Source organism: candidate division WOR-3 bacterium, from assembly GCA_013177935.1.
Classification (GTDB): domain Bacteria; phylum Hydrothermota; class Tepidihabitantia; order Tepidihabitantales; family Tepidihabitantaceae; genus Tepidihabitans.
The window spans coordinates 173,014-230,684 of record JABLXZ010000003.1 but is presented as its reverse complement, the minus strand read 5'-3'; the positions used below and the strand labels follow the sequence as shown (position 1 = coordinate 230,684).

Sequence of the window (57,671 nt, the reverse complement as noted above, 5' to 3'; positions counted from 1 at the left end):
TCATACGCCTCCTGCCTATTAACTCTATCATATACTATTACTTCGGTTTACGCGGTCAATATAAACCTTAATCTTTTTCTCCCAAGACTATAAACCCGCCAGACCCACTGCGTCTGGCTGTATGCTACACATGATAGAACTGCTATAACAAGCAGTCCTGTGGTTATTTTCAGACCTTTCATTGTTACTCCTTTTGTTTGGGAGCATCAACTGCTTACTTTCTTACTGAACTGACTAATTAACTAATACGGTACCTACTATCTGTTCATACTTACCTCCTTGGTTATATTCCTTTCATACCTTGAGTTGACACCCTCTCTCCTCTTGTTACACTGTTATTGTGAACCTGGTATTTCTGTCCGCTTTGCTTGCAATCCTTCCAGTCCAGCCGAATAGCACCATTTCTTCCGATAGTTTCGAATTCCGTCAGATAGCCCGTTTGCCTTACTACACTGGCGCCCGAATCACCTGCGGTGATGCCGACCACGATGGGTTGCAGGAGTTTTATGCCCAGTCCATTGATAACCCAAATGAGTACATCCTTGAATTTACCCCGGATATGAATTATGACACCATCCGTATTCCGGGGTTGCAATGGGCTATATTCTGGTTCATAGGAGACCTTGACCGGGATGGTAAGAGCGATTTTGGTGTGGACAAAACGGACAACGACACATTCTTCATTTACGAGAGTGCGGACTCAGCATCCCTGCCTCTGCAGTGCGTATGGCAGGCTCAAATTGGAGGAATTACCCCTTACGCAATCGTAACCGACCTTGATAGAGATTCAGCACAGGAAATTGTCCTGCAGAACTTTGACCTTCCCGGCTCAGGTATTTCTGTATTTGAATATGTGGCAGATGACAGTTACGCCTTCAGAACCGTTCTTCCTGATACACCACACATCGGCATCTACGGGTTCGGCTCCACCCCAGATGTTGACCGGGATGGCTTTCCAGAGATATTTAAGGTGGGTGCCCGAGTCGTAGGAATCTATGAAGCGGTCGGTAATGACTCATTCGTGATTACCGCCGTTTGTTCGCTTCCTTCTATCGGTCCAATGCGCTTTGGCGCTGTAGCAGGTGGTCAGGACATTGACCGGGATGGCAGAACCGAGGCGATTGCCTTTGCTGTGGACGCATATAACATGGGCGTGATGGCAATCTATGAGTCCTCTAAAAACGACTCCTTTGAGGTGGTCTGGCACACCTACTTCCCGGCGAACGGATTCAGTCCTCAAACACTTGTAACCGGTGATGTGGATGGTGATGGTGTGCCTGAAATCGCTGTGTCCGATGGTGCAAGAATCCACCTGTTCCGCTGCACTGGCAACGACCAGTATGAGCAATTCTGGCAGGTATATACCGGCTTACCCTTAGTCGGACTTTATGACCTCAACAACGACGGCAAAGCAGAGGTAATTTGCCATGACTACACCGATGACAATCACACCACCATTTACGAATACTTCAAACTCGGCGTTTCCGAACGCCAGCCGGCGGAGTTACAAAGGGTCAGCATTTATCCTTTGTTTGTTGCGAAAGGTGCAGTGGTCAGATTGAGCGGTCTGCCCCCAGGAACAAAAATTGTGATTCTTGATGCCTCGGGCAGGGTTATTGCCAAACCTGAAGAAAATGCCTGGCACACCACAACCGCGACACCCGGCGCCTATTTCGTCCGAATTCAACTTGGCAACCAGAGCATCACGCACAAGGTTCTCGTCCTGAAATAACCCTCCAGATTTTCAAAGAGCGAATAGGCTAAAAGTAGAAAAAAAATACCTATGACATTTTCGCTGAAGGTCCACGCTAATAGAAAAAATGCTTGACAAAACGATTTGCCCGATTTACAATAAATCGGTAAATGACGCAATCGGGTTATCCGAATTATCAGGGAGTCTAAAAAAGGAGGAACTATGCGTGGACCTTATCTCCTCCGACCTCTGCAGGTTGATATCTCTGTGCCAGACCGGGTGGGCGGTGTTTACTGTCTGGCAAAAAAGCCCAAAGAGATTGCCATTGTTGCCCGGGCAGAACGAAACCTGCGCGAAGCAATCAAATCCCACTGGAAAGAGTACGAATTCTTCTGGTATGAACCTGCGCTTTCACCCCGTGAGGCTTACATCAATCAATGCTATCTCTATCATCGCTACGCTGAATGTGGCACCCTGGAACAGTGCGACCACCCCAAGCCTCCGGACAAGACCGAAGTCAAATGTCCAATCTGCGGAGTATAATAAGACCGCCCGATTTTTTATTACCGGTAATTGATGCCAGCAATTCGCTGGCAAAATTCAAATAGACCTGATAAGACAACTTTTGCTCTAAACCGATAGCGGCACCGACCGTCAAACTGAACGGCACATAGCGAGCAAACATAAAGTCAAAACGAACCTCGCCACCACCACCCTTGCGCCAGTTTTTAAAGTCAATACGCCGTTGATTTGTAACTAAACCTGTTTCCAGAAAAAGCGCGCCGTTCACATTGCGAAAGAAAATGGGCAAGGTTCCAATGCCGCGCTCCAGCCAGTAGATGGGCATTCTGAACTCCAGCCCTGCGACACCGATATTTGAACCGACCGGAAATGAGTCGGAAAAACCGCGGACCGAAAACAGCCCTGAGCAATTGGACATTTGAAAGGCACTAAACCGCGCGCTATCACCAAAAGCGCTCCCCAGAGCAAACTTAAATTTCAAACTCCAGGCAGCGGGCGGATTTCCAATATACTCATTCCAGTAACCAGCAACCCGGACCACATTTTGTCTGCCCAAAATGACCCGGTGTTGCGCATCGCTCAATATACCAATTTCCCGACCGCTAACCGGCGCAACATTAAATCGAAAGATTTGACTGTTATCAAAACCCCAGAAAAGGTCAAAGCACGCTGCCATCATCGTGTCACGCCTGACCGTAATCCCGGTTCCGCTCTGCTGGTACCAATCATCACCATAAATCGGAATGGCGACACCCAGCCTGCTCTGCTGCGCCCAGGGCGAAATAAACCCTTCAAGGTTGAAATCGGGTAGATAACGCAATAACTCGTAATTAAATCTGAGAAAAGGCGTCTGGTTCCTCGCCTGATAACCACCAACAACTGAATAACGGTGGAACTGCAAAACATCCCAGCCTAAGGTAAACGCCCCAACTTCTAAATCAGGAGCCACCGATAACCAAGGCAACCAGAATCGGGGCAGTAAAGTACCGATTGGGTAGTAGTGATAGAGTTGCGATTGAAAAGAAGCCGGTGAATACTCCTTTTCCGGAAAAGAATCACCGAAGTCGGCCGCAGGAACCCAATCTCGCGGCCGCAGCGCCATTAAACTTAAATCATAACCATCACTGCCCAACCGCACCAGCGCGATTTTTCGGTTGCTGGGTGAGACCGCCGGTTCAAACACCCCACCCAGGTCATCAGTACACCGATACAACTGGCGCGATTCAACACCATAGGCATAAAGGTTGAACAAGCCGCTGCGGTCTGACGAGAAAAATAGAAACTTGCCGGTTCTTGACCAGGCAGGAAAGATATCGCTTGCCCGGTCCGAGGTAATCGGAATGGTCCAGCCGGTCTCAAGGTCAATGATTTCAATGTCTGTGTAGCCACCGGGCCGCCACACCTCAACCGCAACCAGCCTGCCACCCGGTGAAAATCGCGGTCGATGGTAAACGGCGTAATTTCTGGTCTCGGTAATCTGGCGCCGCTGACCGGTCAAGTAGTTCAATATCATTAGATTGCTCTGACCAGAACTGTTACTGACATATATCAAAAGCGAATCATTCGGCGCAAAGTCCGGGTCCCAAGCCCGTTCGTCCACGGTCAATCGTTTTTTCTTACCGGTGGTTAAGTCGAGCAGGAATATGTCGCTCTGCTCCTCGCCGGTGTATTTCACTAACCGCTGGGCAAAAGCGAGCAACCTGCCATCAGCCGAAACGCTGACCCCACCGATAACTCTGCCCCGATGTAAAACCCGGGACTCCATCGTTCCAAGATTTAGACACTTTATTGCGGTCCTTTCTCTGCCTGTTCTTGTAATGTAATAAATCTCATTGCCATTTTTTGACCAGCAGGGCGCACTTTTATCATAACCGTCGCTGGTGAGGCTGGTGAATAGATTGGCCGAATCCTTGCCCATCTTCTTCTTTATTGAATCGGTCCGAGAGATTAAACTGTCCTGCCATTCGCGCCAGAGTTGCTTAAAATTCTTACCCAGCATCCTTTTTGCCAGCCGGTTCTCGAAAAACGGCACCTGTCCTGAGTTCTTCCAATTGAACTCTTCCCAAACATTCTCACCCTGTTTTTGAGCGATAAACTTGCAGAACATCCCGCCATATAGATAAGGTGCCAGACCACCAGGATACCTTTGAAGTTCGTAACCATCACACCGGTCAATCCCCAGAAGTTTATTATCCTGCACCGCCTGATAAATCATCCCCTGCCACTCCGCACTCCTTAACCGGCCAGAATTGCTAAATCTTGTTTCATTGTACACCGCATAACCTTCAATCAGCCAGGTCGGTAAAAGGGCATTGGGCAAAACCACCCTGCCGAATATTCGGCTTAACCCGCTGAGAAATCCCCGGCGCTGTTCCAGTTGCATAATGTGCGCATACTCGTGCAGAATCAGCGTCCGGAGCCAGTTGTCATCATTGGTCTTAAAATCGTGCGGTGGCGCGGGCATAATCGTAATTGTGTTATAGGGAAAAGGTATCGCCCAGCCATTGTAAGTGTCATAAAAGTCGGCAACAACGATATGAATTTTGTCCCTTGGTACCACACCGGTTTGAGATGCCACCGTCGTCCGGACCTCTTCAGCAATCTCGGCGATATAGCGGGCAAATTCACTGCGCTCTTCACTCAACTTCCCTATGCTGGAAAAATGTATGAGAAAATTGTCGGTCTCCAGTGTGAACCAGGAACGGCCCGGATTAGATGCAACCATCGGTGGTGAAATTATTCCACAACTAAGGAAAATAATTAAAACGCTCATTGGGGCAACGCAAACAGTCTTTTCAAAAGGATGGTGGCATAGGCTCCGGCCGGCAGGACAAATGAAACCCGCACCTTACTTTTACCCGGGTACAACTCGTCGGGTTCGGGTTGAGTTGCGTCCAGATGCTCGGGCCGCACCATTACCGCTCGTTCATAAGGCTTGAAATATACCCCGCGGATTCGCACCTTCAGTTTCATCTTTTCCGGTTCCACTCCCTCACGCTTTAAAACCTCCTGAAATACCCGCGCCACCCGTTCGCTTTTGAACTCCGCTTTGGGCGCCGGTGCCGGAATTACGAGCCGCGCGAGATAACGCAAATCTGAAGGCGAAAGTCTTTCATAAAACACCAGCCTGCCAAACCCATAAGGGACAGAAAGTCTTGCCAACCCCATATCCTCGAGCAACGATTTCGCTATCTCATTCCACAACCACCCCTGATAAGCATTGATGAACAACTCCAGCATCGCCCGGGGAATTTTACGAACTGCGCCCGCAAAATCCTTCGGGTGTTCAATCAGGTACTTAAAAATCGGCTTCGTCTCGAAATTAGCCACCGCCCAGCACTTTTGCCAGTTGCCCCAATTCGCCAGAATCTCCCGCTTCTGCCGTCGGGTTGTTGAGTCGTCCGCACCGCTTGGTGTTGCCAGATACAGTTTTAACGCACCGTTAAAATGTCCGGCAATCAGTTTTGGGGCAATAAACCCCTGTTTGTGCCGGGCAGAACCAAATCGCTGCTCATCATAGTAATTGACAAAACCAAACTGCCGCACCAGCGGTAACGCTTCTTGCAACCGGCTTAACTCGGTCTGGTCAAGGCAGCGAATCACAATCTCAAAACGATTGCCAATCAGCGAGTCCCGGGAAATTGGTTCATCCGCCATACCAATCAGCGTCAAAGAGTAGTTATCGGCTGTTACCCGTTTGGGACCTTTGCCCGGTATCGATAGATATTGAATTGAAAAGGAGTGGCGGTCTTTTAAACCGGCGCGTGCCACTGCAGGAAATCGGTGCTTCAGTTGCAGTTGCCGGATGACATCAAGCGTATTCCAGTGCCTTTTTTCCAGCCGATAAACTGAATATGCCCCGCGCGGTTTAATCTTTAACCGGATTAACTCCTCAACCCGAAAATCGTCTGGCTGGCATTTTATCTTCATCAACGAAGGTTGCGAACCACTAAGATAACTCCCAATATAATAAAGATGCCACCGGCGCCAAGATGAACCCAGCGCGTGGGAATGATATGGGCAAGGCTGGAACCAACTAACGCCGCCAGTAAGGAGGTCAAAATCAATGCCAAAGCGCTCCCCAAAAACACACTCAAAAAAGAGTTGAACCCGGCAGCAAACGACAGGGTAGCAATCTGAGTTTTGTCCCCTAACTCAGCCAGAAAGACCGCAACAAAAGTGGTTAAAAATGCCTTCCAGTCCATCCTACGCCTCCTCAATAAACCGCTCGATTTCCGCCGCCTTTCCTAATGATGTCACGACAAACTCCCGGTCAATTCGCTTTGCCAGACCAGCAAGAACCTGACCTGGACCTAACTCCAGAAATCTTTTACAGCCCAGCGACTTTGCTGTCTCCATTATACTGACCCAGCGCACCGGCGAGATAAGCTGCCGCCGCAGATTCTGCCGAACCTCATTACCATCAGTTGTTGCCTTGCCCGTAACATTCATTATTACCGGGAAGGTAGGCGGCTTAATCTCAAACTGTCCAAGATAATCGGCAAACTCTTTTGCCGACTCTTCAAGCAGCGGCGAATGAAACGCACCCGAAACCTGAAGCGCCACCACCTTCAAAGCCCCCTTACTCTTTGCCAGTTCCATTGCCCTTTGAACCGCATCTGGCTCGCCCGAAATTACCGTCTGGCGTGGTTCATTGTAATTGGCACAAACGACAACCCCAGCCGCCTCCTGACAGATACTTTCCACCGTTGCGGCGTCGAGTCCGATAATCGCCGCCATCGCTCCCGGTCTTTTTTCTCCTTCCGCAAACATCAGCTCGGCACGCCGTTTTACAATCTTCAGCACCGAATCAAAATCAAAACAACCCGCCGCATAAAGCGCCGAATATTCACCCAGCGAGTGTCCCGCCGCACACATCGGTTTCAACTCCGGCAGAATGGCACAAACTGCAATTGAATGGGTAAGAATTGCGGGTTGTGTATAACGGGTTTGCCGCAACACCTCCTCCGGACCCTCAAAGGAAATTTTTTTAATCGGCAATTCTAAAACATCCTCTGCCCGGTCGTAAACATCACGAACAGCGGCAAACCGTTCGTAAAGGTCTAACCCCATACCAACATACTGGGCTCCCTGTCCGGGAAACAGAAATCCAACAGTATCGTTCATAGCAACTCCTTTCACTCTATATTATCCGTAATGCTACTCATAAATACCGATTCGTCAAAGCAAGAACGCCGCAAAAGCGTTCCGGTTAGATGATGTGAATTTCTACTTTGGAGTGTTTGGGTTGGAGACCGGGTATAAACCTTGGTGCAACCTTCAATGCCCCTTTGGGCAAAACTATCCGGCGGGCAATCTCCTGCTCAATTATCTGACACCGGTCGCTGGAGAGTTTCTCCTTTTCCGAATATACATAAACGACAACCTCTTTCTTGAACCGCTCTTTTATCACATTCGCAATCTCATCGAGTCTTGCTTCCGCCTCTTTAATCAGTTGCGCGCCCTCAGGATTAAACAGCTGGTCCGCCGCGACAGAAACAACCCACTCCTGCTTCTCCTTCCAGACCACGGCGTTAATCCGCTGGGGCTCACATTGAATCCGGGTTTGATTACCCTGGGCATCGTAGGCGTTAAATGTGAAACTGTAAACATCACCGGTCGCTATCGGCTCACCCTTATCCGTTTTGCCATCCCAGGTTATCACCGCTGGTGGCTGCCCTTTTTCGCGCACCCGTCGGACCGTTTCTCCTAACGAATTGGCAATTACCAGTTCCCAGGTTGCAACCCGATGTTCAAACGACGGTAAAAACACCAGAATTTCACCATAGATAAAACTCTTTTCCACCGGCACCCGCAAGAAAGATGAGTGAATAAAATGATGCGGCACGGTGAGTGAATCAACCGCCTTAAATAACCCCTCATCAAACACATAACTCTCCGGTGCCAGAAGGTCGTTAATCGGACTCCAGGGGTCAATCTGGGGCGGGAAGAAAAACTTCTGGTCCTGAATCTTAACCTCGGTCTCACCGACAATGACCTCTTCGCCAATTGTATGGCTGTTTGCCGGTTTACGCTGCTGCACCGTATCTTCAGTTTGACTCAGAAGAAAGTACGCCAGTATAAAAAACATCATATCAACTCAGGTTAAGACAGCTGAAAGATAAATGTAATATCACCCCACTGGTCTTCCGATTTTACTCCAGGACCAAGTGGCGCAAACTCCCACTCCCGAACCGCATTTACAACCACCTGGTCAAGGTCAGGATAACCAGAACTGCATAGCACCTGTGGCATCCCCTTCACTTTTCCGTTGGGCATTACCCAGATACGCACCGTTACTGTGCCGCTTATCCGCTGGTCCAGCGCCCACTTCGGGTACTTTGGTTTAACTTTATTGACAATTTCCCGCTGGGATATTGGTCCGGCAATTTGAAAGCTCGTTCCCCTGGTTACCGGTGCTGCGATTGTCGGTTGACTCTGAGGTGACAACTGGGGTAATGTTGGTGCGGTTGATGGCTTGGACAAGGGCCGATGCTCAATCGTCAGTTGGGGTTGCGCTTGCGGCTGGGGAACTCCAGGAACACCCCTAAGTCCGGAACCGCTACCCGCACTGCCAGGACCCCTGGTTAAAGAAATCGGAGCCTGAGCCAGAATCTCCTCAGTTGTCTGGGATGAACCCTTGCCCCCGATGCGAATCACATCCATCTCACCGTCTCTTGCCAGTTCATACCGGTCCAGCTCAATCTTTGCCTGTGATGTTGAACGCTCCAGCGTTGCGGTCATATCCAGCGGGGCCACCTCTTCGGCTGCCACGCCCGAAGCGTAGGTCGCGGTCGCACCTTCAGAAATTTCACCACTTCCGCCTCCAGCTGGTGTCGGATTTGAAGCCACAACTTTCGCCACTTCGGGTCGGTAAGTAACATCCATAAAACTTACTTCTTGCAAATCGAGACCGGAACTGGTTGCAGGTCGGGAACGGGAAAACAAGATTATGCCCGACAGATGAAGCACCGCCGAAATTAGTAGCGTAATTTCCAGTGTCCAATTGCGGCGCTCAGCAAACATTTATCCCCCTTGGGCTATTTTTTTAGTTGCACAGGCGATGCGCGAGGCACCGGCCCGACGGGCGCAGGCGAGAATGTCAAGAACCGATGAATGGAGACACTCTTTATCCGCTCGCACCACCACGAGAACATAAGGGTCACGGGTTATCTCGTTCGAAATCCGGCTATACAACTCATCAAAGTCAGCAACCGGTTCATCGTTGAAATAAAGACGCCCATCCGCGGTATAGGTAATAGTAACATCGTTTTCTGTTTTTCGTTCTGCGGTATGAGTTTGCGGCACATCCACCGGTGTAGCATTGTGGGTCAGAACCATGGGTGCTACCATCATCATAACCAGAACAAGAATTAACCCGACACAAGCCATCGGCAGAATATCAATGTTAGGTGCTTCCTTTTTCATTTGACCCTCCTTGTCCTTAAAAGCGCAACATCAGCCGCACCACATTGTTTCGCCAGGTCAAGGACCTGCATCACCCGGTCATATTTAACCTGCTCCTCAGCCGCTACGATGACACGTCGTTCTACACTCCGCTGTAATAAGCGCGGCAACAGTTCGGAAAGATTTTCGTAAGACACCTGGGCTTCATTCAAAATTATCCGACCGTCGTTGGTAATCAAAATATTCGCCTTGATATCCGAACCCGGTTCATTCGCTGCCGCACGTGCCGCACCGGGTGCCGAAACGAAAATACCGGACTCAAAGAAAATCGGCATTGAAACGATAAAGGCAATAACCAGGGACAGCGCAATATCTACCAGCGAGTTCAATATCAGTCCGGAATTGCGATACGATTCAACCCTGGTCCGGCGTCGCATTAGAACTTCCAGGTTGTATCCTCGCTAACCTCAGGCTGTACCACCGAAGGAGATGGCACCGGTTTAGTTTCCACAGGCCGCTCGACTCGCTGCGGTTGTTTGTATCGACCCAGCATCACTACCAGCCGTTCAGCAACACTTTCCAGCGCCATTGTCAGGTCCGAAGACTTTTTGGAAAAGTAGTTGTAAAAGAACAGAACCGGAATCCCGATGAAAAGTCCAAAGGCGGTGGTAAACAAAGCCTCGGCAATCCCTTTGGATACGACCGCTGGTCCACCTGAACCGGTAAGAGCGATATTACCAAAGGCTCCAATTAGCCCGGTAACTGTGCCCAAAAGCCCAAGCAGTGTTGCCGCATTCGCCAGCGTTCCCATACCACCTAATAACCTCTCATAACGAATCCGCTCTTCAAGGATCAAACTGTAGAGCAAATCCGATAGCTCCTCCCCGCTCAATGTATGATTTTCTAACGCCACCACAAACAGCCGTCCCAAGGGATTGTTCTGTCTTTTACTCCAATCAAGCGCTTGAGGCAGTCCATTTTGCGCCAGAATGCGTCGCAACTCCGCAAGCCCTTTTGCCGGATTAAACCTATTGCGTGTAAAATACCAGAACCGCTCAAGAATCAGTGCCAGCGCCGCGATTGATGTAATAAGCAGAATCACCATTACCAAACTGCTCTTGAAAATCTGAACTATACTCTGACCCATTATCATGGTTTTTTCTCCCCTCCTGTTGATGGATTGACATCTTCTGGCGACGGGGGCGATGCACCCGATTCGCCTTCCTCGGCTGGTGTGTCGTACTGACCGGCGCCCAGCCGTTTGTTGCAAATTTCAATATTCTTTTTCGCACTTTCCACATATTCCGACTCGCTAAACGAGTCAACAACGGTCTGAAATGCCTGAAGCGCTCGTTTGTACTCTCCGGCATTAAAATAGGCGATGCCCATATTGAAAAACGCGCCGCTGCGCTGCTCATGTTCCGGAAAATAATCGAGAAATTTTTGATATGCCTGAGCCGCTTCCGGCCACTGTTTCAACTGCGCATAACTTTCCGCGGTCAACAACTGGGCATCACCGGCAACCCCAGAACCAGGGAAATTAACCACCGTTTTCTGCAACTCAACAATCGCCTCATCAAATCGACCGGCATCAAACAACTCTTTTCCTTTAGCGTACTGACCCTCGGCTGCCATTTCAGATTGCGGAAAACGTTCCAGAAACTGCCGCATCACAGTTGAATCTTCCTGACCGGCAAGATAATAACTCATCTCCAAACTTTTGCGAACACCAGGCACCTGGGCATCGGAAGGGTACAGGTCGAGAAACTTCTGGTACTCCCGAATTGCATCGAGATACTGCCGCCGATTGTAATAGCATTGAGCGATTAGTGCCTGTGAAGCGGGCGCGAATTGCGAAAACGGATACTTCTCGATTACAAAACCAAAAGCGGCAAGCGCCTTGTCGTACTCCAGCGCCTTGAAATAGGTATCCCCGGTTCGAAAGGCAGCTTCAGCAACCTTGAGATTGTTCAGGGGAAACCGATTCATCAAGGTCGTCCAGGCATCAACCGCCTGACCGTAATACTTCAACTGATAATAGCAGTAACCAGCGTAAAAATAGCCCGGCACCGCGGCCAGTGAATCATCCGGAAATGTATTGGTCAAAGCCTCAAAAACATCTAACGCCTTCAAATACTCGCCCTGATTAAATAGACAGTAACCGTAACCCAGATAGGCGCTAACCGTGAATAAAGTGTCACTCAACCGGGCGTTTAACAATCCCTTAAAACCGGAAAGTGCCTCATTCAGCCGACCCAGGTGATAAAGGGCGTAACAGCGTCCCAGTCGGGCATAAGGGGCAATTTCGGCACCAGCCGGATGGTTGAACGCCCGCTGGTAGTAGTCATCCGCCTCGCTGTACTTCTGGGTATAGTAGAAACCCTCCGCAAGTGAGTACAAAATCCGCGGCCGCCAATCCGATTTTTCATCCGGATAATCGGCAAGATACTTCGTTCCCAAAGCAACGCAGTTGTCAAATCGGCCGCTCGAATTGAGTGCCATCAGCAGCATCGCGGCTGCGGGCTCGCGTAATGCGGTCCCGGAATAGTTAACAAGGATATTTTCAAACTGTTCAGCGGCACTGCGATAATCTCCCAGTTGATAATAAATCACACCCGATAGATAGTTCCCTACGCCCGAGAGCGCGCCTGTTGTAAACATCCGGCTCAACTGACTGGTTGCGAGAAGTGTTTGTGCGGTATCAGCCGTTGCCAGCATCGCCGCTGCCAGTTGCAGATGGGCATAACTGGAAACCATCGTCCGTGGGTAGTTGGACCGTACCCGCTGGAAGCGTTCAACCGCCTCCTGAGCGTTACCCAGCGCCAATTGAGCATAGCCAATAAAGTAGTTGGCATGAGCCGCAAGGAAATTGTTGCTGGAACGGGTCAGGGGCATAAGGTGGTCAATTGCCGCGGCGTACTGTTTCTGAGCAATCAAGGCACACCCTAAAAAATAATGAGCAAAATCGGCTAAAGGTGAAAAAGAAAACTGGTCAAGGAAAAATTGAAACTTTGCTCGGGCACCATCGTAATCCCGATTGATAAACAACGCCAATCCAGCGTTGAAATGTGCCATCAACGCCAGAGGTGTGTTAGGCACCGCATCGGTCACCTCTTTGAATTTAACCAGCGCCCGCATTGGGTTTCCCAGTTGAGCATAACATTTCCCAAGATAAAACTTTGCTTCGGGCATCTCGAGCCCATCAAGGTTAGCCCTTGCCTGTTCATAAGAGCGCTGAAAATAATAGAGTACCCCCAGGGCAAAATTGGTTCGGGGGTCGGCATTGTACCCCGGTTCCTTTGCCAGCTTTTCTAATAGCACCTGCGCCTGTCGATAGTTGCCCATCATAATGTAGCATAAACTCGCACCATACATCGCTTCCGGCTTGATATACGAGTAACGGGGCTTTTCCAGCAAACTCTGAAACAACTTCAATGCCCGTGGGTATTCCCCCTGATTGAAATAACACTCTCCCAGCGCAAAATTAAGTTCATCGCCAAACTCACTTGCCCCAAACTCCCGCACCAGGCGGTTCAGTCCTTTAATAGCATCTTGATAGTTGCGAGCTTCAATCAATGTCTGAATCCGATTGTATTCTTGGGCTAACTCCCGAGTCTGCTGCGGTGTTAAAACTCCCCAGATAAGCAGTAACAGTATCGACATTCCTACTCGCCCGGCTTGATTTCAATTTTCCCTTGCGGACCTCGGGTCTTTACCGTCGTAAGAAAACCTGAAAAACTAAGCGAAGAATTACGCTGGTCAACAACCACAATGTCGTAGTAGTACTTACCATCGGAAACCAGTCGGCCAACATCATCCAGCCCATCCCACCACATCCGCGGTGGTGGTGCATCCCAGCCACTATAACTCCTCACCACCTCACCAAAACTGTTTTTTATCATAATCTGCCAGCGCTTCACCGGTGCCCGGGAAACAGTCCTGATGTCCATCCACAACACATTGTTTTTATCTTCGGGTGTTGGGGCAAAAAGTTTTGGTTGAGCATCAATCCAAACCCGAAAGCCTGAAAAGTCCACAAATATTCCTATCTTATGAGTAGGTGCCAGCCGGAATTGCGATTGGTGGTGCAACAAAAACGCATAATCGACACCTAACCCCATCTTGCCCCAAGCCTGGTGAATTCCCAGACCCAGACTTATCTCATTGGGGTCAATACCGATGCGCTGCACAATCACATCGGGTACAATATGAAATTCCACCCCACCATGCGGAGTCAAGTCCAGTTTTAACCGGTCGGTTGGATTATTAGTATTTTCATCAATCTCCCGCAGTAGCGGCGAAGTCACATCAGCCGTTATCACCGCCCGACCATCAAGTAAGTGTGCCGCTGCTCCCAGCCGAAATGTTCGCGGATACCGGTCCGAAAGGGTGTGCAAAGTTAAAACCGGTTCAATCGCATTCTGCACTACAAGACCAAAACTGAAAATCTTTCCGGCTCGCGCCAGTAGCCCAAAGTCAGCACCGATGCCCACATCAGCAAACTGTGCCAGATTTTTTGTTATCAGTTTTGCGGTTGCCCCTACGCCCAGAAAATTAAACGGATTGTAGGCATAAGAAACAAAATAGGCGTTTTCGGCAAATAGGGTTGATTGATACTGCCAGTTCTCCGGCGTTCGCGACTCCAGTCCCTCGGCACCGTAATTCAAAATACTAACACCAAATGTTCCAAACTCTTTTGTTGGCATCGTATAGGCGATATACTCCATGCGCGCCCCATAAAGTTGCGAATGGGCAACAAGAACCTCGTGCGTATTTAACTGAAACAGCCCTCCGGGATTAAAGTAAACCGCCTGAGCATCGTCCGCAACCGCGGCAAAAGCCTTGCCCATGCCCAGACTCCGCGGCCCCGCACCATAATTGAGGAATACCCCGGGCAAACCGCCTTCACCAGCAATAACAGTCTGAACAATCGCACTCAAAAGTAAAAACCAAACCCACGCCGTCCTGTTTTTTACCATACCACTCCTAAACGGTAGGTACTCCGAAACACCGTGCCAGTATGAAGCTGCCCAACCACTTGAACAACATATACGCCCGAAGCAACCCGACGTCCATTACGATTTCTCCCATTCCACATCAACCGGTTGATTCCTGCCCGCGCTCCTGGTTCTCCAGCCGCAAAATGCCATCCGACCACTTCATTGCCAAATGGGTCAAATATCCGCACATCAACCGCACCGGAACGGTTGAGATAATACACAATCTCCGCCGCATCACGGTTGAAACCAAAAGGATTGGGAAAGGCAACAACCTTGCCCAGCATCACCGCGCTGTCCGGAATGTCTACATATATCCCGATTAGCGACTCAACCGCACCGGAAACAACCCTGATGGTATCAAACTCGGCAAAACGCGCCCGGGTACAGAGAAAACGGGCAATCGCAATACCTGATGTATCGGTGAGCAACGCCTCATCAAGCATATCACCATTTCCCTTTACTACCGAAAACCGGCAGACCGTGGCAGTAATTGGCTGTTGATTTGCATCCCGAACTACCACCCGGATAAAAGCGGTCTCACCCGCTACCACCGTATCCGGCGCCGTAATCTCTAAACTTCTACCCCGGGCTTTGATGTCCAGCCGTGTACGGTAAGACTCATTCCCTCCGGCGACATCGTAAACCCATAAGTTCTGATTTGGACCCGCGGTATTAAATTGAACAAGAAAATTCGCACTATCAACCAGCGTTGTCTCCGAAGGGAAGAACTCGATGGGAAATTCGGAGTTCAACTTCACCCGTACTCCGCTTCCTCCAACAATGTTCCAGCAACGGTCACACGGATAGACCGAAACTTGAAATGGCTCTCGGACATACTGAGGCAAAGGTTCTTCCGATTTACCAGGGGTCATCCAATCCAGAGATGCTGTATCACCGGGTAATGGAACCTCTCCGGGAAGAATTAAAAGCAGTCGCTCAAATACCCCGGCACGGACATCGAACAAAGACGATGTGTCCGGCACAAAGGGCTGTCCGTTAGCAGGCAAACAATAAATATGGTGGACACCAGCCCGCCGGAAAATCGCGGTAAACCGACTACTACCATCCTGTATCTCACCACCTGCCGGCAAAATCGCAAAGTTATCGCTCGCGGCAAAATATACACTGTCGGTTCGGAACCGCACCGGATTACACCAAACATCAGTTAGATAAACTGTAAAGTTAAAACTGTCACCTGCTGTTTGACTGTTCGGCGGACCCAACCTTCCCTCACGGGTTCCAGGACTCAATTGCTGTCCTGGTAACACGGTAACAAACCGCCGCGGTGGTCCGGAAACCACCTGGAAAACATTACTGCTGCTGGTCACCCGACCCGAATCATCGGTACAGCGAATCTGCAAACTGTCGGCAAGCGTAACCATCACTTTACCATTCCATACGCCGTTGCGGAATGGACCGATTACATTAGGATAGATGTAGGTTGCTCCCCTTGTGGTGGAAAGGAATGCAGGACGATTGTAATCGTAAATACCACCATAGGGGTCCCGGGCGATTATCGCCACTTCAAATGAATCACCCGCATACTGTGGACTTGTTATCGGGGTAAAATCAAAGCGATATAGCTGGGCGACCAAGAGTAACCCGAGCGCCGCGCTCATTAGCACATCTAATTTTAACCATCTTAATTAACCTGTCAAATAAAATAACCATATCCTAATCAATCATTCCCCTATGAAAATCGACAGAACATATTTGCACAATTTGACACGAGCGGTAATAAGGCTATAACAGTCTAAATGCTTAGAGAAAGACAGAAAGTCGACTTTGTCCATCTCCATAACCATTCTGAGTACAGTCTGCTGGACGGAGCAACGCGCATTGAAGACATGGTGCAACTGGCAAAGGAAATGGGGATGGAAGCGGTGGCACTAACTGACCATGGTGGTATGTTCGGAGTTATAAAATTTTACCAGGCAGCGCAACGGGCAGGTGTGAAACCAATTATCGGCGCCGAGGTTTACATTGCTCCGCGCCACCGACAAGAAAAAGAGCATCACATCGATGTTCCGGAGGCAAGTTTTCATCTTACTCTTCTTTGCGCGAACGAAACCGGCTATCGCAACTTAATCAAACTTGTATCACTGGGTTATCTCGAAGGCTTTTATTATAAACCACGCGTCGATAAAGAACTTTTAGCAAAGTACCATTCAGGACTAATTGCCCTATCCGGTTGTTTGAAAGGCGAGGTCAACTGGTATCTGTTGCGCCAGGATATTGATTCAGCAATGCGCGCCGCCGCCAGTTACCAGGAAATATTTGGTCGGGAAAACTTCTATCTTGAAGTAATGCGCACCGGCCTCCCCGAACAAGAAAAGATTATACCGGACATTGTGGACATAAGCCGCGCTCTGGACATCCCGATTGTCGCAACCAACGATTGCCACTACCTAAAACCAGAAGATGCCCGGGCGCAGGATGTTTTAGTGTGTTTGCAGACGAACAAGAGGCTAAAAGACAAGGAGCGATTGCGCCTCGCGGGCAACGGATTCTATTTCCGCAGTGGCGCCGAAATGCTCGAACTGTTCAAAGACCTACCCGAGGCGGTTTCCAACACCAGGGCGGTGGCGGAAAAGTGTGAGTGCGTACTCAATCTTGAAAACCGACAATTCCACCTACCCGCATTCAAGCCCCCAGCGGAGTTTGAAGATGAGTTTCGCTATCTCACCCATCTGGTCAATGAAGGGGTGCGACAACGTTATCGCACTCCAACACGGGAAATTGAAGAGCGGCTAAAACACGAACTGGAAGTGATTAACCGGATGGGCTTTGCCGGCTACTTTTTAATAGTCCACGACATTGTCCATTTTGCCAAAATGAAAGGAATTCGTGTCGGACCCGGTCGCGGTTCTGCTGGAGGTTCACTCGTTCTTTACTGCCTCGGTGTTACCGAAATCGACCCATTGAAATACGGGTTGCTCTTTGAGCGGTTTTTAAACCCCGAACGAATAACTTTACCCGATGTCGATATCGACTTTGCTGATAGCCGGCGCCAGGAGGTAATTGATTACATCCGTTCTCGCTATGGAGAAGATTCGGTTACTCAGATCATAACCTTTGGGACATTAGGCTCGCGAGCGGTAATCCGTGATGTGGGTCGGGTTCTCGATATCCCGATTGCCGAAGTCGACCCTATCGCCAAGCAAATCCCACCGGGCAGTGAACTCGCCACTGCTCTAAAAGAGGTTCCCGAACTCCAGTTTCTCATCCGCTCTAAACCTGAATACCAGCAAATGTGGGAGATTGCTTTAAAACTCGAAGGTTTGTGTCGCCATGCTTCAGTCCATGCTTCCGCGGTCGTAATCACCCCGCGTCCCCTTCTTGAACTTATCCCGCTTTATAAAGTGCCCGGTGGTGAAACCTGCACCCAGTACGATATGTATACTCTGGATGACATCGGTATCCTCAAGATGGACATACTCGGCCTGAGGACCCTTACAGTAATTGACGAAGCGGAAAAACTGATACAACAACACACCCCGGGATTCCGCATCGAGAACTTGGACTATTCGGACCGGCGCACCTATGAACTTTTACAGCAGGGAGAAACAGTAGGGCTATTCCAGCTGGAATCGGCCGGGATGCGCGACCTGTGTAAACGGAGCCGACCGGAAAAACTGGAGCATATAATTGACCTAATCGCCTTGTTCCGTCCCGGACCGATGGATTTGATCCCTGAATACATCGAACGAAAAAAAGACCCCACCAAAATCAAGTACGACCATCCAGACCTTGAAGATTTCTGTAAAGAAACCTACGGTATTATCATCTATCAGGAGCAGGTAATGCAAGCGGCACAGGCTCTTGCCGGCTACACTCTGGGGCAAGCCGACATTCTGCGCCGCGCTATGGGCAAGAAAAAACCGGCGGAAATGGCAGCACAGCGCGAAACATTTATTGCCGGGTGTGAAAAGAAAAAGGGGCTTCCCCGTGAACGCGCCCAGGCAATTTTTGACCTGCTGGAGAAATTCGCCGGCTACGGGTTTAACAAATCCCATGCTACTGGTTACGCCTGCCTTTCCTATATCACCGCCTATCTCAAAGCCAACTATCCTAAGGAGTTCATCGCCGCATCATTGACCAGTGAACTGGGTGACACCGACAAACTGGCAAAGTTCATCAGCGAAGCACGTCGCATGGGTATAAAGGTACTGGGTCCTGATATTAACCACAGCGCCGCGCAATTTACAATTGAAAAGGATGCTGTGCGCTATGGTCTTGCCGGTGTGAAAAATGTCGGTGTTAATGCCGCTGAGGTAATCGTTGCTGAACGGCAGGAAAAAGGACCTTACGAAAATTTGCTTGACTTTCTCGTCCGCACTCGGGGCAAGGTCAATCGTAAAGCGGTCGAATCGTTAATCAAAGCCGGCGCCTTTGACACCTTCAACCCCAATCGCACCCAGCTCCTCGCCGAATTGGAACCGTTAATGACCAAGGCGGCTTCCGAAAAACTGTTGCTTTACGAGCGACAGTTTCAACTCTTTGGTCCAGCCCAGGAAGAAAGCACTTCACTTTCGGAAACGGAGAAGACTACACCAACCGCTGATATCATAACCTATGAAAAGGAGTCCTTCGGTTTTTACTTTTCGTCGCATCCGCTCGAACACTACCGACTGGAATACAACGCCCTCGCGCTCACTCCCATCGCCGAATTGGAAAATCTTGAAGAAGGAAAACCGGTGGCAATTGGTGGTATCATCTCCAGCCGCAAGGTTCGCAAAGACCGCCGGGAACGGGACTACTTCATCCTCACAATAGAGGATTTCAACTCCGCCATTGAGGTAATGGTGTTTAACAATGTACTGGAAACCTGCCGCGAATTACTCAAACCGGACAGTATGGTCATCGTTCAGGGCAAGGTTAAAATGCGTGCCGGCGGCGACAACTCGACAACAGGTGGCATTCCCCAGTTGTGGGCAGACAGCATTTACCCTTTCGACCGTGCCTATGAATTTATCAGGAAAATCGTTCTCGAACTGTTCGAAACAGAACTGGGCGACAGTCTAATTGCCAAAATACGGGAAACCCTTAGTGCCTTCCCCGGTGAAACACCGGTCGTGCTGCATCTTACTAAATCTGATAATGAAAAAAGGCGCCTGTTGTTAAAAAAGTACCCGGTACGACTTGAACCAAAACTCATTGCCGCGCTTACCAGTGTTGTCGGTCCGGACCGGGTGAAATTAATCGGCAGCCTACCCCAATTAGAAACCCGCGATTACCCGGGTACCGGAAAGAAACGGCGTTAAGCTACCGTTTTAATCAAAAGTTAAAGACTCCAGTCTTCTTATCCGCTCGCTCAGTGGTGGATGTGAAGCAAATAGACTTACCCTTTCGGTTTTATCGTTCCCAAATGGATTGGCGGTAAACATATGAGCCGTGGCATTGGAAGCGGTCGCCAATTTCCCCGACCACAAACCAATCTTCCGCAGCGCGCGCGCCAGTCCTGCTGGATTGCGCACAATGTAGGCGCCCGAAGCATCGGCAAGAAACTCCCGTTGCCGCGATATTGCCGCCCGGATTAGCGCCACGAGAAGCGGTGCCACAATCGTCAGAATCAACGCTATTATCAAAAGTATCACCCCGCTCTGACCACCGCCGCGAGAACGTGAGTCGCGCCGCCTGCTTCCGCTGGCAAAAAAACTCCAGCGTAAAAAGATATCCCGAAAAAGAATTATCAAACCACCGATAATCGCCGCTACTGTCATCAAGAGAATGTCATAGTTACGGATATGCGCAACTTCGTGGGCGATAACACCCTGCAGCTCCTCCCGGTCCATCATTTCCAGTAATCCTCGAGTCACCGCCACCGCCGCATGCTTCGGGTTCCGACCTGTAGCAAAGGCGTTCGGGGCATCGTCATCAATTACATAAACCCGGGGCTTTGGAATCCCTGCTGCCAGTGCCACCTCCTCCACAACATTATGCAAGAGATAAAACTCCTCCTCGGGTGCAGGCTGGGCACGATTCACCGCCAGCGCCACTTTATCGGAGTTAAAATAAAAGACCAGATTGTAAACTACAATAAACAGACCAAACAGGATGTAGTACTCCAGCCCCCAGTCAAAAAAATAGCCCAATAAATAACCGACAAATCCTAACAAAAGCGAAAACAGCAGGATGAAAAACGCGGTACCTAACTTATTACGGCTGATTAAATTGTACAGGTTTTCGCGCCGACCTTTCCTTTCTTCGTTCATCGTAAACGGTTAAAACTGTACCTTAGGTGCCTCGCGTTCTGTATCGGGCACGGTGTAAAATTCTGCCGGTTTAAAGCCAAACATCCCCGCAATGATACTTGAAGGGAACATCTGCACCCGGTTGTTGTAATCCATAACAACATCGTTGTAAAACTGCCGGGCAAAGGATATTTTGTTCTCGGTATGGGCAAGCTCCTCCTGCAGTTTCAAAAAATTTTGATTCGCCTTCAGGTCCGGGTAGTTCTCCACAACTGCGAACAGTGTTTTCAGCGTTTCGCTCAGCTGGTTGTTTGCCTTTGCCGCCTCAGCCGGACCCTTAGCACCAATCGCCTGTTGCCGGGCTTCGGCAATTTTTTCAAAGATTGCCCGCTCATGAGCCGCATATCCTTTGACCGTTTCCACCAGATTGGGAATCAGGTCGATGCGCCGTTTTAACTGGACATCAATCTGATGCCAGCCATTCTGAACCCGATTCCGGCTTTGCACCAGCATATTGTAGGTGCCGATAAAAAACAGAACCAGAAGACCAACAACAACCGCTATTATTATTCCGATCATAAATCACCTCTTTCTCTCCCTGTTAACCACAGGGAATTTATCGCTTTATCTTTCAAACTCCAGATGAATTTTCAACCGCGGGGTTGTAAACTCATCTGGTAAGGGCGGCAATTTACCGGTAACCAGCACCGCCCGCACACAGGACTCATCAAACAGCCCATCACCCGAAGACCGCTCCAGTTTCACATCTGTCAGCCGGCCATCCCGTTCAATCACAAAAAATACCGTTGCCTTCAGCTTATTAGTCCTGCCATAAACTGGGTCTTCCCAGTTTTCACCAATCCGCTCGAGCATCTGCTGCAGGTAGTAATTGTACCCGAGTACCGCTGCCCCCTCTACGCGCGCGCCCAAACCCTGCCGGCGCAATACATCATCCTCTTTCTTCACCCGCGCTTTCGGTGTCGGCTTATTTTCCGGTTTCTTTGCCGGAACGGGTTTGGGCGTTGGTTGCAGTAAATGGGGCGCCGGCTCGGCTTCTTCCTTTTTCTCTGCAACCCCGGACCGAAGAATTTCCACCGTAATCACCGCCGGTCGCATCGCCTCTTTTGACCTAGGCACGATACGGGTCATCACGCCAATCCCGACAACCACCACCATATGACCCGTGAACGACAAAAGCAACTCCCGTTTCATTTTAACAATTATATCGTTACTTGGGCAGTGCGGTCAAACCAATGTTGGAAACACCCTGCTCCCGGACGATACCCAGAATCTCAATTATCGTTCCGTAGTCAACCCTTCGGTCCGCATGAAGATAGACGCGATCGTACTGCCCCCGGGCAAATTGGTCACTAAGCGCCTTTCCCAATCCCTGCAGCGAAACCGCTTTGGTACCAACAAAAATTTGACCATCCGCTTTAACTGAAATCACCAATCCCGCACGAGTCTGCGGTTCGGGTCGGCTCGTTCGAGGCAAATCAAGGTCAATGCCCTGCTGCCGGCTCAAAGCAGCAGAAACACCGGCGATGAGAAAGATTATCATCAGGGTAAAACTCACATCCGCCAGCGAAGTGATGTTCATTTCCGCAAGAAACTTCAGCCGGCGTTCCTTCACTTTTCCTCCTGCCGATTATTAAACTGAGTCGCAATTACCTCCCGGCGAAAAACACCGGTCATTTCCGACACAAACCGTTCCATTTCGGACTGCAGGCTCCGCACCCGGCCCACAAAGTAGTTGTAAAACAAGGCTGCCGGGATCGCCACCAGAAGCCCCATTACCGTGGTTATCAGGGCATCAGAAATCCCGGGCGCAATTAACTGTAAGGTTGGCATCTGCGCACCCCGCAGCGACAAAAATGTCCGCAGAACCCCTTGAACCGTGCCTAAAAGCCCGAGAAAAGGAGCAACCATTGTCGTGATTGCCAGAAACGACAGCGAGGACTCCAGCCGGTCAATCTCCTTTGAACCGGCCCGCTCCATCGCCTCGGAGATATTAGGAACCAGTTGACTAAGAGCATCAGCCCCGGCACCAGAACCAAACTGTTCTTTTAACACCCGCCACTCCTCGACCGCGGCATTCAAGAGCGCGGTTAGGGGCGAAGCCGGAAACATCCTTGTCAATTCTTGATAATCCTTCAAACCCCGGCGGTACCCAAAAACACCCAGGAAACCCTTTGTCTGTGCGCTTGCCTGACGATACTGTCGCAACTTTCGGAAGAATATCGCCCAGCTCACCACCGACAAAACGAAAAGAATGATGATGATTCCGAGCGCAAACGGACCGGCCGAAACAAATGGCGCCCAAAAGCCGTTCGCTGTCATCTGCCGTTACCGCTCCGGCTTTTTCATTTTTTCCTGTGCCAGATTTGCTTCTGGTGTCCCGGGAAATTTATCAACCACCTCTTTGAACTTTTTTTGGGCAAGCCCCTCTTTGCCCTGCAATTGATACACCAGACCTAATTTGTACAGTGCCGCGGGTACCTTATTACCCTGCGGATATTCATTAATGACTCGCTGAAACTCAACCCCGGCACTGTCCAGTTGCCCCAGTGAATAAAAACACTCTCCAATCCAGTACTGGGCGTTGTCCGCCATCTCGCTGGACGGAAATAACTTGACAAATCGACGAAACCCGGTTATCGCCACCTGATAATTTCCCCGGGTGAAGTCAAGGTACGCCGTATTGTAAAGCCGGTCCGCATCAATGCCGGAATTTGTGGTATCCGGAAAAGATACTTGTGTTGACTCCTCCGGTGTGGGCGTCTCGGTTGTTATCTCCCCGCGCCATGCTCCGACTTTCCTGCCGACGCGGTCCAGCCTTTCCTCAAAATCATTTAACCGGGCGGAAATTTCGCCCAACCGGCCTTCAACCCCTTCAAGTCCGGTCAGGGCATCGGCGCGCAGCCGATTGAGCGCCTCGCGCTGCGCTGCCTGCTCTCTCTCCAGCCGCTGCACCCGCACCGCTATCGAATCAAGCAGTTCACCCCGGCGCACAAACTCCCGCTGAATTGCACAACCGGGAAGTAATAAGATGACAGCCAGCAGGCTCACCGCGGCTGCCAGATATTTGCTGGCTGACCTCTGCTGCCTACCGGCTGTCATCGACCATCAATCAAGCAGTTATTCAGAAGGTTACTTTTCCGTTGTCTTGAACTCAGCGCGCCGGTTCAGGTGATACTGATTCGGGTCGTTCGTCACCAACCGTTCCTCACCATAACTGATGGTGTTAAGCAGTGCACCATCGACCCCCAATTTAACCAGATAGGACTTTGCCGACTCTGCCCGGCGCCAGCCTAATGCCATATTGTATTCTGAAGTACCCAGCGGACAGCAGTGACCTTCAATTGTCACCGAAAACTTCTGTCCGGCTCCAATTGCCTTCTTAATCTGGTCGGCATTTGCCTGAAGAATTGAAGCGTCACCCGGTCTGATGTCTGACTTGTCGAAATCGAAGTAAATCGTCTGAAGATTTAATTCCACCTTAGCCGGGGCAACCTCTTCCTCTACCTGAGGTTCTTCAACCACAACCGGCTCTTCCTTTGCCGGCTTCACGCACTTTTTCGGACACCCCATAAGTGCCAGCGCAAACATCATAGCCAGCACCAGCGTGGTAAGTTTTGTTACTGTCTTCATACATACTCCTCCTGTTTGTAATTGCCTGCTGAACACAACGCTTAAATTTACCAAGTTCCTGACCTTATGTCAAGAAAAAATTGCCCATTAACCCTTGCCACTCCTGCCCGGTACCTCAAGTGGAACCCCAGAACGGCACAAAGGACAGTTGTCGGGCTGATAGTTCACGACCTGCTCCTGATAAACCCCGAAAAAGGGCACCGGAAAACTGACCCCGGAAGAGCGGTCAATAAACACACCAACCCCAACAATTTTAGCGCCGGTCGGTTCAACTGCCGCAAGGGTCTCTTGAATTGACCCGCCTGTGGTCAACACATCGTCCACGATCAAGACCCGGTCGGCACTGCCCACTGAAAACCCCCGACCAATCTTCCGGCCCTGCTCCGACTTTTCCGCGATAATACACCGGCAACCCATCTGCCGCGCCACCTCATAAGCAACAATCACCCCACCGGTTGTCGGACCACAAACCACCGTAACCCCGGCATTGCGAAATCGTTCCGCAATCACCCGGGCAAAACGCTCACAAAGTTCCGGACGCTCCAGAATCCGGAACTTCTCAAAATACCTCCCTGAATGCAGTCCCGAAGTTAAAAGAAAATGGCCCTCGCGCAGCGCCCCGGCATCACGCAGCAAACCGGCGAAATCTTCATTCATACACCCTCCCTAATTGCCTTTTAATCTCCTCAATTACTGACACCGGGTCCACTGCCTCATATATCGGTCTTCCTACAACAATGTAATCGGCTCCTGCCTGTGCCGCCTCCTCGGGTGTCATCGTGCGCGCCTGGTCGTCAATCGAGCGCACCGGTTCCAGCCTTATGCCCGGTGTCACGATTGCCAGTTTCGGACCGCACCGTTTTCTGATTAATTTAATCTCCGGGGGCGCCGCAACTACCCCATCGCAACCCATACTCTGCGCCAGTTCTGCCAGTGCCACAACCCGGTTTTCCACCTCCTGGTCACAACCGGTAACCTGCGCCAAACCCGTTCGGTCAAAACTGGTTAAAACCGTCACCCCTAACACCATTGGCTTTTTGTCACCTGCGGCCTGTGCCGCTTTAACTGCCGCATACAACATCGCTGCACCGCCCATTGTATGGACAGTCAGCATCTTCACGCCCAGTTCAGTTGCTGCCTGCACCGCCTTTGCCACCACCGATGGAATATCGCAAAACTTAAGGTCCAGAAAAACTTCTGCCCCCTGCGCCACGAACTCCTTTACCAGTTCTGGTCCAGTTCTGGTCCACAGGTCAATACCTATCTTGTACACATCAACTTTGGACCCAATTTTTTTATAAATCTCTCTTGCTCGCTCCTTACTGTCAACATTTAATGCCAGAATCAACTTAGTCATCTACCTCTCCTCTCAACTAAAACGACCCTCTCCTGCCTTTCCCCGAATATCATCCCAGCTCTGCCAGCCCCGGGTTCGCGCCATCCTTCTTAACTCCTTCACCACCTCAAGCGCCCCATCCGGCTTAACTAAATTTGCCGTTCCCACCTGGATTAGATGGGCACCAGCGCAGATAAATTCAAACGCATCCTGGCCGGTCTTGATTCCGCCCATCCCAATAACCGGAATCTTAACCGCTCGTGCCACTCTTTCCACACAGAACAGGGCAAACGGTTTGATTGCCGGACCCGAAAGCCCGCCGGTCCTGCCGCCCAGCAAAGGCTTGCCCTCCTGGTCCAGAACCAGAGCAAATAGGGTGTTGATCAGACTCACCGCATCGGCACCTGCCGCCTCTGCCGCTTTTGCCGTATCTGCCGGGTCAACAAAGTTGGCGGTCAGCTTCACAATTAGCAACTTTCCAGTCCTCTTACGCACCGCCCGGGTAATTTTCTCAACCTGTAGCGCATCTTGACCAAATACCACGCCACCTTCCTTTACATTCGGACAGGACAGGTTCAGTTCCAACCCAGCAACAGGTGTCTGTTCCAGTGTCTCGGTCAACTCACAAAACTCCTCTTCTTTTCCAGCGGCAAGATTCACGATAACCGGGCATTTAACTCTTTGAAGTCGGGGCAAAATCTCCCTTTTAAACACCTCGACCCCGGGGTTTTCCAGTCCGACCGAATTAACCACACCGCTTGCGGTTTCCACAATACGCGGCGGCGGGTTTCCGGCTCTTGGCGCAATTGTCAACCCCTTGGTGACAACACCACCGAGCCGATTTGCCACTGCTAAAAACTCCCAGCCAAAACCAAATGTCCCTGATGCTGCCAGTACCGGATTAGGAAATTTTACATCGCGAATAACAACCTCCAACGTCACAGCACCACCTCATCTAAACTCACCACCGGACCATCCTGGCACAACCGTAGATAACCACCGTCTTTTTTCGGCAGCGCACATCCGTAGCATACCCCGGTGCCACATCCCATCCTCTCCTCGAAAAACGCCCAGACCTTTGCCTTTCTGCTCAAGGGGCAAAGTGCCTTGAGCATCCCTTCAGGTCCACAGGCATAAACCACCGGCTTCTCCATCACCTTTATCACCGGCTCCAACGCTTCGGTCACCAACCCTCTTATTCCTTTACTTCCATCCTCGGTTGTCAGATAAACTTTTACACCAAGTTGCCGGAACTCTGAAACCATAACCAACTCTGCGGCGCGCCGCGCCCCCAAAACCGCCACCACCCGATTCTTTTCCTTCAAAACTCGGGTCAGATAAAACAACGGTGCGGCACCAACACCGCCCCCGCAAACCACAACACTTTTGTTTTGAACCAGCGGCGCCGGTTTACCCAGAGGTCCAATAATGTCCCATCTATCCCCCTTTTTACTATGGGCAAGTTTTGCTGTTCCCGCTCCCACCACCCGAAAAACTATCCGCATTTTACCTCCCTTGACATCAGCCACAGAAAAGGGCCGGCGCAACAGCAAATCATCCCTTTCCGGTACCTTAACGCCAATAAACTGTCCGGGTTTGACCTTTCTACTAATCTTTCGCTCCGAAATCCACACCGAATAAATCTCAGCCCCAACCCGCGCAACCTCAACCACCTGACCCATTGACCAATTAATCAAACTTCCCTCCGTACTGTCTCATCTTCCCAGTTTATCCAGCCACTTCTTTGACTCTTGGGCATACTCCGTATCCGGATATTTCTGGACGATTCTTTTCAACTCATCGCGGGTGGCAATGGTATCCGCCTTCTTATACAACAAAATCCACGCCCGGGCAAAAAGCGCCTTCGGTGCCAAGGGGCTCTGGGGAAAGGAGTCGCAAACCTCCTGGTAAAGGCGAAGCGCGGTATCAAACTCTTCAAGGTTAAGATTGTGCACTTCGGCAAGCAGAAACTTCATTTCCGCTGAATCCCGGGTGCCGGTTGTATCCTCTTCCAGTGCCTGTAACAACGCCAGCCGCTTTGCCGCCAGAACCCCCTGCTCGGAATCGGCACGGCGCAACCGGGCGCTGTCGTAGTAAACTTTTGCCCGGCTGAAATCCTTGTTCTCCTCATAAAATCGGCCAATGAGAAACGCCGCCTCGGCACCTACCGCGTTGTTTCCTCTTACCCGGACCAGCGCCCCAATCGCCTCATCGTTCTTGCCCAGTTTCAGATAGGCTTTACCTAACAGGAGATTCAACGCCTCATCCAGGTCCGCGTATTTACCCAGCGCCTCCTTAACCATCTGTACCGCCTCCTCAGCCTTGCCCTGTTCTAACCGGCAGCGGGCAATCTTCATCTGCGCCTCAGCCCGGAGCCGGGGTGCCGGTTCCAGTTCCACATACCTCCGAAACCACCGCTCTGCCTCTCCGTACGCTCCTAATTGCATCTTGCCTTCGGCAATCTTACTCACCGCCTCCTTCATATAAGGTAGGCGAGGGTAGCGCTGCACCAATGCGACAAGCGAATCAACACCTTCCTGAATCTCACCCTGTTCGATGTTGTAAAGCGCGGTATAGAAATCGGCGACTCTTCCCAGTTTCGGATACCTCCTCTTAACATTCTCCAGTACGAGCCGGGCGCTTCCCGCCTCTCCGCTCCGCAAAAGCGCCAGCCCCCGGTAAAGCTCAGCCTCGGGCAGATAGGGCGATTGGGCAAAAGCCAGTTTTAATCTTTCAAAATAAGTCGCGGCCCGGGCATAGTCGCCCTTTTCATAATAACTCCGGCCAATCAGAAACAGGGCATCGTCAACCCAGCGCGATTTGGGCCAGCGGTTTATCACCAGCGCTGACTTCTCAATCGCCTTATCAAACTTGGGCACCGCTGCACTCACCTGACCCTGCGCCTTCAGCCTCATCCCCTCCCGGTAAAACACCCCGGCATTGTAAAAGGTGTTAAAATAGGCGCAGCCCGCCAACAGTGCGGCCAGGGCAACAACACAACCAAAACGCAACCGGTTCAATCTATCCTCAACAAGAAAATACCCCTAAACCCCATTTCTGTCAAGCAATCATCCTGTAAAAAAAATTATTCTCCACCCGAACCGGGCACCGGCAAACCGCGAACCGTATCTCCGGGTTCAATCCCATGGACCAAAAACCAGCCCGAATTTGCCTCCAGCGCATAACGCACCGGCCGGGAAGACTCATAACGGGTCTGGGTATCAAGCGGCGCCATCTCCATAATATCGGTAATCACACCATTTTTATCAATAAACGCAATCGCCAGCGGAATGTAGGTGTTTTTCATCCAGAACCTTAGTATTTGCTCCTCTTCAAAAACAAAAACCATTCCGGAGTCAGGATGCAGTGCGGTCCGGAAGGAAAGACCCAGTGTCCGCTTCTCCGGTGTTGCCGCCACCTCAGCATCAATCCGATTCCCCTTGATGGTCAGAGTTATAGCCGCCCGTTTTTGTGAATCTGACAATCCAATCGCCCCCTGCTCCCGGGAACTTAACCGTTTACCATTGCGACTTCCACAGAAGATAAAAGAAAAAGTTAGTGCCAGACCAACCGTCAAACCGCAGGCATTGCGAAAAACCTTTTTAACCTTCAAGGACAATTGCGGAAAGGTCCGCCACCTGGCTGAAAAGCGACCGCACATAAGAAAGCAGCCGGAGCCGGTTCATCCTCAACCGCTCATCTTCACACATCACTAACACATCGTCGAACAACCGGTCAATCGAGCGGCGTAAAGAGAGCAAAAGTTCCAGCGCCCCAAGATAGTCCGCCCCTTCCAGCCTTTCCTTCAGTTTGGGCTCAACCGCCTGTGCCTCCTGCCACAAAACCCGCTCCGCCTCCTCCTGAAACAGCGCCGGGTCCGGTAATCCGGAAACATCCTGACCACGCAGGATATTTGCCACCCGCTTCTGGCCGATAATCAACTTTTCAAACTCGGGCCGGTTGCGAAACTCAATCAGCGCCCGCGCCCGTAACTGCGCCTCAATCGGTGTATGCCACACCGTTGCCAGAACCGCATTCGCCACATCGTACCTTATCCCCTCCTCAGCAAGAATTGCGCTCAACCGCTCCCGAAAAAGCCCCAGTACCATCTCCTGGACCGCTTTGTCATCTCTTCCCAGGAGCACTAACCCCTTGGCTACCAGTTCTGGAATCCCTACGGGCCAGCGATTCTTCAATATGATTAGCAGCACCCCGGTTGCCTGACGCCGGACCCCAAACGGGTCCTCAGAACCGGTAGGAATCGTACCGGCAAGAAATGTGGCAACGATATTGTCAATCTTGTCAGCGATGCTCAACACCCCACCCATTGCTGATTCGGGCAACCGGTCTTCCAGACTGCGCGGCAGATACTGCTCGCCAATCGCCTGTGCCACCGCTTCTGGTTCACCTAAGATTTTTGCATAAACCCCGCCCATCACACCCTGGAGCGAAGTAAACTCCTTCTCCCGCACCACCGCGGTCAGCAAATCCGCCTTGGATAATAAAGCCGCCCGGTCCAGTTGCTTCTCATCGATACCGCCAATCGTCTGGCAGAGAAATCGGCACAACTCCCTTAGCCGTTGCGTCTTCTCGTAATAACTGCCCAGACCTTCAATCCACACCACCCGTTTCTCCTCTTCCACCAGCGGCTCCAGCCCGACCTTCAGGTCGCTTTCCACAAAAAACCGGGCGTCGCGCAACCGTGACTCAATCGCCCGTTCGTACCAGAACCGCACCCACTCCTGGTCGCAACCCGGCGTGTTTGCCACCGCAATAAAGTAAGGTAGTAACCTGCCGCTCTGCTCCTGAACCGAAAAACAGCGCTGGTGCATCTTCAAAGCGGTTATCAACACCTCTTTGGGCAGAGTGAGATAGTCGGGATTGAACCGGCACAGAATTGGCTCGGGAAATTCGGTGATGTTCACCGTCTCCTTCACCAGTTCCGGGTCAGAAACAACCGTACCACCCTGCGCCTGTGCCAGTTCAGCACAACCCCGCTCTACGGCCGCCTGACGCTGAACCGGATTGACCATCACCCTGTGTTCCCACAGCACCGTCTCATAATCCTCAGGACGAACTACCACAATCGGCTTGGAACTGAAATTGCGGTGCCCCAGGGTCGTATTACCAGACACGAGCCCGTTGAATTCAAATTTAACCACCTCCTCACCCAAAAGGCACAAAATCCAGCGTACCGGCCGGGAAAACCGCATACCCGTCTCATTCCAGCGCATCGTCTTGGGAAAAGGCAGGGTGCGTATCAACTCTCCAAGACACCCTTCTAAAATTGCCTTTACCGGTACCGGCGGTACCTCCTTCTTCACAAACAGGTACTCGCCCTTCGGTGTCTGCTTCACATACAAATCTTCTACCCCTTTACCCTGTGCCCGGGCAAAACCAATTGCGGTCTTGGTCGGCTTTCCCTCCGGGTCAAACCCCGCCTTTTTTGGTGGACCCTGCAGCTCCACCACACCACCCGGCTTTTCCTCGGGTACATCCTTTATCCGCACCGTGAGCCGCCGCGGGGTGTAAAACAGCTCTGCCGCACCGGTTTTAAGACCGTGCTCCTCAAACTGGGCACAAATCCGGCGCAAAAGCTCCTGCGCCGCCGGTTCAATCACACCGGGTGGTAACTCCTCGGTGCCGAGTTCCAGCAAAAAACTCCTCACGCTGGGATAATATTTATCCCTGAACAAATGTCAATTCCCGCCATCACCGCTCCGAATACCCGACTGAATTTTTCATAATCTTACCCCGGTCCGGGCGCTGATAATAATCGGTATCCCGCCCTTCATTTGACCCGTTATCTGGCAATGTTAAAATTCTACCTGTGGCTAAAAACTGGCTGAAACTTACTTTGGCAACCATCCTAATTTTTGCCTGTCAGTCCGAGACCGCCCGTCTGCGTCGGCAACTTACCAGTTCAGACCCTGAACTCCGTGCCCGGGCGGCAAAAAGGTTAGGCGAACTCAAAGACAAGCCTTCGGTTCCTCTCCTGCTCAACCTTCTTGAAGACTCAATGCCCGTGGTACGGTTTGAAGCCGGACTGGCATTAGGCAACATTGGCGACCCCCAGGCGATTGAACCGCTCTTTGACGCCATTCAGAAAGAACCGCAGGAAGACATCGCAATGGCGTTCACCAAAGCGCTCAGCGACCTTGGTTCAAAAGCACTTGACCACCTCATTATCTTAACCAGCGCGCCACGCCGCCTGGTGCGAATGACCGCGTGCCGGGCACTGGGCAGAATCGGCTCCAATAAAGCGGTTGACCCTTTAATCCCGCGCCTGAACGACCCTGACCCCCAGGTCCGCAAAGCCGCCATCTCTGCCCTGCGCCGGATTGGTGACCCCAAGGGAATGGATGCAATCGCACGCAAACTTGCCAGTCCGGACTACACCGACCAAGAGGCAGCAGAACAGGCTTTGGGCGGTTCAGGCTATGAAGAGCAGATGGACGAGATTCGCTCAATTCTGCGCCGACTAAACCGGTAAATACCGTTCCCCTGGCCAGACCGAAACCATCCTCAACCTCCGGTTATGATAAACTCCGCTGTAGAAGAGATTATACCGGCACACTTCACGACAAAATCGACCTTAAAATTACCCCGGACTCAAAAATCCGATACCATTCCCGAAACTACCCCGGGGTTGGGTATGGAAAATTAAGCCTCAAAGAATTAACCCTTTAAATCACAATACCTTACATTGATAATTCTTATCGCCGGCTGTATACTTTAAAGTATACAGACCGCACCTGTTTTAGGTACTGCGCCGTGGTTGGTTTAACTCAGAAATTCCCTTGTCTGGTTCAAATCAGTGCTTCTACCCTGTGCCAGTTGCTCACCACCATTCTTGCCACCTGTCCTTGACTTTAAGTGAATAATTTCCTAAACTTAAAGACTGGACAATGAACCTTATTATGTCGGTCGCAGCGCTGTTAACAACCGCAGTCGGCACGGGCAATCTCAAGGTCGAACTGGACCAGATGGTTTACCTTGACAGCGCCCGGACGCAGCGCCTCGAACTGTCTTATGAAATTCCTTACAATACGCTGTCTTTTGTCCGTGATTCCGGCGGGTTTGTCGCCCGGTTTCGCCTGACCCTTGAGGTGCTGGACAAAAAGAAAAATACCATTGCCGGTGAGGTCTGGGAAAGGAAACATTGGCTCAACGACTACTCCCTGACCCAGCGCCGGGATTTGAGTTTCAGCGAATTACTGACCAGTTCCATTCCGGCGGCCGCTACCCAGTTCCGGTTCACTGTTCAGGACCTGCAGAGTGAACGTCAGGCAACCGCCACCTTTCCGGTCGAGATTGAACCGGGCGTACTTCGTTTGCGCCCCTTGAAATCGGGCCAGATTAACCCCGGTCGCACTTATGGTCTCAATGACACGGTTGAAGTGCTGGCTGAAGCTGGTACCGGGCACCAGGGTGATAGTGTCCGGTTTGTCGTTCGCAAGGGAACCCGGGCGTTAATTCGCCACACCATCCCGGCAATTGAATCAGCCGGAATTCAACAGGCACGATTTATTCTGCCCGTTGTTGACTCATCTGGTATCCCCCGGCTCAGTTCCGGCGAATACACCATTGAAGCGATGCTCGTCTCTGCCGATAGCATCAGCCCGGCGAGTAAAACCACCTTCTCGGTCAACCTTCCTTTTTACTATGACGACAGCCTCTGGTTGGTAAAGGTTGACCAGTTGCTCTACATCGCCTCCTACGAAGAGATGCGCCAGTTAAAGAAGACACCCCGTGCCCAGCGGCTTTCGGCTTGGCAGGAGTTCTGGCAAAATAAAGACCCGAACCTGTCAACTCCGGTCAACGAAAAAGAAGAGGAGTACTTTGAGCGTATCGCCTATTGTGAGGAGCATTTTGCCAAAGGCGATAAAGGTTACCGCAGTGACCGGGCACAGGTTTATGTTGAGTACGGCCCGCCCGACCAGATTGAGTTACAGCCTTTTAACATCGACCGGCCCGCGCAGGAAATCTGGTACTATTACGAAAAAAATTTGACATTTGTATTTGTCGACCGTTTCGGCTCCGGTGAATTTGTTCTGCTAACCCCGGGGAGGCGTTAGATGGCAAGTTTGCTCTTATTCAGTTTAGCCGTTTTCGCAACACTGCAGTTTGACCTTGATTGGGCGGTATTTCAGGGCGAGAGCGACTCGAGCCGGGTCGAGTTTTACTACGGCGTGCCCTTTGACCAGCTGGCATTTCAACCGGGACCTGATGGCCTTGTTGCCCTGTTTACGGTGAGTACCGAACTCAAGGGCATTGATGTGCAATTTTCCGAATCCGGTACGATAAACAAACGCGCCCGCATCAAAAGTTTTCAGGATGCGGCACAGCACCAGCGAACATTTGTTGACCAGTTCAGCATCAATGCGCCACCCGGCACCTACGAGGTAAAGGTAACGATTGCCGACTCTTTAAACCAGGGCACAATCATCGACACCTTAACGGTTCCGGACTTCGCCGCTCACCCCGCCCTGAGTTCTATCCAGCTGGCGGTTGCCCTCCTGCGCGACACCGCCACCGGTAGACTGGTCGTTGTCCCCAATCCCGGACGCCGGTTTGGCTCCGATGCCCGGAAATTGTGCGCCTATCTCGAAGGCTATGGACTTATCCCTGACTCCGGCAGTTACGAATTCCGCTACCACCTGGTCGATGTGTTAAGTAAGGACACCATTGTCCGCTCAGCACCGATTGTCCGGAAAAAATCGGGCGCAAAAGCCAGCATCACTCTCGAACTGGGCATCGACAGTATTCAAGACGGCTCCTATCTCTTTGGTGTAACGCTCACCGACCACAGTAACAACCGGACCGTAACTACCGCCCGCCAATTTACCATTGGTAGTACTGCGCCTTCACCCCGCCCCTACACTTTTCAACCTTCCCCGCAGGAAGAAAAGTACTACCGGAAACTGGAGTTCATCGCGACACCCAAAGAACTCGCCTACTACAATTCGCTTTCCGACTCCGGTAAAGTCGCCTACCTCGCCTGGTTCTGGTCAAAACACAACCTCACCGAGTTTGTGCGCCGAATGGAAACCGCCGAAGGTCGCTACCGCAGTGGTAGAACTTCCGGTATCAATACCGACCGGGGACGGGTGTATGTTCGCTACGGCGAACCGGATGCGGTGGAACGCAAAACGATGGAGATGGAGATAAAACCGCGCGAGTACTGGTATTATTACCAGTTAGGATACACCTTTGTCTTTATCGACACCCGGGGCGACGGCAATTACCGACTCGCCTGGACCAACAGCCCGGACGAGCCTGCAACCGGACTGGAAAACCTGTTGACCCCGGAGGAGATTGACCAGTTCCGCTGAGGGAGAAGTTAATGGCAGAAAAAGACCGCAGTGCCCTTGTTGAGTTTAACATCTTCAAAAGCGACTGGTGCCTTCTGCCCGCCAATCTTGACTTCGCGCCCGGAGAAATGGTCATCATCGGCGATGAGGAAGGTGAAGATTTAGGCAAACTGATAATGATTGACGCCACCGGTTCCCGACCCACTGAAGGTGTTGTCCTGCGCCGTGCCACCGAAGAAGACCTGCGGGTGCGCACCGAACTGGACCTCAAAACCAGACAGACACTGGAGATTTTCCGCCGGTTGCGTGATGAGTACCGGCTTGAAATGCAGGTGGTGGGTGCCCACTGGCGACTTGATAAGAAAAAGGTCTGTTTTTACTTCATCTCCGACCAGAAACTGAACTTCCGGATGTTCCACAAAGCGCTCGCTTCAGCGCTCAATGTGCGCGTCGCAATCAAACAGATTGGGGTTCGTGACCATGCCCGACTTCTGGGCGGCATTGGTCCCTGTGGTCGCATCCTTTGCTGCCAGCAATTTCTCAAGGAGTTAAAACCGATAACCCTGCGGATGGCACGCCAGCAGAATCTGTTTGTCGAACCGACCAAAATCTCCGGGCTCTGCGGTAAACTGCTCTGCTGTCTTGCCTACGAAGAGGAAACCTACCGATGGTTACTCCTCTGCCCGCGTATTGGTGACCCGGTTAAAACCGCCCGGGGTGTTGGAACGGTCACCGGTGTTGACCCGTTGACCCATCAACTCTCAATCCGTTATCAAGACGGCTCTGAAACTACCGTCGCACTTGAGGAGGTGAATACCAATGAATAAATCAACTCTGGCGGCGATTGCCCGAACCGAAGGGTTGAAACCCGCTGAACTGCGCCGCCTCATCGAATCGGGTAGGGTTGTTCTTCTTAAGAACCGGAAGCGGAAAATCAAACCGCTTGCCGTCGGTGAGAAAACCCGGGTAAAGGTCAACGCCAACATCGGCACATCCCCGGACCGGATTGATGTTGAAGCCGAACTGGAGAAACTGCGCGTTGCGGTTGCCGCTGGTGCTGATACGGTGATGGACCTTTCGGTCGGCGGCGCCGTGGACGAAATCCGTCAGGAGATTATTCGCAATTCCCCGGTACCGGTCGGCACCGTACCTATCTACCAGGTGGCACTTACCGCGCGCCAGCACCGGCGCTCCTTTCCGGAAGTTACCGTCAAAGAAATCTTTGAGGGCATTGAAAGGCACCTGGCGGACGGTGTTGACTTCATCACTGTGCACTGCGGTGTAACCCGGAAAAGTCTCGGCACAGTGCGCAAACGCCTGGGTGGTGTTGTCAGTCGGGGCGGTGTGATGATGATGGAATGGATGAAATTCAACCGCCGGGAAAATCCCCTTTATGAACATTACGATGAACTACTGGCAATGGCAAAAGAGTATCACGCCACCCTTTCATTAGGTGATGGCTTGCGTCCTGGTGCGATTGCCGACGCCACCGATGAAGCCCAGATTTCAGAACTCTTAACCATTGGCGAACTGGTGCAGCGTGCTCGCGCCGCTGGTGTTCAGGCAATGGTCGAAGGACCGGGCCACATTCCGATTGACCAGATTGAGGCGAACATTTTACTGGAAAAAACGGTCTGCGACGGCGCCCCGTTTTATGTCCTTGGTCCACTTGTAACCGACATCGCCTGCGGCTACGACCACATTACCGCCGCGATTGGTGGTGCCCTTGCCGCCTATTATGGTGCCGACTTTCTCTGCTATGTTACCCCATCCGAACACCTCGGACTTCCTGATGTCGAAGATGTCCGGGAAGGGGTTATCGCATCGCGCATTGCCGCCCATGCCGCTGATATCGCCCGGCATCATCCCGGCGCGATTGACTGGGACAACAAACTTTCCCGCTATCGTGCCCGCCTCCAGTGGGGCAAAATGATTGCCCACAGCCTTGACCCGGAACGGGCAAAGGCGGTATTTGCCATTCAGCCTTCGCGCACCGAAGGCGCCTGTACAATGTGTGGCGAATTTTGTGCTGTTAAGAAAACAAAGGAGACGATCCTATGATTAAACCAAAATACAAACTCTACACTCCGGGACCGGTCGCGGTACCCGCGGAGTATCTTAAAGCCCTGAACAACGACCTCGTTTACCACCGTGAGGCAAGTTTTGCCGCGCTCCAGGATTCGGTAATGAAGGGGCTGGCAAAACTTTTCCTCACCAGCCAGCCGGTTTATGTGCTCACCGCTTCGGGAACCGGCGCGATGGAAGCCGCTGTCGCCAATCTTGTCAATCCCCAGGACCGGGTCATCGTTGCCGTCTGTGGCAAGTTTGGCGAGCGCTGGCGGGAACTGGTCATTCGTTTTGGTGGTTATGTTGACGAACTCAATCGGCCCTATGGGGAATCCATCCCGCCCGATGAACTGGAGCGCAAACTTAAGTCAAACGACGCCGCCCGCTGTGTCTTCACCACCCTCACCGAAACATCAACCGGTGCCCTCAACGACATCAAGGCGTTCGGCGAAATCTGCTACCGCCTGAACCGAATTCTCATTGTCGATGCCGTTGCCGGTATGGGGGTTGACGAACTGCAGATGGACGCCTGGCACATTGATGTTGTCCTTGCCGGCTCCCAGAAAGGGCTGGCGATACCGCCCGGACTATCCTTCATCGCCCTCAGCCCCCGTGCCTGGGAACAGGTTGAAAAGTGCAAAAACAGCCGTTACTACTTTGACCTGCGCAAGTACCGTCAGTTTGCGGAAAAAGGGCAAACACCCTGGACCCCGGCAATCTCAATCTACTATGCCCTTGACCTCGCCCTCAAGAAATTTCATCGGCGCGGCGTTAAGAAAAGCTGGCAGGAAAAGGCAGCCCTTGCCCGTTATGTCCGGGAAAAGGTAACAAAGATGGGACTCTCCATCTTCCCGAAGAACCCGGCAAACGCCCTTACGGTCATCCGCTTACCCGAAGGGGTTGATGGCACAAAGATCGTTGACATCTGCAAAACCCAGTACCGCATCCTTCTTGCCAATGGTCAGGCAGAGATGCGCGGCAAGGTGGTTCGTATCGGACATATGGCACCGATGACAAAAACAGAAGCCGACCGGGTGTTGAAACAGTTCTACCTTGCTTATAAGAAGGTTGCCGAAAAATCGGGTACAGGCGGTCGCAGTAGTTAACTACCTGTAAATCAACCACTTAACACTGCGTCCCCGGCTGCCTTACTGAAAACCAGCATTTCTCCTTTTCCCGGTATTATTAACTAACACATTAAAAATCAATTAATTAACAGCACGGTTTTCTCTGGCATAAATGGTGTATTACTATTAATCGGGAAGGAAGATGAAATTAAAGCGCCCTCGTCCCTCAAACCTCCTGCTTGCCGGGTTATTGATGATTTCGCTCGGCTGGGCAGCTAGCGCCAATCTGGGTCCGGCTGAAGCGCTGATTCCGATTGCCGGGGTTATTGCCGGTCTGACAATTCTTACGACCGTTGTTTCGGGTGGACCCCGGGCTTTTTTATAGCAGTTTCGTTCTCTTAATCCTGTTCACCGGGCAGCCGGAATTTTACCATTATCCGTAAAAAAACAACCAGGTAGTTGATAAACGAAACCACAATCAAAACCAGCACCGTGTAATCGGCAAAACTCTTAAAATGGTCAAGCCGGGGTACGATTCCACTCAAAAAACCATTTCCCGCATCACTGTTTAAGGTGTAAAAGAGAATTAACAGGGCAAACGCACAGCCCGTAATTTTACCCACAACATCCGAAGAAACAAACGAACCCCGAACCTTCATCACCACCGCGCTCCCGGCAAGAATCAACAGGTCGCGCAAAATAACCGCGCCGGCAACAAACAGCGGCAGGTCACTGGTGTAGACCAGCGTAATCAAAACTGAACCAATCCAGATTTTATCAACCAAATGGTCCAGTACCCGCCCGGTATTAGAAACCTGCCCCAGACGCCGGGCAAGAAACCCGTCCAGCGCATCAGTTGACCAGGAAACAAGCATCACAATTACCGCTGGCACCGCCGCACGCCGGAAAAGAAAAAAAAGGACCAGCGGCAAAAGCACCAGTCGCGAGAGTGAAAGAAGATTGGGAACCGTCAACAAACGGTTACCGTTTTTCTGTCCATCCTCACCGTTTTTTCTGTTCACCGTTGACTCCCGGACCATTTCAACTTGTTGCGCAGGATTTCAAAATAACTCTTCTTTCTTGGCACAACCAGCCGCACCGCGAAATTCGCCCGGGTAATCGTTAAACGGTCACCCCGGTGGAAACGCCAGCGCCGCTGTCCATCAAGGGTCGCAACCGCCTCCTCTGATTTGCCGGTAAGTTCCAGTTGAATCATCCCATCCCCGGGTAAAACAATCGGCCTTGCGGTCAATGCGTGCGGACACAGCGGGGTAATGACCACCGCGGTCATCGTCGGGAAAATAACCGGACCACCCGCTGCCAGCGAATAAGCGGTTGAACCGGTTGGTGTCGCGATAACAACCCCATCGCCCACAAACTTATTCAAAAACTGACCCTGCCAGTTTAAAACCACCTCTACCACCCGGCCCGAAGGTCCCATATTCACCGCACAATCGTTAAATGCATAACCGGTTTTTGTTTGTCCAGAACCGTAAATCACCTGACAGGCAAGCACCATCCTTTTCTCCTCGCCGAACTTCCCCCGGGCAAAATCGCTGATTCCCTGCCGCGCCTCATCGGTTGAAAACTCTGTAAGAAAACCTAATCCACCTAAATTAACCCCCATTATTGGCGTCTCTTTTTGCCCGACCATCTGAACCGCTTTCAAAAGCGTCCCGTCACCACCCAGCGCCACCACCAGGTCCGCATCCTTTAACCCCGGCCGAAAAACCGGGCAGATTTTCTCTATTGACCTGTCCGGCTTCTCCGCAAAAAAACAGTCAAAACCCTTCTCTTTTAACCACCGTATTAGACCGGGTACAAATCGATGTGCCAACGGTTTACTCCAGTTTACGACCAATCCGACCTTAATCTTATTAACCGGCGCAACCTTTCCCTTAACTCTTGACACAACCCACCTCCTTATGATAAAAAACATAGCGCACCTTACCCCCCAGGTCGTATTCAACTTCCGCTTCCGGCAACAACCCCTGCACATACTCGGCCTGGGTATGGTCAATTTCCAGCGCCAGAACCCCTTCGGGTGCCAGTAGTTCCACCCCTTCAGTTATCAACATCTTCACCACCTCAACCCCGAGAAAACCCCCGTCAAGACTGATTCTGGGTTCATAATCCCGCACCCGCACCGGCAAACGGTCCACACGCTCATTTGGGATATAAGGTGGATTTGAAATCAACAGTTCCACCCGCCCCCGTACCGCGTCAATTTTACCATCGCCTAATCGCCCCGCCTGAACCAGCCGTACCCGGTTATTTAACCGGTACCGCCCGACATTTTTCTTTGCCACCGCCAGCGCCCGAGCAGAAATGTCAACCGCCCACACCTCTGCCTTGGGAAACATCCGTGCCAGTGCAATCGCAATGCAACCGGAACCGGTGCCATAATCAACTATCACCCCTGTCTTTTTAACCCGTGCTGCCGCGCGCAGCACCAGTTCCTCGGTCTCCGGTCGGGGAATGAACACCCGCTCATCAACATACAGTTTTAGGTCGAGAAATGGCGCCTGCTTGACAAGGTACTGAACCGGCGCCCCCTTCTGTGCCGCGCGCACCATCCGCCTGAACACCTGCGCCTTTTCCTCATCCATCTGCCCGCCCTCAAGGTAAAGTTCGTGTCGTTTTAACCCCAGAAGCCCCATCAAAAGAAACTCCGCCTCTTCCCGCGGGATTAAACGCGCCGCCCGCTGCAACTCAGCAACCGTCGTTATCTTTTGTTTAACCCCGTCTTCTTCAATTACCCCCTCAAATCTCATAGCGCTGCCTCCGCCTTTTCCAGCGCCTGAAAAAGCGGGTCAAGTTCGCCGTCCAGCACCGCCTCGAGATTGTGAAGTGAAAAACCAATACGGTGGTCCGTAACCCGATTCTGGGGAAAATTGTAAGTGCGAATCTTCTCGCTCCGCTCACCAGTACCAATTTGCTTCCGTCGGGTCTCGGTCGTACGCGCCAGCTCCTCCTGACGCCGCATATCACCCAGCCGTGCCAGAAGTACCTTCATCGCCTTCATTCGGTTCCGCGCCTGCGACCTTTCATCCTGGCACACAACAGTGATTCCGGTTGGAATATGGGTAAGCCGCACCGCGGAACTTACCTTATTAACATTTTGTCCGCCGTGGCCACCCGCCCGAAATGTCTCCATTTTGATTTCATCCGGATTCACCTTCAACTCAAACTCCTCCTGTTCTAAAAGCACCGCGACCGTAACCGTTGAAGTGTGAATCCGTCCCGAAGCCTCGGTTTCCGGCACCCTTTGCACCCGGTGGACACCGCTCTCAAATCGAAAGAACCGATAAGGCGAATCGCCCTCCACCGAAAACACAATCTCCTTAAGCCCTTTCAGGTCGCTGGGCCGGGACGAGAGTACCTCCACCTTCAAATTGTGCCGCTCCGCATACCTTGAGTACATCCGGAACAAATCGGCAGCAAAAAGCGCCGCCTCTTCACCCCCGGCTGCCGCACGAATCTCTACGATACATCCCTTATCCCATTCCGGTGGTTTAGGCCGCAACGCCTCCTCCAGCTCGCTCACCAACTTTTCCTCCGCCGCCTGCAGCCGTCGCAACTCCGCCTCAGCAAGTTCTCTCATCTCCGCATCCTGGGCATTGCGGGCTATCTCCTCTGTCTCGCGCTGCTCCTTTTTTAACCTTTCATACTCAGTCCAGCGTGCCAGAATCGCACTCAACTGCCGGTGCTCTTTGGTCAACGTCTGCAGCCGGGAAACATCGCCCATCACCTCCGGGTCCGCAAGTAACCGCTCAACCTCTGCCTTGCGTTGTGCTAACAGTTCAAACCTTTTTTTATACTCCTCAAAAACAACAGACATAAACGCTTTCTTTCAGTTTAGACTAAAGGAATTGACCCAACCGACCTAAAGGGTAGCGGACTCTAAAACTCTGGTACTTTCCAGCCACAACTCATTATCTTTACCACGAAACCGCTGTCAACAACCTCCTCTAACTTCCGCCCCGTACCCGAAGCGGCATATTAATTCTGCCAGATGAGTTTGACGGTGCGGTTAAACCGCTCGGTCTCAAACCGGCAGTAGTAAACACCACCGGGCAGGGTTTTGCCCCTGTTGTCTCTGCCATCCCATTGCACCTGATATGTGCCCGGACCACGGCGGTTAGACTCAACGGTGCGGATTAGTTTGCCGGTTGCGGTGTAGATGGCAACCCTTACCACCGCATCCTGGTCCAGCCGATACCGAAAGGCAAAACCGCGGACACCAATGCTGGCACCAATGGACTGGAAGTACTCGTCCTGGTTGCCCGCTTCGGTGACAGCGGCAGTAGTGACCACGACACTGTCAAAAGCGATGTCGTTAAACGGGTTCTGGTCACCGACCAGCGCCACGGTGCAGCGCACCGGATAAACCCCAATCCGGCTCGCCCGCCAAATGCTAAACCAGACCGTATCAACCGCACCCGCAGCCAGCGAATCCGGCACACCCTGAATGTAGTCAGTACCAATCCGCATTATCGCCCAGAACTGCACCGGCTCTGTGCCCGAATTTCTGACCACCGCTGCCGGCACAACCACACTGTCCAGCCGCACCACACCACGCGGGGCAACAATCCGCTCTGCCACCACATCCCGCACCCGCACCAGCACCGTGTCCTGCCTGCGGTCATTGCCCGGATTGGCATCACCGGCAAGTTCTGTTGAGCACCGGACCGCAATACCACCACGAAAATCTGCCCGCCAGTCCGGAAAGGTGACCATTACAGACTCCCGGGCCGCAAGGTTGAGCCCGTAACCCGGCGGTCATATACCGCACCAATCCGAAACCGGGCAGAAAAGGTCTCGCTCCGATGACCATAGTTCTTTATCCAGACTTGCGGAGTAACAGCCGTACCCGAGTCAATAACCCCGACCGGAGCAACAATCCGCAGGGTGCCGACATCGTGCGGAATGTGCACCCGGAGCCAGGCGGTGTCAATCGGCCGGTCTGCATCATTGGGAAATCTGCCTATCCATCTTTTGACCACGCAAAGGTGTCAAGGTAAATGGTGTCATTGAATATGGTGTCATTACCAACTATATTAAAAAGACCGATGTGCATATAAACCGTATCGCCATCGTTTGCTGGCTGAGGTAAATGCTCTAAATTAAAGAAAAATGCATCTGCACTATTTATGCCGCGGGTGTGAGGAACTGTATCTCTATGTGAAGGGTCTTTGCTTAAATAGTATTCTAAAAAGATTTCTCCAGAATCTGGAGAATAAACATTTCTTACACAAATTGTGTGTGCCCTATTTTGAACAAGAGAACTGTCACAACAAAGTTCTGGAAGATATTGCCATGGCCTGGATGTGTCTTCTGGTGTAACAACATGAACCATGTTTGAGCTATCTTGTGGTCTGTAATAATTATCCAAATGAACTCTGATTGTATCTCCGACATTAAATAGCCCTATTTCAGAAGCAGCAATACTATAAAGTCCGCCCGTGTTTGGTAATGTTGTTCTTGTTATGTCTGGTGGAATTTTTGTGGCTCTTATTTGGTAGCCAAGAATCCCGCCCGGAGGCTGTCCAAGCGATGTTTTTGCAAAACCATCATAATGGTTGATTAGGTCCTGCTGTCCGTTTTTGATACCGGTTGAGAAAACAGGGTTGAAGGACACCCAAACCGCAAAATAAATCGCAAAAGCCAAAATGCTCTCAAACCCATAACCTTCCCACCTTTTGAATGTTAGAACAAAATAACCTTATGTCAACAAAAACGCACAGAATTAAATCCTGGCCCTGCGTTTACTTATATTATATACGAAAAATCACCAAAAAGTGACAAAAAACCGTCCCCGGCACAGTCCGGGGGTAATTCCTGGGATAGTCTCATACACCCCTTTCATCGCACATAGTGCGGTAGCACTGAAGCCTGATAGAGCCGAAGCCGGATTAACACCATCCGCTTCTATCTCTTTGATAACAAATAGGGTTATACCCAACACCCCGCCACTTACTACTCTCGGCTAAATAAACCCGCTTACATCCTGCCCTTTCTTTGCTACCCTTTACCGGTCCATCTCCACTTCTGCCTTAAAGTTTGCCTTCAGGCTGGTTTTTTAGAACCCGGTCAATACCCTGAGTGCGACCATTTGAATATGCCTATTCTGTAACCTGTTCGCCGATTCCCGGTTTAAAATAAATTGAACCTGTCGTCAACTTAACCCATTCTCTGGTCTCTGTGTTAAAACTATGTGATTATTAAACATATTTAACTTGACACAAAACGGTTATCGTTCTATAATCAAAGTGGCTGCGGGTAGCGGCTGGGCTGAGATTAACACTCAACCCCGGGTTACATTTTTAATTGATGAAACCAAACGCAGGCAATTAAAAGGAGGCTATAATGAGAAACCTGGCTGTCGGTTTAATTGTGCTCTTGACACTGGGGTTTGCCGACACCCTTCTTGTTGAAAACTTTGATATACCCTGGACACCCCAAAGTCCACCTCCGGGCTGGACCGTGATTTACGACACTTTAAATCCCCAGAATTATGCCGATTGGCACCGGGAACCGGCAAACGCCGCACCCTGGACCGACCATCCTTCTCCATATCCGGCAATCTTCTGGCAACTGAACCAGAATCAGACCCCGGATATGCTTATCTCTCCGGTCATTAACTGCGCTACCTATCGTAACATTGTGCTCACCTGCAGTACCTACTTTTCGCACCGGATATCTAACCCCTACACCGCCCAGATTCGCTACTCCATTGATGGTGGTCAAACATTCCCCTATGTCCTGCAAGACTATTACGAGCAGAATGTCGGTCCCGGGGTTCTCGAATCTTTTGAGTTGACCTCGGCAGCAAGGCGCGATAGTGTTGTCATCGCCTGGATTTTTCAGGGTGATTTGTTCAACATCAACTGGTGGATGTTTGACGATGTCGTCGTTACTGGAGACTCAATTCTCCCTTACGATATCCGCTGCCAGCGAATCTTAAAACCGGACTACTTTGAACTTCCGGGCAACCTTTACCCCCAGGCACGCTTTCGTAACATCGGTTTACAGGACCAGTATAACATTCCGGTCTTCTGTGAACTTTTTGATAGCCTTGGCAACTCGCTCTACCTGTGGCAGGATACGATTGATACGCTTCTTGCCCTTACCGGAGAAAAGGTGTCGTTTTTTGACTCCACATCGTTCCCGCTGCCCGGTGGTGACTACTCAATTAAGTTCTGGTGCGCTGCCGACTCCGACTACAACCGTGCTAACGACACGCTGACCCGTAACTTTGTTGTATCGACCCTTGAAGAGATTGCCAATGACAACGGTACACCTGCCGGTTATCGCACCTGGCCTGTGGGCCATTATGGGTGGGGTGCTAAATTTTCCGTATCTTCTCCGGTTCATATTGAATCGCTCAAGGTTTATCTTAACTCGCCCGCTAATCCGGCACATTCCCGGTATCAACTTGCTATCGCTCCTGACCTTGGTACCGGAATGCCTGGACCATTCATATTTAAAACACCGGTCCTTTACGCCGCACCGGGTGCGGGCTGGAACTCGGTGTTTGTCGCCGACACCGGCGAACAGATTCCAGTGGCCGGTGACTTCTATGTTTTCTACCTCCAGGTTGGTGAACCACCAGAATGTCCGCAACTCGCCAACGACGGCAATCTCAATAACCCCAACAATTACTGGACCTACTATCGAGACGGTACAATGCTGCCGGAAACACCACCCGGTGACTTAATGCTTCGGGTCATTGTCAATCACAATCCGCTTACCCCGGCAAATCAAGACGCCCGTGTGACATTCATTGAACAGCCGCTCTATGAGTTCATACAGCGGCCCTTTGATGCTCCCTGCCCGATTCGCGCCCACATTGAAAACTTTGGCACCGACAGTTTATACAACATCCCGGTTCGCTGCTCGGTTATCGACTTAAGCCGCAATCCCCTTTTCACCGGCTCGGCAACCATCGCCGCACTTGGACCCGGGGACGAGATTGCGGTCGATTTCAACGGCTGGGTTCCAACAACTGCATCCCAGCCCTGTTCGGTCATTGTCTATTTTGACTGGAGCGGTTCGCCGATTGTGGACCAGGTACCGCAGAACGACGACAAACGGTTTGGTTTTGACCTTGTCAAAGGCGCTTATACGGGCAGGGTCACCGCCGGCTATGCCTGGATTGACTCTGACACTACCGGCGGTCCGGTTTACTCCTGGATCGACACGAGTGGCGCTAACATCGCCATCCAGCGCGAAGATGAATACCGAATCTTTGTACCTATCGGTTTTGACTTCCCTTACTCCGACACCACCTACAACAACTGCTATGTCTGCACCAACGGATGGCTATCGCTCGGTTATGACCCCCACGAATTTGCACCCAATCCGCAACCCATCCCGAACAGTAACCTGCCCAATGCACTTATTGCACCCTGGTGGGCTGACCTTGAACTCCGTTCCGCAGGAAAGGTCTATTACAAAACAATCGGACAATCACCTAATAGACAGTTCGTCGTCATCTGGCAGAATGTTAACATTAAATACACCGACACCACCGACCTCGTAACCTTTGAAGTTATCCTCAATGAAAACGGCACCGTTGTGTTCCAGTATCAGGATGTAACCACCGGTGACTTGAACTACGACTATGGCAAAAACACCTCTATCGGCATCGAAAACAAAGAAGGTAATGGTGGTGTTAACTACCTTTACTCTTTGCCCCCGCTCTCATCCGCAACCAACGACCCTCAGAACCGACTCACATCCGGACGCGCGATAAAACTGTACCGTGAGTTCCGGGATGCGGCGGCGCTTGACATAGTAACGCCCGCCACCTATACATTCCCGGAGACGCTTTATCCTCAGGTCAAAATCCAGAACTACGGCACCGTGGGCGATTCTATCTGGGCTTATCTGAGGATTATGCCCGGGGACTACTTTGACTCCGTCCTTGTAACTGGACTGGCACCCGGTGCCGAAACAACTGTAACGATGCCCAGCACCTGGTATGGTCGGGGCACTTTCTCGGCAGTATGTTCCACCGCAATGGCTGGTGATATCAACTCGGCTAACGATATCTTCAGTAAAGTCTTTATCTCATCTTCCTGGGTGCAGCGCGAAAATATCCCGATTGGACCTTCCCGCCGCAAGGTGAAAAACGCCTCACTCGTCTATGTCCCGGCAACCAATAAACTGTATGCGCTGAAAGGTGGAAACACAAACGAATTTTACTCTTATGACATCGCGACCGGTACCTGGGAGTCGCTACCAAGTATGCCTTCAGACCCGTCCGGCAAAAAGGCAAAAGAGGGCTGTGACCTTACTTATGACCAGTTCACCGGTACCCAGGGTACCATCTGGGCAATAAAGGGTGGTGGAGTTCCCGACTTCTACTCATTTGACATCGCCACCCGAACCTGGCAAATCAGGCGGTCGGTAGGTGTCCGTGGCCAAACCTTCCGCTGGCCTAAAATCGGCGCCTGTCTTGCCTATGTTCCAACCCATGGTCCTGAAGGGGCGGTTTATTGCGCAACCGGCAACAACTCTTTAACCTTTGTCCGCTACGATATCGGAGCCGACACCTGGGCGCGCTGCCCGGATGTACCGTTCATCCCGCTTCGCCGACGCACCTGTCGCTACGGCACCGATATGGTCTACGATGGCGACAGTATCATCTACCTGCTCAAAGGTAACAACACCACCGAAGTCTGGAAATACTACCCCGCGTTTGACTCCTGGTACCTCACACCACTTGACCAGGTCAGTTTGATTGGCAATCGGAATCGCCGGGTTAAAGCGGGTGGTGCGATAACTTATCTCAACTCAAACCTCTTTGTGCTCAAAGGTGGCAATACCCAGGAGTTCTGGTCCTATCCCATCGGCGTTCGAGACTCCTGGGTCCAGCGTTCTGACATCCCGATTGCTCTCACCGGTAAACGCACTAAGGTTAAGCGTGGTGCGGCACTTGCCGCTGCCGGCAATGCCATCTTCTGCCTCAAAGGCTCCTATGTTTATGAATTCTGGGAGTATCGTCCGGAGACCGACTCGCTCGGGAACACGCTATTTTTTTCTTCAGCGCCTGAGCGTCAAGGGGTAATGGCGGAAAACACGCCGCTTCCATTCGCGACGGAATTGGCTCTTTTCCCCAACCCAATTGGCAAAAACAACCTGACAATATTGTGCAACATCCCGACATCCCAACACATTCGTCTTACCATCTATGATGCGACCGGCGCCCAGACCAAAAACATACTCAACACCACCCTGCCGGCTGGTAGACACAAATTCACCTGGAACCTTATAACCGATAAAGGAACCCTTGCACCACCTGGTGTCTATTTCTTAAAACTGGAAGCGGGTAACAAAGTATACTCTCGGAAACTGATAGTCCAGCGTTGAAAACGGGTTAAACTGATACGGGGGCGGTAAATACCGCCCCCATTTTTAAAAATTGCTAAATCTATCAGCCGAATTTAATGTATAACTAAAACCGATACCAGAGATAGATTGCCAGAATCAACAAAAGGACAGCAAAAGTAGTTAAGGCAAATGAAATCCCGAATGTTAATGTCGCAAACCCAAGATTCAGTGTAAAAGTTGGTACACCAATCTGCATCGACTTGAAAAAGAAATCGCGTACCGGACCAGGCGGAAATAGTCCGGAAAGAAAATAAGAGAGTATGCTGCCGGCAATTCCCGCCACAATTACCGCCAGAATTAAAAGCCCAATTGACCTGCCACCCGAACGCACTCCTCGACTTTTCATAGTTTAACTCCTTTACCGCTAATATAACAACCTGATACTTTTAATCAAGCATATTCTTTTACCCGTGACTGAACTAATCGGGCAAGAATGCCGATAAATATACCAGTGCCCACACCGAACAGAACGAGCACCGGGAAAAACCGCCACAGCGCCGAACTCTGAATTAATACAAACCGGGCAACAAGAAGCTGGCCAATATTGTGAAATACACCACCCGCAACACTTATTCCCACAACACTGAACATCCTGCGACCCAAAACCCGGACCAGAATCATCGCTGCCAGCGAAATAACACCTCCGACCGCACCGAAAAAGAAAAAAGGCGTAAGGAATCTTCCGGTGATAATCGAACCAAGAATCAACTTTATGCAAAAGACAACAACCGCACCAATGACCCCTAACTCATCGAGCGCCAGAACCACCGCTACATTCGCAATTCCGACCCGCAACCACGGCAAAGGTGTGGGCAGGAAGTTCTCCACGGTGTATAGCCCAAGGGCAAGAGCCCCATAAATCGCTATCCGGCTTCTTTTATCTGGTAATCCCATCAACACCATCACCACTTTTAACCTGAACCATCACCCGATTGGGCGCACACACGCTCAGCTGTCCTGAACTTTGAATCCAGCCGGTCCTGACACATATTTTATTCCGGCAATCCGAATCCCGTACCCTAACCTGTTTACCTCGCACCTCAACAACCGTTCTTCCCACCGGTCCATTAAGGGTGACAACTGTATCGGCCGGCAGGGCAATCGTCTGAACCCCTTCAACCGATTTAATCACACAAACATCACCTGACCCCGCCCTGTTCCAGATTAAAACAGCACCGCCTGCTCCCAGGACAAGAAAAAACGCAATCAAGATAATATCACCAGCCTTAAATATCTTCACAAAACTATATCAACCTTCCTGCCACAACGCTGACAGTGACCATCTTTCACCCCAACAACCCTGCCCCGGTACTCACTACGGTCAACCAATTTTGCCTTACATCCTGGACAGAATGTGTCCCGAAACCTCTCGCCAATCGCAACATTACCTAAATACACATAGTCCAGTTTCTTTGCCGCAATCTCTGCGGCTCGAATTAGCGTATCCAGCGCTGTGGGCGGTTCATCTACCCGGTATCGGGGGAAAAAACGGGATAAGTGCAACACCGTTTCCCGGCCCAGACCGGCAACAAAATCGGTCAATTCAGCAATCTCTGCCTCTGAATCGTTTTTCCCGGGAATCAACAGTGTTGTCAATTCCACAAGACATCTCGTTCGTGCCGTCTTTATTGTATTTAAAACGGTCTCAAGGTCGCCGTGGATATAATCCTGATAAAACTCCTTTCTAATAGATTTCAAATCGATGTTCATCGCATCAACTATTGGTAAAAGCTCCCTTAGCGGCTCGGGGTTAATCATCCCATTCGTAACCAGTACATTCTTAATTCCCGCCTTATGCATCAAACTGCCGGCATCCAGTAAATACTCAAACCAGATTACCGGTTCGGAATAGGTCCAGGCGATAAACCGGCACCCCGACTGCACAACCAGTTTCAATAGTTCATCAGGCTCAACATAACGACTGGGTGCCACCTCCTGGGAAATTTCCCAGTTCTGACAGAAAGGACACCGTAGATTACAACCGTAAGTTGCGACCGAAAAAATCTCCACCCCGGGATAAAAGTGGTAAAGCGGCTTCTTTTCAATCGGGTCAACCGCCATCGATACCACTTCACCATAATTTGTGGCAAAAAGTTTGCCGTTGATGTTTTTCCTGCCCAGACACCGCCCCAACTTTCCCGGTGCAATCAAACACCGATTCGGACACAAAAAACAACGCACCCTTCCATCTTCCGTTGCATAGTACCTCGCCTCTTTATTCATTTATCCTCCCCACCTTCTTTACAACCACTGAATCACCCTGCATCTCAAAGAGAAGTGCCGCATACCCTGTATATTCCATTTCGCCCGGCAAGTAAACCTGCTTTTTTCGGAAAATCTTTGCCCCATCATCACCGCAAGCAAAAAGGGTTGTCGAGTAAACATCCGCTTCCAGAGCGCTTGGTGCCACAACCGCAACCGCAACCCAGCGCGTCGCTGGATAACCGGTTTTCGGATTGACTATATGGCAGTAGCGTTTGTTGTTAACTTCGAAGAAATTCTCATAATCGCCTGAAGTTGAAACCGCTTGATTTTTCAACTTGAGTACCCTTACCACACCTTCGCCTCGCGGATTCTGTACACCAATCCGCCACACTTTTTCCCCAAAAACCCTGATATCACCCCCGGCATCTACCAAACCTTCAATCAAACCCAGAGACTCCATAATTGCCACCGCCCGGTCAACCGCATAACCAACCGCAATGCCACCCAAATCAAGATTAACACCTTCACCAAGTATTACACTATCACCATCAACTACGATCTGGCGATAGTCAACATGTTTTTTTGTCTCAACTATATCGGTACTTTCCGGCACCCGGTAATTTCCGTCATAAAATCCCCATAACCGCATCAGCGGTTCAACCGTAATGTCAAAGGCGCCGTTTGTCTCTTCACCCATTGCTATCCCTTTAACAATCAAATCGCGGGTCTCTTTTGAAACCAGCATCTTGCGCAAACGGTTCAGCTGTGCCACCTCACTCTTATCAAAAAAGATAGACCATAAAGTATCCAGCCGTTGCATCTCGGCAAAAGCCCTATGCACCGCCTTATCGGTCTCCTCCTTTGTTTTCCCCCGGGCACAAATCCGGATATAACTTCCAAACCCCATCTCGGTCTCGTCAACCACATAACCGGGCTGTGAACAGCCGCTAAAAAAGATTAAACCTGATGCTGCAACAAGCAACCACTTCACCGCACAATGATAAACCTGCGACTCTTCAAGGTCAAGCCACAAATTTATTGCACACCACTAAATCTGAGGTATCATAATATCTGCTATGCTGAAACCCCGCCCTCTTCTTGAATCGGCAAAGGTTAGACCCCGCAAAAGCAGTACCGTTCGCTTACTCATCGTTTTAGGCGTGATTATCCTTAGTACCATCATCTTTTCGCTCTTGCGACCGCGGCGGCAGCGAATGGCAACTTCTTCTACCCCATCGCCACCTCTGCCACTAATTGCGAAAAGCTTTGCCGTTCAGCCCGGAGAAATTCTGCCCTTTGTTTTCAACCGTGCCGAAGTTCCCAACCATGTTGTAGACCAGGTTATTGGTGCCTTAAAAGAGTTCGGTTTCAACTTCCGCCGAATCAGACCCGGTGACAGCGTTATCCTGCTTTATCGTCGTGACTCGCTTGTTCAGATTCTCTACTGGCGCAACTACGACTCAATCTACCGAATTGATATCGACTCCGGACCACCTACTGTTACCTTAACTTCCCTTCCCATCGACATAGTTCCCACTGTCATTAAAGGCACCATCACCGGTTCACTGTATCAGTCGATAATAAACTTAGGAGAAAAACCAAGTCTCGTTGCCGCTTATACCGAAATCTTTGATTGGGAAATTGACTTCTTCTCCGAAACCCAACCCGGTGACTCATTTGTAATATTGGTTCCCCGAAAATACATTGACTCGGTGATAGTGGGCTATGGGCAAATTATCGCTGCCCGTTACAAAGGTGCGGTCGGTGAATTCACCGCCTTCCATTTTACCGACCCAGAAGGAAACACCGACTACTACAATCCGGACGGGTTGTCGATGCGCAAACTCTTTCTGAAATCACCCTTGCGCTTCTCGCGTATCTCTTCCTTCTTTGGCAACCGTTACCACCCTATCCGCCGTTTGCGTGCGCTCCATCAAGGCATTGACTATGCTGCACCCATCGGTACACCGGTCTCCTGCGTTGCGGACGGTCGTGTCATCTCTGCTGGTTGGTCGGGCGGTTATGGTCGCCTGGTGCGGGTTGGCCACCGTGACGGTTACGAAACCCGTTATGGCCATCTCAGTGGCTTTGGCAAAGGTGTCAAAACCGGTGCCCCGGTAACTCAGGGACAGATTATCGGCTATGTTGGCTCAACCGGACTCTCTACTGGTCCCCACCTGCACTATGAGGTACGCAAATTTGGCCGTCCGGTCAATCCTTTGCGGCTGAACCCACCACGGGCGGCGGCGCTTAAACTTGCTTACCTGCCGGCTTTTCGTGCCTATCGCGACAGTCTGCTTGCAATTATGAACCAACCGCTGCCGCAACAACCAATCCCATAACCTCTGCCGCACCCGCCTTGCGCAACTCTTCAGCCGCAGCCGAAAGGGTTGCACCGGTTGTCATCACATCATCAATAAGTATTAATCGCATCCCGTCCAACCGCTCGCCGTTCTTCATTCCAAATGCCCCTCTTACATTTTTAAATCGACTCTCATTGCTTATTTGTTTTGTCTGACTGGGTGTGTTCTTTTTACGCACCAGAAGGTCAGCAAATGGAATATGGGTTATCCGCGCCACCTCCTTAGCCAGAAGCAACGCCTGATTGTAACCCCTTTCCCGCAACCTTGCCGGATGCAGTGGCACCGGGCAAATTCTATCCGCCTGTTTTAAGCCACTATCCTGCTCCACCAAAAGTGCCAACGCCCCGCCTAAAATCGGCACCAGCGCCGTTTTCTCCTGGTACTTCAACGCCTGAATTAAACCTAAAAAAGGCTTTCCATAAACCCCGACCGCACGAATCCGGCTTAACGCCAGGGGCGGGTCACAACAACCGCATCTGCCCGCATCCGGCAAACAGGGTCTGCCACATCGCTCGCAAACATCCAGTTCGCTGGTAAAAAGCAAAAGCCGGCAGGAGTCGCATATCAACCCCTGTTCAATCTCTTCATCACAACCATAGCAAATCGGCGGGAAAAGAAAATCGACAAAAGGCTGAAATAATCGTTTTGCCCGGGCAAAAACCGCCCTGAAAAAACTCATTTACGGCGCTGAAAGATGGCGAGGAGTACCACACCAATCAATGTCAAACCCAATGCGACAATCTGATTGCCCCAGAAGTTTGCCTCGTTCTCGTAAAAACGAACAAAATCAATGCCAAACCGGAAAAGCGAATAGAGAATTAAAATGATTGCAAACAACACACCGGGCTTGAGTTTTCTGCGTTCCAGCAGCAGGGCGATTCCAAACAGAACAAATCCGGCAAAAGAGGAAAACAGCTGGGTGGGATAAATCGGTTGCCCGGGAAACTGGGCACCCGCTGCTGAGTTGGGAGGAAATATCACCCCGAGGAACGAATCTGTAGGCTTGCCAAAGCAACACCCATTGAGAAAACAGCCAATCCTTGTAAACCCTTCACCCAGTACTACCGCGGGCGCCACCGCATCAAGCAGTTTCACCACCGGCAGGCGGTTGAGCCAGACATACAGCAACCCGGCAACAAATCCGCCGAGAAACCCACCGTAGAACATCAAACCAGAAAGCCCAGGCGGGTTGCCCCAGAACTTAATCGTATCAATCAGGTTGTGTTGAAACTCCTCCCAGTGGAATGCTACATAGAAAAAACGCGCTCCAAATACAACCGCCAGAAGCACCCACAACGCAAGGTCGGTTATCTTCCTGGGGTCAACGCCAAACCGCTTTGCCCGGCTTTCGACAAAGGCAATGCCCAGGATAAACGAAATAAAGAGCATAACACCATAAGAGTAAAGTTGAAAGTTACCCACCCTTAAAAGTACCGGAAACATCTAACACATCTCCTTTCGTCAGTGCCCAGATCAGGGCATCGCCCACAATTGAAACCTCGTCACTCCGGATAGTGCGGAAGTCAAGTAGCAGTTCATCGTTTGCCACCCGGGCAAAAACCGGTATTGAGTAAAACCGGAGCCTTTTTGCCAGTTCGTCAACCGAGATTTCCTTCGGTTTTACCGACAAAGCAATTGAATCCAGCGTCTCGGTCGCGAGAGAACCGCCGCCGACCTCTGCTTTTGTCGGTTTAATGGCGAAATCTGCTTTATCCTTTAACTGTTCACCGACCAACCGTAACAGCGTTTGCGCCTCCTCCTGCATCTGCGCAAGTGGCTTTAAAACAACCTGAAACAGAGCGTGTTCTCGTATTGCTCGTTCTTCATCCAGAAAAAGTTCTAAGGTTCTTTCGAGAACCGCATAGGTCAGTTTGTCACAGCGCAACGCGCGGGTCAGCGGGTTCTTTTTCATCCGGTCAATCAGCACCTTCTTGCCGACAATAATCCCTGCCTGTCCGGCACCAATAAGTTTATCACCGGAGAAACAAACAACATCCGCCCCTTGGGCAATTGACTCGGCAACTACCGGCTCTTTGGGCAAGCCATACTTCGCAAGGTCAATCAAGGCGCCCGAGCCTAAATCATCTATCACCGGAATCTGATGCTTCCGCCCCAGCGCCACCAGTTCCTCCAACCCTACTTCCTTGGTAAAGCCAACAATACGGTAGTTAGAGGTGTGCACCCGTAAAATCGCTCCAGTTTCCGGTGTAATGGCGCCCTCGTAATCCCGTAGATGGGTGCGATTGGTAGTTCCCACCTCCACCATCTTGCACCCACTCTGCCGCATCACATCCGGAATCCGGAACGAACCACCAATCTCAATCAACTGCCCCCGTGAGACAATCACCTCTTTATTCTTTGCAATCGTGGAGAGAATAAGCAGGGTGGCGGCACAGTTGTTGTTCACGACCATCGCCGCTTCTGCTCCGGTCAACTCACAAAGTAGCGGCTCGATATGACGATACCGGCTTCCCCTTCTCCCATCGGTAAGGTTAATCTCCAGAGTACAAAAATTTTCACTGACCTCAATCAACGCCTGCTGTGCCACCCGGGCAAGAGGTGCGCGACCCAACCCGGTGTGTAAAACCACACCTAACCCGTTTATTGCCCGGACCAGACTGGGTTTACGGTTCTGCGCCAACCGCATCCGCAACTCTTCAACATCAAACTCAAAATCTTCCCCGTTGAGAATCTTGGCACGCACCTCCTCAAGATACCGCCTGACCACCCATTTCGCCAATCGGGGATGCAAACGGCTCACAACCGGGGACAACCTATCATCGCCCAGAACCCTGTCCACCGCCGGCAACTGGCGCAACCGCTCCTTTTTTTCCTCTTCACTCAATCCCATAGCTCACCGTACCAGTTTTTCCCGAATAAATGTTGCCCGGCGCTCCTCCTGTTCGGCACCGGTCAGTTTTTCTCCTAAAATTACCTGTAAATTAGCCGGACGAATTAAAATTAACAATTGGGAAACCTCGGCGAGTTTCAGTTCATTGATAATCCCCAGCGCCACCCCAAACCGCACCGTTGCCAGCAAGTTGGTCGCCTCTTCCGTGGAGATGATACGCGCCCCGCGCAAAAGTCCCAGTGAACGAAACACCTTGTCTTCAACCTCAACCCTCAGGTTGTGCATCAAAAACTGCCTTGCCTTGTGCTCATAATCAATAATCTGCCGACAAACGCCACTGACCACTTCCACAATTTCGGCTTCTGACTGCCCGAGTGTTTGGCGATTTGAGACCTGAAATAAATTCCCCCGGGTTTCACTACCCTCGCCATATACACCCCGCACGAGCAAACCAAGCGCGTATGCCCCGCGCAAAACCTTCTCAATCTCCCGGGTCAAAACAAGCCCGGGTAAATGAAGAAACACCGAAACCCGCAGTGCCGTACCAACATTGGTCGGGCAGGCGGTCAGGAACCCAAACTCAGGCGAAAAGGCATAAGCCAGTTGCCCTTCAAGTTTTTCATCCAGCTCAGCCGCTTTGCCAAAAGCCGTGGCGAAGTCAAAACCCGATGCCAGAACCTGAAACCGGATATGGTCCTCTTCATTGACCATCAAACTCACCGTCTCGTCCTCAGATACAAAAAGCCCTTTTCGGTTTTTACAGGTTATCAAATCGGGTGATGCCAGATGCCGCTCGACAAAATACAGCCCATCCGGTTCAACCAGCATCTCCTCCTCGAAAAACTGTCCCTGTTTTAAGTAACCAGTGTCGGCAAGCGCCCAGCGTACCGTCTCTAAAACCAGCTCTTGCTCAAATTGCTTCATTCTCACAACAAACGGAACATCGACCAGATTACGAGCAAAACGTACCCGGGTTGAAATAACCACATCAGAATCCGGTCCGCTACCGGACAACCAGGCGCCAATCTTCTCAGGAGCCAGTTTCATCTTCTCTCCGCTTCAGACGGTCCCGCAGCGCCGCTGCCTTTTCATAGTCCTCTTGCTTTATCGCCTTTTCCAGTTCGGCACGCAACCGCTGAATCTCAAGACGTTCCTGGGCACGTTTCCTTCCCTGATTTGCCGTTTTGCCGATATGCTGTACTGAACCGTGCAAGCGCCGGATTATCGGTCGCAACTTCTCGGCAAACGTCTGATAACAATCAGCGCACCCCAGTTTTCCTACCCTTTTAAATTCAGCAAAACTCATCCCGCAACGCATACAGACAACCTTGGCATCACTGTCATCCACCTTCGATTTTAATTCGGTAATAACTGCACCGCTTTCGGGCGGAGACTCCTCAACTCCGGTCAAGCCTCTTTTCTTAGCACATTCGGCGCAAACATTCAAATCGGTTGCCTTACCATCCTTATCAAGCTGTCGCACCACCAGCGTCGCCTCTTTCTTCCCGCAGATGTCACAAAGTTTCATCTTTCAGCCTCCCATCACATAACCTTAATCTTCTTCGCGCCCGAGCCGCCAGTGTCTCATTATGGGTAACAACCA

58 protein-coding genes (2 of these 58 only partly in view) are annotated in these 57,671 nt (G+C 51.1%); 12 read left to right on the top strand and 46 right to left on the bottom strand.

What is annotated here, in order from left to right; genetic code table 11:
* Window positions 1-4: part of a hypothetical protein coding region (locus HPY86_06600; protein ID NPV14584.1), annotated on the bottom strand (this coding region is incomplete at its 3' end). The annotated region extends 226 nt beyond the left edge of the window; the window shows 4 of its 230 annotated nt.
* A gap of 336 nt (window positions 5-340) precedes the next feature.
* On the opposite strand from HPY86_06600, the gene HPY86_06595 reads away from it, so the two are divergent.
* Both HPY86_06595 and HPY86_06590 read left to right on the top strand, forming a co-directional pair.
* Window positions 341-1,732, top strand: a complete 1,392-nt coding sequence (locus HPY86_06595) for a T9SS type A sorting domain-containing protein (GenBank protein NPV14583.1) — start codon at window positions 341-343, stop codon at window positions 1,730-1,732.
* A gap of 183 nt (window positions 1,733-1,915) precedes the next feature.
* Entirely contained in the window at window positions 1,916-2,236 is a 321-nt protein-coding gene (locus tag HPY86_06590; GenBank protein ID NPV14582.1) for a hypothetical protein, read from the top strand.
* On the opposite strand, the gene HPY86_06585 is transcribed toward HPY86_06590, so the two are convergent.
* From HPY86_06585 to HPY86_06530, 12 genes are all read right to left on the bottom strand, one after another.
* A complete protein-coding gene (locus HPY86_06585; GenBank protein NPV14581.1) occupies window positions 2,211-4,988 on the bottom strand; it encodes a hypothetical protein in 2,778 nt (925 codons plus the stop codon). The genes HPY86_06590 and HPY86_06585 overlap by 26 nt on opposite strands.
* A complete protein-coding gene (gene truD / locus HPY86_06580; protein ID NPV14580.1) occupies window positions 4,985-6,145 on the bottom strand; it encodes a tRNA pseudouridine(13) synthase TruD in 1,161 nt (386 codons plus the stop codon). Before truD ends, HPY86_06585 begins: the two co-directional genes overlap by 4 nt.
* Entirely contained in the window at window positions 6,145-6,420 is a 276-nt protein-coding gene (locus HPY86_06575; GenBank protein ID NPV14579.1) for a TMEM165/GDT1 family protein, read from the bottom strand. The genes truD and HPY86_06575 overlap by 1 nt, the downstream gene beginning before the upstream one ends.
* A 1-nt stretch (window position 6,421) precedes the next feature.
* Window positions 6,422-7,342, bottom strand: coding sequence for an ACP S-malonyltransferase (gene fabD / locus HPY86_06570; GenBank protein ID NPV14578.1), 921 nt, complete (start codon window positions 7,340-7,342; stop codon window positions 6,422-6,424).
* An 85-nt stretch (window positions 7,343-7,427) separates the two neighbouring features.
* Window positions 7,428-8,309, bottom strand: coding sequence for a hypothetical protein (locus HPY86_06565; GenBank protein ID NPV14577.1), 882 nt, complete (start codon window positions 8,307-8,309; stop codon window positions 7,428-7,430).
* An 11-nt stretch (window positions 8,310-8,320) separates the two neighbouring features.
* The gene (locus HPY86_06560; protein ID NPV14576.1) at window positions 8,321-9,241 is read right to left on the bottom strand and encodes a TonB family protein; all 921 of its coding nucleotides are present in this window, start codon (window positions 9,239-9,241) and stop codon (window positions 8,321-8,323) included.
* The gene (locus HPY86_06555; protein ID NPV14575.1) at window positions 9,242-9,643 is read right to left on the bottom strand and encodes a biopolymer transporter ExbD; all 402 of its coding nucleotides are present in this window, start codon (window positions 9,641-9,643) and stop codon (window positions 9,242-9,244) included.
* A complete protein-coding gene (locus HPY86_06550) occupies window positions 9,640-10,059 on the bottom strand; it encodes a hypothetical protein (protein NPV14574.1) in 420 nt (139 codons plus the stop codon). Before HPY86_06550 ends, HPY86_06555 begins: the two co-directional genes overlap by 4 nt.
* The gene (locus tag HPY86_06545) at window positions 10,059-10,769 is read right to left on the bottom strand and encodes a MotA/TolQ/ExbB proton channel family protein (protein ID NPV14573.1); all 711 of its coding nucleotides are present in this window, start codon (window positions 10,767-10,769) and stop codon (window positions 10,059-10,061) included. The genes HPY86_06550 and HPY86_06545 overlap by 1 nt, the downstream gene beginning before the upstream one ends.
* A 2-nt stretch (window positions 10,770-10,771) precedes the next feature.
* The gene (locus HPY86_06540; protein ID NPV14572.1) at window positions 10,772-13,285 is read right to left on the bottom strand and encodes a tetratricopeptide repeat protein; all 2,514 of its coding nucleotides are present in this window, start codon (window positions 13,283-13,285) and stop codon (window positions 10,772-10,774) included.
* A gap of 2 nt (window positions 13,286-13,287) precedes the next feature.
* Window positions 13,288-14,601, bottom strand: coding sequence for a hypothetical protein (locus HPY86_06535; GenBank protein NPV14571.1), 1,314 nt, complete (start codon window positions 14,599-14,601; stop codon window positions 13,288-13,290).
* On the bottom strand, window positions 14,595-16,241 hold the full coding sequence (locus tag HPY86_06530; GenBank protein NPV14570.1) for a hypothetical protein: 1,647 nt from the start codon (window positions 16,239-16,241) through the stop codon (window positions 14,595-14,597). Before HPY86_06530 ends, HPY86_06535 begins: the two co-directional genes overlap by 7 nt.
* A gap of 138 nt (window positions 16,242-16,379) precedes the next feature.
* On the opposite strand from HPY86_06530, the gene HPY86_06525 reads away from it, so the two are divergent.
* Complete coding sequence (locus tag HPY86_06525) at window positions 16,380-19,886, top strand: DNA polymerase III subunit alpha (GenBank protein NPV14569.1); 3,507 nt, start codon at window positions 16,380-16,382, stop codon at window positions 19,884-19,886.
* A 9-nt stretch (window positions 19,887-19,895) separates the two neighbouring features.
* Here HPY86_06525 and HPY86_06520 read toward each other — a convergent pair whose 3' ends face one another.
* The 14 genes from HPY86_06520 to HPY86_06455 form a co-directional block, all read right to left on the bottom strand.
* Window positions 19,896-20,837, bottom strand: a complete 942-nt coding sequence (locus HPY86_06520; protein NPV14568.1) for a M48 family metalloprotease — start codon at window positions 20,835-20,837, stop codon at window positions 19,896-19,898.
* A 9-nt stretch (window positions 20,838-20,846) separates the two neighbouring features.
* Window positions 20,847-21,395 carry a LemA family protein gene (locus tag HPY86_06515; GenBank protein NPV14567.1) on the bottom strand — a complete coding sequence of 183 codons (549 nt, stop codon included), beginning with the start codon at window positions 21,393-21,395 and terminating at the stop codon, window positions 20,847-20,849.
* Between the two features lie 45 nt (window positions 21,396-21,440).
* Complete coding sequence (locus HPY86_06510; GenBank protein ID NPV14566.1) at window positions 21,441-22,028, bottom strand: TonB family protein; 588 nt, start codon at window positions 22,026-22,028, stop codon at window positions 21,441-21,443.
* Between the two features lie 16 nt (window positions 22,029-22,044).
* Window positions 22,045-22,449, bottom strand: coding sequence for a biopolymer transporter ExbD (locus tag HPY86_06505; GenBank protein NPV14565.1), 405 nt, complete (start codon window positions 22,447-22,449; stop codon window positions 22,045-22,047).
* Window positions 22,446-23,156 (bottom strand): hypothetical protein, encoded by a 711-nt coding sequence (locus HPY86_06500; protein ID NPV14564.1) that lies wholly within the window; start codon window positions 23,154-23,156, stop codon window positions 22,446-22,448. The genes HPY86_06505 and HPY86_06500 overlap by 4 nt, the downstream gene beginning before the upstream one ends.
* 6 nt (window positions 23,157-23,162) lie before the next feature.
* A complete protein-coding gene (ybgF, locus tag HPY86_06495; protein NPV14563.1) occupies window positions 23,163-23,885 on the bottom strand; it encodes a tol-pal system protein YbgF in 723 nt (240 codons plus the stop codon).
* Window positions 23,886-23,966: 81 nt separating this feature from the next.
* Entirely contained in the window at window positions 23,967-24,467 is a 501-nt protein-coding gene (locus HPY86_06490) for an OmpA family protein (GenBank protein ID NPV14562.1), read from the bottom strand.
* Window positions 24,468-24,554: 87 nt separating this feature from the next.
* A complete protein-coding gene (locus tag HPY86_06485; GenBank protein ID NPV14561.1) occupies window positions 24,555-25,124 on the bottom strand; it encodes an orotate phosphoribosyltransferase in 570 nt (189 codons plus the stop codon).
* The gene (pyrF, locus tag HPY86_06480) at window positions 25,117-25,824 is read right to left on the bottom strand and encodes an orotidine-5'-phosphate decarboxylase (protein ID NPV14560.1); all 708 of its coding nucleotides are present in this window, start codon (window positions 25,822-25,824) and stop codon (window positions 25,117-25,119) included. Before pyrF ends, HPY86_06485 begins: the two co-directional genes overlap by 8 nt.
* A gap of 12 nt (window positions 25,825-25,836) precedes the next feature.
* Complete coding sequence (locus tag HPY86_06475) at window positions 25,837-26,745, bottom strand: dihydroorotate dehydrogenase (GenBank protein NPV14559.1); 909 nt, start codon at window positions 26,743-26,745, stop codon at window positions 25,837-25,839.
* Window positions 26,742-27,500 (bottom strand): dihydroorotate dehydrogenase electron transfer subunit, encoded by a 759-nt coding sequence (locus HPY86_06470; GenBank protein NPV14558.1) that lies wholly within the window; start codon window positions 27,498-27,500, stop codon window positions 26,742-26,744. Before HPY86_06470 ends, HPY86_06475 begins: the two co-directional genes overlap by 4 nt.
* A gap of 18 nt (window positions 27,501-27,518) precedes the next feature.
* Window positions 27,519-28,823, bottom strand: coding sequence for a tetratricopeptide repeat protein (locus HPY86_06465; protein NPV14557.1), 1,305 nt, complete (start codon window positions 28,821-28,823; stop codon window positions 27,519-27,521).
* Between the two features lie 65 nt (window positions 28,824-28,888).
* Window positions 28,889-29,416 (bottom strand): DUF192 domain-containing protein, encoded by a 528-nt coding sequence (locus HPY86_06460; protein ID NPV14556.1) that lies wholly within the window; start codon window positions 29,414-29,416, stop codon window positions 28,889-28,891.
* Window positions 29,406-31,472, bottom strand: a complete 2,067-nt coding sequence (locus HPY86_06455; GenBank protein ID NPV14555.1) for a glycine--tRNA ligase subunit beta — start codon at window positions 31,470-31,472, stop codon at window positions 29,406-29,408. The genes HPY86_06460 and HPY86_06455 overlap by 11 nt, the downstream gene beginning before the upstream one ends.
* 161 nt (window positions 31,473-31,633) lie before the next feature.
* Here HPY86_06455 and HPY86_06450 point away from each other — a divergent pair, with 161 nt between their 5' ends.
* The 7 genes from HPY86_06450 (at window position 31,634) to HPY86_06420 (ending at window position 38,636) form a co-directional block, all read left to right on the top strand.
* Entirely contained in the window at window positions 31,634-32,296 is a 663-nt protein-coding gene (locus HPY86_06450) for a HEAT repeat domain-containing protein (protein ID NPV14554.1), read from the top strand.
* 415 nt (window positions 32,297-32,711) lie between these two features.
* On the top strand, window positions 32,712-33,881 hold the full coding sequence (locus HPY86_06445) for a GWxTD domain-containing protein (GenBank protein NPV14553.1): 1,170 nt from the start codon (window positions 32,712-32,714) through the stop codon (window positions 33,879-33,881).
* Window positions 33,882-35,138, top strand: a complete 1,257-nt coding sequence (locus HPY86_06440; GenBank protein ID NPV14552.1) for a GWxTD domain-containing protein — start codon at window positions 33,882-33,884, stop codon at window positions 35,136-35,138.
* Between the two features lie 11 nt (window positions 35,139-35,149).
* Complete coding sequence (locus HPY86_06435; protein NPV14551.1) at window positions 35,150-35,944, top strand: stage 0 sporulation protein; 795 nt, start codon at window positions 35,150-35,152, stop codon at window positions 35,942-35,944.
* Complete coding sequence (gene thiC / locus HPY86_06430) at window positions 35,937-37,178, top strand: phosphomethylpyrimidine synthase ThiC (GenBank protein NPV14550.1); 1,242 nt, start codon at window positions 35,937-35,939, stop codon at window positions 37,176-37,178. Before HPY86_06435 ends, thiC begins: the two co-directional genes overlap by 8 nt.
* Window positions 37,175-38,290, top strand: coding sequence for an alanine--glyoxylate aminotransferase family protein (locus HPY86_06425; protein NPV14549.1), 1,116 nt, complete (start codon window positions 37,175-37,177; stop codon window positions 38,288-38,290). The genes thiC and HPY86_06425 overlap by 4 nt, the downstream gene beginning before the upstream one ends.
* Window positions 38,291-38,453: 163 nt before the next feature.
* Complete coding sequence (locus HPY86_06420; GenBank protein NPV14548.1) at window positions 38,454-38,636, top strand: hypothetical protein; 183 nt, start codon at window positions 38,454-38,456, stop codon at window positions 38,634-38,636.
* 13 nt (window positions 38,637-38,649) lie between these two features.
* Here the strand turns inward: HPY86_06420 and HPY86_06415 are convergent, their stop codons facing one another.
* The 8 genes from HPY86_06415 to HPY86_06380 form a co-directional block, all read right to left on the bottom strand.
* Entirely contained in the window at window positions 38,650-39,273 is a 624-nt protein-coding gene (locus tag HPY86_06415; GenBank protein NPV14547.1) for a hypothetical protein, read from the bottom strand.
* Complete coding sequence (locus tag HPY86_06410) at window positions 39,270-40,163, bottom strand: NAD(+)/NADH kinase (GenBank protein NPV14546.1); 894 nt, start codon at window positions 40,161-40,163, stop codon at window positions 39,270-39,272. The genes HPY86_06415 and HPY86_06410 overlap by 4 nt, the downstream gene beginning before the upstream one ends.
* A complete protein-coding gene (gene prmC / locus HPY86_06405; protein ID NPV14545.1) occupies window positions 40,150-41,025 on the bottom strand; it encodes a peptide chain release factor N(5)-glutamine methyltransferase in 876 nt (291 codons plus the stop codon). Before prmC ends, HPY86_06410 begins: the two co-directional genes overlap by 14 nt.
* Complete coding sequence (gene prfA / locus HPY86_06400; GenBank protein ID NPV14544.1) at window positions 41,022-42,092, bottom strand: peptide chain release factor 1; 1,071 nt, start codon at window positions 42,090-42,092, stop codon at window positions 41,022-41,024. The genes prmC and prfA overlap by 4 nt, the downstream gene beginning before the upstream one ends.
* A gap of 161 nt (window positions 42,093-42,253) precedes the next feature.
* A complete protein-coding gene (locus HPY86_06395) occupies window positions 42,254-42,991 on the bottom strand; it encodes a hypothetical protein (GenBank protein NPV14543.1) in 738 nt (245 codons plus the stop codon).
* A complete protein-coding gene (locus HPY86_06390) occupies window positions 42,991-43,257 on the bottom strand; it encodes a hypothetical protein (GenBank protein NPV14542.1) in 267 nt (88 codons plus the stop codon). The genes HPY86_06395 and HPY86_06390 overlap by 1 nt, the downstream gene beginning before the upstream one ends.
* Window positions 43,239-43,922, bottom strand: coding sequence for a hypothetical protein (locus HPY86_06385; protein NPV14541.1), 684 nt, complete (start codon window positions 43,920-43,922; stop codon window positions 43,239-43,241). Before HPY86_06385 ends, HPY86_06390 begins: the two co-directional genes overlap by 19 nt.
* A 120-nt stretch (window positions 43,923-44,042) precedes the next feature.
* Window positions 44,043-44,216 carry a hypothetical protein gene (locus HPY86_06380; protein NPV14540.1) on the bottom strand — a complete coding sequence of 58 codons (174 nt, stop codon included), beginning with the start codon at window positions 44,214-44,216 and terminating at the stop codon, window positions 44,043-44,045.
* Window positions 44,217-44,620: 404 nt separating this feature from the next.
* Here HPY86_06380 and HPY86_06375 point away from each other — a divergent pair, with 404 nt between their 5' ends.
* Window positions 44,621-48,628, top strand: a complete 4,008-nt coding sequence (locus tag HPY86_06375) for a T9SS type A sorting domain-containing protein (GenBank protein ID NPV14539.1) — start codon at window positions 44,621-44,623, stop codon at window positions 48,626-48,628.
* 85 nt (window positions 48,629-48,713) lie between these two features.
* Here HPY86_06375 and HPY86_06370 read toward each other — a convergent pair whose 3' ends face one another.
* Genes HPY86_06370 through HPY86_06350 form a run of 5 tightly spaced genes read right to left on the bottom strand, consistent with a single transcriptional unit; the run spans window position 48,714 to window position 51,845 of the window.
* The gene (locus HPY86_06370; GenBank protein NPV14538.1) at window positions 48,714-48,995 is read right to left on the bottom strand and encodes a DUF4321 domain-containing protein; all 282 of its coding nucleotides are present in this window, start codon (window positions 48,993-48,995) and stop codon (window positions 48,714-48,716) included.
* 44 nt (window positions 48,996-49,039) lie between these two features.
* Window positions 49,040-49,543 (bottom strand): Gx transporter family protein, encoded by a 504-nt coding sequence (locus HPY86_06365; protein ID NPV14537.1) that lies wholly within the window; start codon window positions 49,541-49,543, stop codon window positions 49,040-49,042.
* Entirely contained in the window at window positions 49,527-49,889 is a 363-nt protein-coding gene (locus HPY86_06360; GenBank protein ID NPV14536.1) for a NusG domain II-containing protein, read from the bottom strand. Before HPY86_06360 ends, HPY86_06365 begins: the two co-directional genes overlap by 17 nt.
* The gene (amrS, locus tag HPY86_06355; protein NPV14535.1) at window positions 49,886-50,872 is read right to left on the bottom strand and encodes an AmmeMemoRadiSam system radical SAM enzyme; all 987 of its coding nucleotides are present in this window, start codon (window positions 50,870-50,872) and stop codon (window positions 49,886-49,888) included. Before amrS ends, HPY86_06360 begins: the two co-directional genes overlap by 4 nt.
* Window positions 50,865-51,845, bottom strand: a complete 981-nt coding sequence (locus HPY86_06350; protein NPV14534.1) for an FAD:protein FMN transferase — start codon at window positions 51,843-51,845, stop codon at window positions 50,865-50,867. The genes amrS and HPY86_06350 overlap by 8 nt, the downstream gene beginning before the upstream one ends.
* Before the next feature lie 85 nt (window positions 51,846-51,930).
* Here HPY86_06350 and HPY86_06345 point away from each other — a divergent pair, with 85 nt between their 5' ends.
* Window positions 51,931-53,196: a M23 family metallopeptidase gene (locus HPY86_06345; protein ID NPV14533.1), complete on the top strand. Its 1,266-nt coding sequence runs from the start codon at window positions 51,931-51,933 to the stop codon at window positions 53,194-53,196.
* On the opposite strand, the gene HPY86_06340 is transcribed toward HPY86_06345, so the two are convergent.
* The 6 genes in view from HPY86_06340 to HPY86_06315 are tightly spaced (at most 3 nt apart) and all read right to left on the bottom strand, a layout consistent with a single transcriptional unit that may run on beyond the window.
* On the bottom strand, window positions 53,159-53,896 hold the full coding sequence (locus tag HPY86_06340; protein NPV14532.1) for a ComF family protein: 738 nt from the start codon (window positions 53,894-53,896) through the stop codon (window positions 53,159-53,161). The genes HPY86_06345 and HPY86_06340 overlap by 38 nt on opposite strands.
* Window positions 53,893-54,660, bottom strand: a complete 768-nt coding sequence (lgt, locus tag HPY86_06335; GenBank protein NPV14531.1) for a prolipoprotein diacylglyceryl transferase — start codon at window positions 54,658-54,660, stop codon at window positions 53,893-53,895. The genes HPY86_06340 and lgt overlap by 4 nt, the downstream gene beginning before the upstream one ends.
* Window positions 54,632-56,068, bottom strand: a complete 1,437-nt coding sequence (locus HPY86_06330; GenBank protein ID NPV14530.1) for an L-seryl-tRNA(Sec) selenium transferase — start codon at window positions 56,066-56,068, stop codon at window positions 54,632-54,634. The genes lgt and HPY86_06330 overlap by 29 nt, the downstream gene beginning before the upstream one ends.
* Window positions 56,069-56,071: 3 nt before the next feature.
* Entirely contained in the window at window positions 56,072-57,115 is a 1,044-nt protein-coding gene (locus HPY86_06325) for a protein arginine kinase (protein ID NPV14529.1), read from the bottom strand.
* Window positions 57,099-57,596: a hypothetical protein gene (locus HPY86_06320; protein NPV14528.1), complete on the bottom strand. Its 498-nt coding sequence runs from the start codon at window positions 57,594-57,596 to the stop codon at window positions 57,099-57,101. Before HPY86_06320 ends, HPY86_06325 begins: the two co-directional genes overlap by 17 nt.
* Window positions 57,583-57,671, bottom strand: the end of a protein-coding gene (locus HPY86_06315) for an ABC transporter ATP-binding protein (GenBank protein ID NPV14527.1). It continues 598 nt past the right edge of the window; the window shows 89 of its 687 coding nt (coding positions 599-687); the start codon falls outside the window, past its right edge; the stop codon is at window positions 57,583-57,585. The genes HPY86_06320 and HPY86_06315 overlap by 14 nt, the downstream gene beginning before the upstream one ends.

Excerpts from the sequence above, each read along its gene's own strand:
- HPY86_06590 (NPV14582.1), top strand. The coding sequence starts at position 1,916 with ATGCGTGGACCTTATCTCCTCCGACCTCTGCAGGTTGATATCTCTGTG.
- HPY86_06585 (NPV14581.1), bottom strand. The coding sequence starts at position 4,988 with ATGAGCGTTTTAATTATTTTCCTTAGTTGTGGAATAATTTCACCACCG.
- truD (NPV14580.1), bottom strand. The coding sequence starts at position 6,145 with ATGAAGATAAAATGCCAGCCAGACGATTTTCGGGTTGAGGAGTTAATC.
- HPY86_06575 (NPV14579.1), bottom strand. The coding sequence starts at position 6,420 with ATGGACTGGAAGGCATTTTTAACCACTTTTGTTGCGGTCTTTCTGGCT.
- fabD (NPV14578.1), bottom strand. The coding sequence starts at position 7,342 with ATGAACGATACTGTTGGATTTCTGTTTCCCGGACAGGGAGCCCAGTAT.
- HPY86_06565 (NPV14577.1), bottom strand. The coding sequence starts at position 8,309 with ATGATGTTTTTTATACTGGCGTACTTTCTTCTGAGTCAAACTGAAGAT.
- HPY86_06560 (NPV14576.1), bottom strand. The coding sequence starts at position 9,241 with ATGTTTGCTGAGCGCCGCAATTGGACACTGGAAATTACGCTACTAATT.
- HPY86_06555 (NPV14575.1), bottom strand. The coding sequence starts at position 9,643 with ATGAAAAAGGAAGCACCTAACATTGATATTCTGCCGATGGCTTGTGTC.
- HPY86_06550 (NPV14574.1), bottom strand. The coding sequence starts at position 10,059 with ATGCGACGCCGGACCAGGGTTGAATCGTATCGCAATTCCGGACTGATA.
- HPY86_06545 (NPV14573.1), bottom strand. The coding sequence starts at position 10,769 with ATGGGTCAGAGTATAGTTCAGATTTTCAAGAGCAGTTTGGTAATGGTG.
- HPY86_06540 (NPV14572.1), bottom strand. The coding sequence starts at position 13,285 with ATGTCGATACTGTTACTGCTTATCTGGGGAGTTTTAACACCGCAGCAG.
- HPY86_06535 (NPV14571.1), bottom strand. The coding sequence starts at position 14,601 with ATGGTAAAAAACAGGACGGCGTGGGTTTGGTTTTTACTTTTGAGTGCG.
- HPY86_06530 (NPV14570.1), bottom strand. The coding sequence starts at position 16,241 with ATGAGCGCGGCGCTCGGGTTACTCTTGGTCGCCCAGCTATATCGCTTT.
- HPY86_06525 (NPV14569.1), top strand. The coding sequence starts at position 16,380 with ATGCTTAGAGAAAGACAGAAAGTCGACTTTGTCCATCTCCATAACCAT.
- HPY86_06520 (NPV14568.1), bottom strand. The coding sequence starts at position 20,837 with ATGAACGAAGAAAGGAAAGGTCGGCGCGAAAACCTGTACAATTTAATC.
- HPY86_06515 (NPV14567.1), bottom strand. The coding sequence starts at position 21,395 with ATGATCGGAATAATAATAGCGGTTGTTGTTGGTCTTCTGGTTCTGTTT.
- HPY86_06510 (NPV14566.1), bottom strand. The coding sequence starts at position 22,028 with ATGAAACGGGAGTTGCTTTTGTCGTTCACGGGTCATATGGTGGTGGTT.
- HPY86_06500 (NPV14564.1), bottom strand. The coding sequence starts at position 23,156 with ATGACAGCGAACGGCTTTTGGGCGCCATTTGTTTCGGCCGGTCCGTTT.
- HPY86_06490 (NPV14562.1), bottom strand. The coding sequence starts at position 24,467 with ATGAAGACAGTAACAAAACTTACCACGCTGGTGCTGGCTATGATGTTT.
- HPY86_06485 (NPV14561.1), bottom strand. The coding sequence starts at position 25,124 with ATGAATGAAGATTTCGCCGGTTTGCTGCGTGATGCCGGGGCGCTGCGC.
- pyrF (NPV14560.1), bottom strand. The coding sequence starts at position 25,824 with ATGACTAAGTTGATTCTGGCATTAAATGTTGACAGTAAGGAGCGAGCA.
- HPY86_06445 (NPV14553.1), top strand. The coding sequence starts at position 32,712 with ATGAACCTTATTATGTCGGTCGCAGCGCTGTTAACAACCGCAGTCGGC.
- HPY86_06440 (NPV14552.1), top strand. The coding sequence starts at position 33,882 with ATGGCAAGTTTGCTCTTATTCAGTTTAGCCGTTTTCGCAACACTGCAG.
- HPY86_06435 (NPV14551.1), top strand. The coding sequence starts at position 35,150 with ATGGCAGAAAAAGACCGCAGTGCCCTTGTTGAGTTTAACATCTTCAAA.
- thiC (NPV14550.1), top strand. The coding sequence starts at position 35,937 with ATGAATAAATCAACTCTGGCGGCGATTGCCCGAACCGAAGGGTTGAAA.
- HPY86_06425 (NPV14549.1), top strand. The coding sequence starts at position 37,175 with ATGATTAAACCAAAATACAAACTCTACACTCCGGGACCGGTCGCGGTA.
- HPY86_06420 (NPV14548.1), top strand. The coding sequence starts at position 38,454 with ATGAAATTAAAGCGCCCTCGTCCCTCAAACCTCCTGCTTGCCGGGTTA.
- prmC (NPV14545.1), bottom strand. The coding sequence starts at position 41,025 with ATGAGATTTGAGGGGGTAATTGAAGAAGACGGGGTTAAACAAAAGATA.
- prfA (NPV14544.1), bottom strand. The coding sequence starts at position 42,092 with ATGTCTGTTGTTTTTGAGGAGTATAAAAAAAGGTTTGAACTGTTAGCA.
- HPY86_06395 (NPV14543.1), bottom strand. The coding sequence starts at position 42,991 with ATGGTCACCTTTCCGGACTGGCGGGCAGATTTTCGTGGTGGTATTGCG.
- HPY86_06375 (NPV14539.1), top strand. The coding sequence starts at position 44,621 with ATGAGAAACCTGGCTGTCGGTTTAATTGTGCTCTTGACACTGGGGTTT.
- HPY86_06370 (NPV14538.1), bottom strand. The coding sequence starts at position 48,995 with ATGAAAAGTCGAGGAGTGCGTTCGGGTGGCAGGTCAATTGGGCTTTTA.
- HPY86_06365 (NPV14537.1), bottom strand. The coding sequence starts at position 49,543 with ATGGGATTACCAGATAAAAGAAGCCGGATAGCGATTTATGGGGCTCTT.
- amrS (NPV14535.1), bottom strand. The coding sequence starts at position 50,872 with ATGAATAAAGAGGCGAGGTACTATGCAACGGAAGATGGAAGGGTGCGT.
- HPY86_06345 (NPV14533.1), top strand. The coding sequence starts at position 51,931 with ATGCTGAAACCCCGCCCTCTTCTTGAATCGGCAAAGGTTAGACCCCGC.
- HPY86_06340 (NPV14532.1), bottom strand. The coding sequence starts at position 53,896 with ATGAGTTTTTTCAGGGCGGTTTTTGCCCGGGCAAAACGATTATTTCAG.
- lgt (NPV14531.1), bottom strand. The coding sequence starts at position 54,660 with ATGTTTCCGGTACTTTTAAGGGTGGGTAACTTTCAACTTTACTCTTAT.
- HPY86_06330 (NPV14530.1), bottom strand. The coding sequence starts at position 56,068 with ATGGGATTGAGTGAAGAGGAAAAAAAGGAGCGGTTGCGCCAGTTGCCG.
- HPY86_06325 (NPV14529.1), bottom strand. The coding sequence starts at position 57,115 with ATGAAACTGGCTCCTGAGAAGATTGGCGCCTGGTTGTCCGGTAGCGGA.
- HPY86_06320 (NPV14528.1), bottom strand. The coding sequence starts at position 57,596 with ATGAAACTTTGTGACATCTGCGGGAAGAAAGAGGCGACGCTGGTGGTG.